Origin of the sequence: Desulfuromonas thiophila, from assembly GCF_900101955.1 — a bacterium.
Classification (GTDB): Bacteria; Desulfobacterota; Desulfuromonadia; order Desulfuromonadales; family Desulfuromonadaceae; genus Pseudodesulfuromonas; species Pseudodesulfuromonas thiophila.
This window is the reverse complement of the sequence record NZ_FNAQ01000001.1, coordinates 114,307-171,977: the sequence shown is the minus strand read 5'-3', so window position 1 is coordinate 171,977 and position 57,671 is coordinate 114,307. Positions and strand designations below refer to the sequence as shown.

Genomic DNA, 57,671 nt, shown 5'->3' with positions numbered 1-57,671 from the left:
TTCATGCCCGGCAGCTGAATGTCCAGCAGAATCAGATCGAAGGGCTGCGCCAGGGCCAGTTCCAGGCCGCGCCGGCCATCGCTGGCGCCGGTAACGGCAAAACCGTGGCGTTGCAGCAGAAAACTGACCAGATAGAGATTCTGTTCGTTGTCTTCGATGTACAGGATGGTTGTCACGCTGGCCCGTCCTCCTCTTCAAGCGGTTGCGCCGGCAGGCTGAAACCGAAGGTGCTGCCCTGCCCCGGCACGCTGTCGCACCAGATGCGGCCGCCCAGCAGCTGCAGCAGGCGGCGGCAGATGGACAACCCCAGGCCGGTGCCCTCGTATTTGCGCGTCAGGCCGCTGTCCAGCTGGTGAAACGGCTGAAACAGATGCTCGATGTCCTGCGGGGCGATGCCGATGCCGCTGTCGCGCACCAGCACCTCGTAGCCGGCGCCGCTGCGGCGGCCGATCAGTTCCACCTGGCCCTGCTCGGTGAACTTGATGGCATTCGACAGCAGATTGAGCAGAATCTGCTCCAGCCGGCGGGCATCGCTGACCAGCGGCCAGACGGCCGTCGCCGGCTCGGTCTCGCCCTCAAGCCGCAGCACGAAACGCAGGCCCTTGGCCTCGACCTGGGGCCGCAGGGTCTGCTCCGCGTGACGCAGCAGCGCCGCCAGATCGCACGACTCGCGCGCCACCTGCAGCTGGCCGGCCTCGATCTTCGACAGATCGAGCACGTCGCTGATCAGCGCCAGCAGATGCCTGGAACTGCTCTTGACCATGCCCAGCTGACGGCGCTGCTCGGCCGTCAGTGGCCCGCCCAGCTCCTGCAGCAGAATGCCGGTAAAGCCGATGATGGAATTGAGCGGTGTGCGCAGCTCGTGTGACATGGTGGCCAGAAAGGCCGATTTGATCCGGTCGGCCGCCTCGGCCTGTTCCTTGGCCCGGCGCAGTTCCCGCGCCTGGGCGGTGCGCTCGCGCACCAGCTCGGCCAGCTGCGCCTCGGCCTGGCGGCGGGTGGCCACCTCGCGCTGGAGCCGCCGGTTCCAGACGGCGAACAGGCCAATGATCAGCAAGGCCACGCCACCCAGCTGGGCCAGCAGCACAAAGTTGAACGGCGGCGGCTCACGCAGCCATTCCCGGCGGATGGCGCGCTCCTCGGCCACCGTCAGGGACGCCAGCGCCTTGTCGAGAATGCTGACCAGTTCCACCTGATCGGGCCGCACCCCGAACTGCAGCACCGATTCCGGCCCTTCCAGCCGGCCCATCGGCCGCAGGTTGGTAAGCAGTTCGTTTTCCAGCAGATACACCACTACGGCACGGTTGCCGGCATAGGCATCGGCCTCGCCCCGGCTGACGGCATCGAGAGCGGCGGCCGTATCGGCATACTCACGCACCCGCACCTGCGGCTGCTGCTGGCGAAAATAGGTCACATTGTGAAAACCGCGTTCCAGCGCCAGCAGCCGCCCGGCCAGGTCGGCCGGCGTGGCGAAATAGGGGCCGTCCGTACGCCCCACCAGCACATGCGGCACACGCATGTACGGCCGGCTGAAGCGGTAGAGCCCTTCGCGGTCGGGCCGCTGGCTGATATCCATCAGGGCGTCGAGTTCACCGGCCTGCAAGCGCTGCTGATTGGTGGCGAAATCGGCCGCGACCGGCTGCAGCGCGCCGGCCAGCCGGCGATTGAGCGCCGCCAGATAGGCGGCGCCGATGCCCTGCGGCCGGCCCAGGCCATCGACAAAGTTGAACGGCGGCCAGTCGGCCATGATGCCAACCCGGATCGGCCGGTGGGCCTTGAGCCACTGCTGTTCGGCCGCCGTCAGCTCCAGCGGCTGGGCCGCCAGCGGCCCGGCGCCCAGCACCAGCAACACAACCAACAGCACCAGCCGTTTTATGGCCGGCACAACAGGCCCCCGCCCCTTCCCCCTCATTCGCCCGCCTGGGCCTGCTGCAGCAAGGGCGCCATCTGCGGCGTAAACAGTTCCATCAGCACCGGGTCGAAATGACTGGCCGTCATCTCGACCATGATCTGGCGGACGGCGGTCAGGGAATAGGCCTTGCGGTAGGGTCGATCGGACGACAGGGCATCGAACACGTCGGCAATGGCGACAATGCGGGCCTCGATGGGAATCTCCAGGCCCTTGAGGCCGGCCGGGTAGCCGTTGCCGTCAAAGCGCTCGTGATGATAGAAAATGATATTGATCACCGATTCGGGCAGGCGGGCCTGCCGCGCCACCTCGCTGCCCCAGCGTGGATGCTGCATCACCGCTTCCATGTCTTCGCTACTGAGCCGGCCGGGGAAATTGAGCACCCGCTCGGGTACGCCGATCTTGCCGCAGTCGTGCAGCCAGCTGCCGTGGCGGATGTCGTCGATCAGCGGCGCGCCGATGCCGGCCGCCTGCGCCAGCGCCACGGCATAGCGCGCCACCCGGTCGCAATGGCCCTTGGTGTAAGGATCCTTGAGCTCGACGGTCTGGGCCAGCGACAGAAAAACGTTCTCATCCTCGGTTTTGAGCGAGGCCACCAGCTGATAACGCATCAACGCCTCATCCACCACCTCGATCAGCGCCTGGTTGTTCCACGGCTTGGTGATAAAACGGTAGGCCTCGCTCTTGTTGATGGCGTCGATGGCTACCGCCAGATCGGCGTAGGCCGTCATCATGATGCGCAGCGCCTGGGGCCAGCGCGCCTTGACGCGCGACAGCAGCTCGATGCCGCGCATGCCCGGCATCAGATAGTCGGACACCACCACCCAGACCTCCTCGCGCGCCAGAATCTCCAGCGCCTCGGCCGCCGAAGCGGCATAGAGGCAGCGAATATCGTCCCGCTCGAGAAACACCCGCTCCAGCGCATGCAAAATGCCCTGTTCATCGTCGACAAAGAGTACCGTGCGCATGAACCGCTTCCTTTCACCTGTCAAGCAGGATGTTGAAAAAGTCCCATCCGGGGCTTTTTCAACGACGCAAGCCGAAAATGCGATTTCCGTCTTGCTCACAAAATCAATCCATTACGAAGTAATGATTGATTTTGGTCGCCCGTCCATGGGCTCCAGCAGGCTGTTTTTCAACAGCCTGCCAGGGGGATTGGCCGTAGTGATCCGCTGCCGCTCAGTCAGTGGCCGGCGAGCTCACCGGCCCGGACAGCGGCAGCCACAGGCCAAAGCAGCTGCCCTCGCCCGCGCGGCTGTCCACCGTCAGGCGGCCGCCGTGTTTCTTGAGAATATCATAGCTGATGGAAAGGCCCAGGCCGGTGCCCTTGCCCACCTCCTTGGTGGTGAAAAAGGGCTCGAAAATGCGCTTTTGCACCGCTTCGGACATGCCGCAGCCATTATCCCGCAGCTCGATGACGGCCCAGCCCTCCTGCCGCCGGGTCTGCACCCGGATCAGGCCGGCCTCGCCCCGGCCGGCGGCTTCAATCGCCTGCACGGCGTTGATCAGCAGGTTGAGAATCACCTGATTGATCTGCTGGGCGTTGCACCACAGCCGCGGCAACTGGCCGTAATCCCGTTCCAGCCGCGCCACATACTTGATCTGGTTCCAGGCGATATTGATGGTGCTGTCGAGGCACTGGTGCAGATCGACCTCCTCCAGCTGGGCCTGATCGCTGCGGGCAAAGGTCTTGAGGTCCTCGACAATGCGTTTGAGGCGCTCACAGCCTTCGGTGCTTTCCGCCAGCAGATCCTGCACATCCTGCTGGATGTAATCAAACTTGAGCCGGCGGCGCTGGTCGGCGATCTTTTCCGCCGCTTCCACCCCGTCACCCGCCAGCACCAGCTGTTCCAGCCCGGCCACCTGCTGGTCGTAACGGCTGATGTAGTTTTTCAGGTTGGCCAGATTGCTGCTGATAAAGGACAGCGGATTGTTGATTTCATGGGCGATGCCGGCGGCCAGCTGGCCGATGGAGGCCAGCTTCTCGCTCTGCAGCAGCTGGGCCTGGGTGAACTGCAGCTTCTCCTCGTTGGCGATCCGTTGGCTGTCATCGTGGATTACCTGCACGGCACCGACAAAGGCGTCGGCGCCATCGAGAATCGGATCGACCCGAATCTGCAACCAGCGCCCATCATGCTGCAGCAGCCCCTCGATACTGCTCTTCTGCCGTCGACAGGCACAGACCAGGCAGGAGGCTTCGGCGGCCGTGGCCGTGCGGGCGCCGGCCAGCAGCTCACGACAGCGCATGCCCAGCAATTCTTTGAAATCACGCTTGAACAACCGGGTGGTGGCCCGGTTGCAGCGCAGCAAACGCCCCTGGTCGTCATACAGCAGGACCGCGTCGATGATGGCGTCGAAGCTGGCCTGCCACTGCGAGGCCGCGCGGCTCAGCTGCTGTTCCAGTTCGCGCTGGCGGTAGATCTTCCACACCCCGTCCATCATCAGCCGCAACTGCCGGACATCGCGCTGGCGATAGGGCTGCTCCCGGTTGGCCAGCCCAACCACCGCGACAATCTGGCCGCGGCCATCGAAGATCGGCACCGTCAAAAAACGCCGCAAGGGCACATGGCCAGCGGGATAGCCCTTTTTCAGCGGATGCTCAGCGGCAAAGTCATTGAGCATGATCGGCTTGCGCTGGCGCACCGCCTCGCCCCAGATGCCGGTTTTCTCCAGCTGGTAAATCGTCTGCGGCTGCATCACCTGACAGTCGGGCAAAACCTCCTTCGACCAGCTGTTGAGGGTGAACTCGCGCCGCTCTTCGTTGTAGTGATAGATATAGCCATACTGACTGCCCGTCAGGTACAGAATCTTGTCGAGGGCAAAATCGAGCAGCAGCTGCACATCGTCGGCGGCATGCTGGCCAATATCCACCAGCGCCGCCAGTTCGCGGTTGAGCTGTTTCAGCCTGGCCGTGCGCAGTTCGACCCGTTTGCGCAGCTCGCGCTGAGAACCCGCGCTCTGACGGGCCAGCTGATACGTCAGGGCCAGAATCGCTGCCACCGTGATCAGCAGAAACAATAGGCGCTCAGCCACCTGCTGCCGGAGCGGGCCCAGCGCCGCCTGCTTGTCAACAGACATCAGCGCCACCAGCGGCAGGGTTTCCAGGGTCTGGCTGGTAACCAGGCGCCCGCGACCAGCCGGATCAAGCACGGCACATTCAAAGCGACCCGGCTGCCGATCCGGCGCAAACAGTTCGGGATGCTGCGCCGGCATGAAGGCCACCTCCAGGGCAGCCGGATCGAAGGGCATCACCAGTTGCACCCGGCCATCCTGGCGCAGCAAATGAATCCGCTCCGTCGGCTGGGGAAACAGGCGCTGGTAAAAAGCAGAGAAATAGTCGACGCGCAACACCACCAACACCACGCCGGCAAAGTCACCAGCGGCGTCCGTCAGGGGCAGGGACAGGCTGAAACACCAGGCGCCACGCTGTGCATCCCGGTAGGGCAAGGACAGTAACGGTGCAATCAGATGGCCGGCGCGCTGGCGCTGGAAATCGGCCCGGTCGGCCAGCGACCGCGGCGGTGTCGGCCAGTCTTCGCTGGAGGCCAGCAGGCGCCCCTCGGCATCGGCCAGCAGCAACTCCGCCACCTGGGGGGCACGGCGCAGCTGAGCGGCCAGCTGCTGGTGCAGCTGTAAACCATCATGCCGGGAAAATGGCCGCAGCCGCAGCAGTTCAACCTGCTGTTCCAGCATCAGCAGAGCCTCACCCAGTGCCCGTTCGGTATGATCAGCCAGGCCGACGGCATAGGCGGCATGCCGCTCGGCCTGAGCCCGGCGGGCTTCACGGTAGGTTTCAACGATCTGACACAGTGTCAGCAGGATCAAAAGCGTCAGCGAAATGCCCACCAGCATCCAGAGAGCAGTCTGCGACAGGATTCTGGTTTCTCTCTGTGCCATGAAAGCTCCGCGCCAATGAGGGGCCGGACCAGCCATCGCCCGAAGATCGCTGGCGGCAACAGGGACTGCTGCCTTCACATAAAAACAGCCGGGTGAAGAGTCAGGCCAAAAGCATCGTTGTCAGGCCCTGGCGCCTGCCCCGGCACGTCGGAGCCAGCAGGCAATGGCAGCACGGCATTGACAACGCCAATCATTCTTCATAACACAACAACCGCTGGGCCACCACATCCGAGCGCAGATAGAGACCGGCATCGGTCACGCGGTACACCTTCACCACCTTCTTGAAGCGGCTGCTGGCCGGCATCATGCCCTCGAAGGCGTTGTCGTAACGGGCCAGCTTTGCACGATTGAAGTGACAGCCGCGCCGCTCGGGGTACAGGGCCAGGTAGAAGATCTCGCTTTCGACCAGATCCTGGAAGAAGTGCGAACCGTAGGACAGCTCGGGCATCAGCCCTTCACTTTCGAAGGCCACCTCACCCAGCACGGTGACGCTGCTGATTTCATTGAAGGCGATGGGCACGCCCAAAGCCGGCGTCGAGGTGCCCCAGCGCCCCGGCCCGAGCAGCAGGGTCTTGTTGTCCTGCCGGTCGGCGATGCGCCTGTTGATGCGGCCGACCAGGCGGGCCACCTCGTACTTGTCGCTCAGGCCCAGGCGGGCGTATTCGTCGGGATCGACCCACACGATCCAGCTGAGCCGGTGGGCGACATTGCCGCCCATGAAATTGCCCTCGCTGCTGAACAGGATGCGCTCGTCCGCCACGTTCTGCGGCAACGGGCCCAGGGTCTGGATGCCCTTGGTCTGCAGCGGCCGGCACTGCACCAGCGCCAGCTGCAGGTTCTGATGCGAATCCATGTTGCCGGTGAATTCGATATCCACCGGATAGTCGTAGGCCTGTTCCAGGGTCTTGAGCGCCCGCTGCAACAGGGCGCAGAAATCGGTCTGGGTCAGCAGCCGCTCGAAGGTCAGCAGCCAGACATCCTCCTTCTTCAGGGTGCGACTGCGCAGCAGATCGCTGGTTTCGTGGTCGCGCACGGCGTACAGGTTCCAGGGCAGATCGGCGGCCTCGCGGCTCAGGCGCAGCAGCGGCAGGGTCTGCAGATCGTTCTGTTCGACATCCAGCACATCGACATCGCGCTGGGAGAACTTGCGCACATCGGCCACTCCCTTGTGCGGCCGCTTCATGGGCGCGTCGAGGGCGACAATGCAGGGGTAGTCGCCATCGACCCGATCGACCGCGCGGGTGCCCAGGCCCAGCACCAGCCGCAGCATGCCGGCTTCCGGCTCCATGCCCTTATCCCACACAAAGCTGTTGTACGACACGCCGACGCCGGCGAAATCGGGGAAATAGAACTGCTGGTGATAGCTGCCGGAAACCCGTTGGATCAGCAGCGCCATCTGCTCGTCGCGCTGTTCCAGACCGCGCTGCAGGCGATAGGCCAGAGCCTCGGTACTCATGGCGCTGGCGTAGATGCGCCGCACGGCCTGCTCGAACTGCTCCAGCCGTTCCTCCGGCGAACCCTGGTTGGCGCAGAAAAAACTGTCGTACTTGCCGGCGAAGGCGTTGCCGAAACCGTCCTCCAGCAGCGAACTGGACCGCACGATGATGGGGTACTGGCCGTAATATTCCAGCATGCGGCGGAAGCTGTCGCGAATGGGCTCGGGGAAGCTGCCTTCGAGCATGCAGCCCTGCAACTCAGCGCCGGCACGGAAGTATTCCGCGTTGTTCTTCTGGCGCATGAACAGTTTCCACCAGCCATTGTGGACGATGTAGGAATAGTAGACGTTGGAGCCGACATAGAAGGAATCATGCGGCTCCAGCACCTTCTGCCAGTCGAAGGCGTCATCGGCCAGCAGAATGCGGTTGGCCAGCAGCATGCCGACGGCCTTGCCGCCGATGAAACCGGTGCCGATGGCGCGGGCCTTGATGCGCAGCAGGTCGGCCAGGCTGAGATAGCGCTCGGCCAGCTGCAGGATGCGCGGCTCGCGGCCGATCATGTGGCGGCAGATATGGCGCACCATGGCCAGTTTTTCGTCGGCCGCGGCGCCCTCGCGTTCGAGTTTTTCCGCCTGCAGAAACAGGTGGTGCCAATGGTCGAGATGGCGGTCGCTGTGGGTGCCGCGCCGGACCAGGCTGCTGAACAGGCGGGTGGCCTCACAGCTGTTGGTCAGCGGCACAAAGCGTTCGCCCTCCTTGCGGTGCGGCAGGAACATGGTGGCCGAATAGCGCTGCCACACCTTGCGCGGCTGGACGTAAAAACGCTCCTCGGCATTGAACACGCTGATCAGTACCTGGGTGGTCTTGCGGATACGCTCGACGGTGCTGAAGGAATGGCGATGGCGGATCAGGGCAAAATAGGCCACGGTATCCAGTTCGAACAAATAGGGGCAGGTGACCCAGAAGAAGTTGCCCACCATGTAGTCCGTCGTCCAGGCCGACAGCAGATCGGACAGGCAGTCGAACACATAGAACACGCCCCGCCCTTCCTCGGTGAGGATTTCGTGGATGCGGCTGGCAAAAAACTCGAACCCCTCGCGCGGGTCAAGCACATACTGGCGCACGCCGCTGCCCTCCTCCAGCAGGGGCGGATGGTCGCCGAAGCGCAGATAGACCAGCGGCCGGCCCTCGGCCTGAGCACGGGCGACAAAGGGAGCGACAAAGTAGCGGTAGTCGGCCATGCTATCGACCTCCCAGACCACATTGTCACCAATGCGCAGTCCGTCAAGAATCTGGTCCAGATCGTCATAACCCGAAGAAGCTCTGGCGGCTGTAGGCATAACATATCTCCTCTGACAGGGGGGACAGGCGGCAAGCGGCTTTGCGTTGTTGTAACAGAAGACGGGCTGCTTCACCGAATAAAAAACCCCGCCGGATCACCGGCGGGGTTTGGGTTTAACAGGAAAACATCTGCGTCACAGAGAGATTACACCAGGCCGAAGGCGACCATGGCGCGGGCCACCCGGACAAAACCGGCGATGTTGGCACCGTTGACGTAGTTGCCCGGCGTGCCGTACTCCTCGGCGGTTTCGTAGCACAGCTGATGGATGCTCTGCATGATCTGCTGCAGGCGTTTCTCGGTGTACTCGAAGGTCCAGGAGTCGCGGCAGGCGTTCTGCTGCATCTCCAGCGCGCTGGTAGCGACGCCGCCGGCGTTGGCCGCCTTGCCGGGGCCATAGGCGATGCCGGCCTCAAGGAAGACCCGTACCCCTTCCGGCGTGGTCGGCATGTTGGCGCCTTCACCGACAGCGATGCAGCCGTTCTTGACCAGGGTGGCGGCATCCTTGCCGTTGATCTCGTTCTGGGTGGCGCTGGGCATGGCCACCTGGCAGGGAATCTGCCAGATATTGCCCTTGGCGACGTACTTGGCGTCTTTATGATATTCGGCGTAATCCTTGATGCGGCGGCGCTCGATTTCCTTGAGCTGCTGGATCAGGGCCAGATCCAGACCCTTTTCGTGGTAGATGTAGCCGCCGGAATCGGAGCAGGCCACTACCTTGCCGCCGAGTTCGTTAATCTTCTCGATGGTGTAGATGGCCACGTTGCCGCTGCCGGACACCAGGCAGGTCTTGCCTTCGAAGCTGTCCTTGCGCACCTTGAGCATTTCGTCGACAAAGAAGGTGGCACCGTAACCGGTGGCCTCGGTACGCACCAGCGAGCCGCCCCAGTCAAGACCCTTGCCGGTCAGCACGCCAGCTTCCCAGCGGTTGGTGATGCGCTTGTACTGGCCGAACAGATAGCCGATTTCCCGGCCGCCCACACCGATATCGCCGGCCGGCACGTCGGTGTGCTCACCCAGGTGGCGATGCAGTTCGGTCATGAAGCTCTGGCAGAAACGCATGATCTCGGTATCCGACTTGCCTTTGGGATCGAAATCGCTGCCGCCCTTGCCGCCACCGATGGGCATGCCGGTCAGGGCATTCTTGAAGATCTGCTCGAAGCCGAGAAACTTGATAATGCCGAGGTAGACCGACGGATGGAAACGCAGGCCGCCCTTGTAGGGGCCCAGCGAGCTGTTGAACTCGACGCGGAAGCCGCGATTGATGTGAACATCGCCCTTGTCATCCTGCCAGGGCACCCGGAAGATGATCTGCCGCTCCGGCTCGCAGATGCGCTCGATGATGCGGTGATCGGCAAACTCGGGGTGCTTCACCAGCACGGGACCGAGGGATTCCAGCACCTCCTGCACCGCCTGGTGGAACTCGGTCTCACCGGGGTTGCGGGCCAGAACTTCCTGGTAAATCGGCTCAATTTTTTCGTCGAATTTCGGGGTCATGGACATCTCCTCCGCAGGTGGGTTCAGAACAGGGGTTGATGAAACAGATTGTGCTGTTGATCAGCAACATCGATGCCAACTTATATAACTTACCGGAATCACAAAATCTAAGACAAATTATGGCTTCTTTCCGCTCCATTTTGGGCTCGAAATCTGAGTCGGCGCCAAGATTCGCCATTTAACTGTGTTGATTTGGTTGTTGTTTGAGTACACAAAAAGCGCGCCGCCCAGCCGCCGGAAAAATCCCGCCAGCCCCTTGCGCCTTCGGCAAATGCTGCTAAAATGACTAAATTAGTTCACAAAACAGTCTAATGTCTCATCCTCAACCCCCGTGAAAGGAGACTGCTTCATGGCAACCGAACAACAAGGCGTCTACAAATGTGATACCTGTGGCAACATTGTCGAGGTGCTGCACAGCGGCGCGGCCGCGCTGGTGTGCTGCGGCAAGCCCATGCGCCAGCTGAAGGAAAACACCACCGACGCCGCCCAGGAAAAACATGTGCCGGTCATCGAGGTCACCGCCGAAGGCGTCAAGGTCAGCGTTGGCAGCGTTGCCCACCCGATGACGGAAGAGCACTACATCGAGTGGATCGAGCTGATCGCCGACAACAAGAGCTACCGCCAGTTCCTCAAGCCGGGCCAGGCGCCGGAAGCCTTTTTCTGCTGTATCAAGGCCGCCAAGATCACCGCCCGCGAATACTGCAACCTGCACGGTCTGTGGAAGGCCGAAGCCTGATCGCAAGCTCGACAGACAGCAACACCCTTGAGCCAGAAGGCGTCTCCGTTCGCGGAGACGCTTTTTTTGTGTGCCAGCGCTGGTCGCAGCGGAGCCGCCGTTCAGGCCCCTGGCGCGTTCTGGCGCCGCGCCGATCCTCTTGACAAACCGCGTTTTGCTTGGCACTGTTGGTGCGACTGAGAATCGTTCTCGATTGCGCCGCGCGGGACAGCGCCGGCAATTCTCCGGTTGGGAGGGAACATCATGGCACTTTCACGTCGCGGCTTTTTCAAGCTGTCCGCCGCCGGCGCCGGTGGTCTGCTGCTGAGCCGCCCCGCCGCTGCGCGCGCCTGGCAATCCAAGGCCCCGCCGGACGCCTTGGGCTGTCTGGTCGATCTGACCCGCTGCATCGGCTGCCGCAAATGCGAACAGGCCTGCAATGGGGTCAACCAGCTGCCGCCGCCCGCCCAGGCGTTCAGCGATCTGACCCTGTTCGACCGGCCCCGCCGCCCCGACGCCCGCGCCCTGACGGTGGTCAACCGCTATCACAGCGGCCGCGTCGACGCCCAGGGGGTGCTGCTGCCCGACTACGTCAAGCTGCAGTGCATGCACTGCCAGGATCCGGCCTGCGCCAGTGCCTGCATTACCGGCGCCCTGAGCAAACGCGCCGACGGCGCCGTGGTGTACGACGCCGCCAAGTGCATCGGCTGTCGTTATTGCATGGTGGCCTGTCCCTTCGAGATTCCCGCCTACGAGTACCAGGATCCCGTCACCCCGCGAGTAATGAAATGCACCTTCTGCGCCCCGCTGCTGGCTGACGGCAAGGCACCGGCCTGCGCCAGCGTCTGCCCGACCCAGGCCATCAGCTTCGGCCGCCGCGACCGTCTGCTGCAGCTGGCCCATCAGCGTCTGCGCGACCAGCCGGCCCGCTATACGCCGCACATCTACGGTGAAACCGAGGTTGGCGGCACCGGCTGGCTCTATCTGTCGGCCGTGCCCTTCGAACGCCTCGGCTTTCTGCGCCTGCCCGGCCGGCCGCTGCCGCGCCTGACGGAAACCCTGCAGAAAAGCCTGTTCAGCTATCTGTGGTCGCCTTTGGTGCTGTTTGGTCTGCTCACGGCGCTGTACCGGCGCAACCAGCGCAAAACCACGCCGCCTGACGCCACGATAACGCCGCCGGGAGGTGCCGCATGAACGCCCCGCATCCGCAACCCGCGCCCCTGCGCCGGCCGTTCTGGACCCCCGGCGTCCTGGTGCTGCTGTGCCTGGTCGGCGCCGCCGCCATCAGCCTGCTGCTGCGTTTTTCCGGCGGCATCGGCGCGGTCTCGAACCTGAGCACCGGCCGGCCCTGGGGCCTGTGGGTGGCCGTCGATGTCGCCTCCGGCGTCGCCCTGGCCGCCGGCGGCTTCACCACCGCCGCCCTTTGTCACCTGTTCGGCCGTCACCGCTACGTCGCCATCGAGCGGCCGGCCCTGCTCACCGCCATGCTCGGCTATACCTTTGTCGTGCTCGGCCTGCTGGTTGATATCGGCCGCAGCTGGGCCATCTGGAAACCGCTCATCTTCCAGAACCATCATTCGGTGCTGTTCGAGGTGGCCATGTGCGTGCTGGTCTATCTGCATGTGCTCTACATCGAGTTTCTGCCCATCGTGCTGGAGCGGCTGCGTCAGGGCGTGCGGCTGCCAGGGAGGCTGCAGCGCCTGAGCACCCCGCTGATGAACGCCGCCGAGCGCCTGCACCGGCCGCTGCAGCGCCATCTGTGGCTCTTCCTGATCGCCGGGGTGGTGCTGTCCTGCATGCACCAGTCGAGTCTGGGCGCGCTGCTGCTGATCGCGCCGACCAAGCTGCATCCGCTGTGGTACAGCCCGCTGCTGCCGCTGCTGTTTCTGACCTCGGCCATCGCCGTCGGCTATCCAATGGTGGTGGTCGAAGCCAACCTGGCCCGTGCCAGTCTGGCCTCGGCCGACGAACAGGCGGTGCTGACGCCGCTGGCCGGCATCAGCCGCTACCTGCTGGGCCTGTATCTGCTGCTGAAGATCGCGGACCTGAGCTGGCGCGGCGCCTGGCCCTACCTGCTGGAGGGCAGCGCCCAGAGCCTGGCCTTCAGCATCGAACTGGGGTTGGGCGTGCTGCTGCCCTGGCTGCTGCTGTTGTCGGCCCGCCTGCGCCGGTCGCGCCGCGGCCTGTTCTGCGCCGCGGCCCTTATCGTCGGCGGCGTGCTGCTCAATCGCTACAATGTCTTTGTCACCGGCTTCATGCCGCCCTTCAGCGGCGCCGACTACAGTCCGGCGCTGGGCGAATGGCTGATCACGGCGGGGCTTATTGCCAGCCTGATGCTGCTTTACCGCCTGCTGGTGACCCATCTGCCCATTCTGGTGCCGGCCGCGCCGACACCGGCGGTGCCGGAAAACCGCCCACAGGAGAATCGCCCATGATCGCTCTCCCCCTTGTTGCCCTGACAGCCCTGACAGCCCTGACGGCTCTGCTGGCCGCTGCCGGCGTTGCTCCGGCGGCGGAGACGGTGCCAACACGCCAGCAGCAGGCCCTGCTGCGCGCCGCCGAAACCGTGCCCCTGGTCGAGCAGGTGCGCAGTGAAGATCCCCTGCGGCGGCGCCAGCGCCTGCATGCCCTGGGTTTGAGCCCGGCCGACGTCAAGACCAGCTATTTCGTTCTCGACAGCCCGCTGGTGCGCGCCGAATCGGACCAGTATCTGGCCGTGCGCTTCAATCACGGTCAGCACGCCGCCCGCAGCGGCGACTGCAGCCGCTGCCACCACCGCCGGCCCGAAGCCGATATGCCCTACAGTCCGAACCCGGAAACGGTGCGCTGCAGCGCCTGCCACCAGGCCAGCTTCAACCCCGATTTTCCCGAACGGCCGGGACTGCGCGGCGCCTATCACCAGGCCTGTATCCCTTGCCACCAGCAAGAGCGGCTGGGGCCGCAGACCTGCAACGACTGTCACCGCCCACGGGTGCCCGACCACAAGGAACTGGTCAGACTGCCGGATAAACCCGACGCCCTGCAGGTAACGGCCGAATGCCGCCGCTGCCACGAGGCCCAGGCCGAGGCGGTGCGCCACAGCGTTCACTGGCGCTGGCGCGGCCCCTCGCCCTACACGGCCGATCACAGCAACGCCGTCGCCCACGGCAAGGGCTCGACGGCGCTGAACAACTACTGAGTGAGCATCCTGAGCAACGAGTCTCGTTGCACCAGTTGTCACGCCGGTTACGGATGGACGGATGCCTCTTTCGATTTTGCTGATCTCAGCCGCATCGACTGCCTGGTCTGCCACGACCGCAGCGGGCGCTACAAAAAGGAACCCACCAACGCCGGCTGGCCGGTGAAGGATCTCGACCTGAAACCCATCGCCGAACAGGTTGGCCACAGCAGCCGCGCCAGCTGCGGCAGCTGCCACTTCAACGGCGGCGGCGGCGACGCCATCAAGCATGCCGACATGGGCAACAACCTGCTCGACCCCGATCCGCGTTGCGATGTGCACATGGGCGATCTCGATTTCGGCTGTGTCGACTGCCACCGCACCTATCAGCACCGCATCGCCGGCCGCAGTTCGTCGGTAGCGCCGGCCGAGGGCGTGGTGCGCTGCGAGGACTGCCATTCGGCCGCGCCCCATTACCGCAACGGCCTGCTGGCGGCCCATCTCAACCGCCACAGCGCCAGTCTGGCCTGCAACGTCTGCCATTCGCCGGTGTACGCCAAGTGCACCCCGACCAAAAACTGGTGGGACTGGTCCAAGGCCGGCGACACAGGCCGCCAGCCGCAGATGACACGACTGGGCGACAGCGACCCCCTGCCCGACTACCATGTGCAGAAGGGCGAATTCGCCTGGCAGCGAGCCGCCACGCCGGATTATGTCTGGTTCGACGGCACCATGGAGCGGGTGCTGGTCGGCGATGCCGTGCCCGCCGGCACCACGCCGGTGCAGCTGACCGCGCCCCTCGGCCAGCGCCACGACCCGCAGGCACGCATCACGCCGTTCAAGGTCATGAAGGGCGTGCAAGCCTTCGACAGCGAGCACGGCACCCTGCTGATTCCGCATCTGTTCCCGCGTGGCGCCGCTGACCGCACGGCCTACTGGAAGAACTTCGACTGGCACCAGGCCTTCAGCGACGGCATGGCCGTCGCCGGCCTGCCCTACAGCGGCCGCTGGCACTGGCGCGAGACCTGGACCTGGTGGCGGGTTGAACACGAGGTGATGCCGGCGCGCCTGGCGCTGACCTGCGTTTCCTGCCACGACAGCCTGCGCGGCGAACAGACCTGCGACCGCTGTCATCAGGACAGCCGTCATGTCAACTTCAGGGAACTGGCCCACAAGCCGACCGATTTCAGCTTCCTCGCCGGCAAGCGCGACGACCTTGACCAACTGCGGCAAAACGGCAATTATCTGGACTTCACCGCCCTCGGCTATGCGGGCGATCCCATCCTGCACGGCGGCCGGTTCAGCCGCCTGCCCCTTGGCCGCCGCCCGGCCGACAGCCCCAGCCCCCACCCCAAGGAGGAACCATGAAGCATCATCCCAGTCTGTTGCAGCGCGACCAGGCCGCCCTGCTGATCATCGACGTGCAGGAGCGCCTGGTGACCGCCATGGCCAACCGCGCCGGCGTCGAACAGGCCATCGGCCTGTTGCAGCAGGGACTCAACCTGCTGCAGGTGCCGACCCTGTTGACCGAGCAGTATCCCAAGGGCCTGGGGCCGACGCTGGCCAGCATCCGCCAAGCCGCCGGCGGCGCCGATTGCATTGAAAAAACCACCTTCAGCTGCTGCGGCGAACAGAGCTTCTGGCCGGCGCTGGAAGCCCTGCAACGCCGCCAGATCATCGTCACCGGCATGGAGACCCATGTCTGCGTGCTGCAGACCGTGCTCGATCTGCTGCAGGCCGGCTATCAGGTTCATGTCCCCATCAGCGCCACCTGCTCCCGCAGCGACGCCAACCGCGACAACGCCCTGCGCCGCATGGAACAGGCCGGCGCCATTCTCACCAATGTCGAATCCGTCCTGTTTGAACTGCTGCGTGCCGCCGGCAGCGCCGAGTTCAAGGCCATCTCCAAGCTGATCGTCTGAGCCAGACGGCCAGCACCGCGTAAAACGAACAACAGGGAGGACAGCCATAAGCTGTCCTCCCTGTTGCTGTTTCGTGCCGTTTTAGCCGTGCCGCGGTATCAGCAGGATGTTGAAAAAGTCCCTTCCGGGGCTTTTTCAACGACGCAAGCCGAAAATGCGATTTCCGTCTTGCTCACAAAATCAATCCATTACGAAGTAATGATTGATTTTGGTCGCCCGTCCATGGGCTCCAGCAGGCTGTTTTTCAACAGCCTGTTAGCGGAAGGTTGACACCGTCTTTCGGCGGAAACTATTGGCCGGCCATGATGGCCGCGACATCCTCCTGCACGCTGCCGATGGCCTTGATGTTGAAATTCTCCACCAGCACCTTGGCCACGTTGGGCGACAGAAAGGCCGGCAGGGTGGGGCCAAGGCGGATGCCCTTGACGCCGAGGAACAGCAGCGCCAGCAGCACCACCACCGCCTTCTGCTCGTACCAGGCGATATCGTAGGAGATGGGCAGTTCGTTGATGTCGTCGAGGCCGAACACCTCCTTGAGCTTCAGGGCGATATAAGCCAGCGAGTAGGAATCGTTGCACTGGCCGGCATCGAGCACGCGCGGAATGCCGCCGATATCGCCCAGCTGCAGCTTGTTGTAGCGGTACTTGGCGCAGCCGGCGGTGAGAATGACGGTATCACCCGGCAGTTCCTGCGCCACCTCGGTGAAGTAGCTGCGGCTGGTGTGGCGGCCGTCACAGCCGGCCATGACAACGAAGCGCCTGATGGCGCCGGATTTCACTGCCGCCACCACCTTGTCGGCCAGGGCCATCACCTGGGCATGGGCAAAGCCGCCGACAATCTCGCCCTGTTCCAGCTCGGTGGGCGGGGCACAGGTTTTGGCCTGGGCGATCAGGGCGGAAAAATCCTTGCTGCCACCCTCGGGCCGCTCGGCGATATGCGGCACACCGGGCCAGCCGGCCATGCCGGTGGTGTAGATGCGATCCTTATAGGCATCCTGCACCGGCGTGATGCAGTTGGTGGTCATCAGGATGGGACCGTTGAAGGCGGCGAACTCCTTGTTCTGCTGCCACCAGGCGTTGCCGTAGTTGCCGACGAAATGGTCGTATTTCTTGAAGGCCGGGTAGTAATGGGCCGGCAGCATCTCGCTGTGGGTGTAGACATCGACGCCGCTGCCCTCGGTCTGGCGGAGCAGATCCTCCATGTCGTGCAGATCGTGACCGGAGATGAGAATGCCGGGGCGGTCGCGCACGCCCAGCTTGACCCGGCTGATCTCGGGATTACCGTAACGCGTGGTGTTGGCCTCGTCCAGCAGGGCCATGGTGGTCACCGCCACCTCGCCGCATTTCATCACTTGGCCGATCATGGCCTCGACGCTGAGTTCCTCGGTGGTGGAAGTCAGGGCGTCAATCATGAAATCATAGATTTCCGGTTTCTCGAACCCGAGCATGGCGGCATGATCGGCATAGGCGGCCATGCCCTTGAGGCCGTAGACCAGCAGTTCGCGCAGGGAGCGGACATCCTCGTTGGGCTGCGACAGCACCCCCACCTCGGCGGCCTTGGCGGCATAGTTGGCTTCGCTGCCGTTCCAGCTCAGGCAGTCGGGGCCGGTGGTCAGACCCAGCTGGGCCTTGAAGGCGTCGCGCCGCCGCAGGGCATCCTGAATCAGGGCACTGATGCGCTGATCGTCGAAATTGGCGTTGGTGATGGTGGCGAACAGGGCCTGACAGATAAACAGGCCGGTATCGGCCAGATCGAGCTGTTTCGTGCGGGCCCGCTGCGCCGCCAGCGCCAGACCTTTCAGGCTGAACACCAGCAGATCCTGCAGGTTGGCGGTGCTTTCCTGCTTGCCGCACATGCCGACCCTGGTGCAACCGGTGCCGCGGGCGGCTTCCTGACACTGAAAACAGAACATACTCATCGTGAACCTCCTTGTTGGGGTGGGTTATCCTGGCTGCCGTAACTGGTCGCCACCCTAACGCCTTCAGCCAGCAAAAAACTTGACGTCCGTCAAAGCTGACAAAAAAAATCATCTTTGCAAGCTGTCCCCAACGAATGCCGGTTCTTTTTCCCTTGGTTCGCCCGCCAAACCACCGTACCCTCAGGATGGCCTGTTCCCTCTGCCCGCACTGGAGTCCGCCATGCCCCATCCCCTGCCGCAACGGCACCTTGCCCCATGAGCGCCCGGCGCGCCCCGGCCCCGCGCGCACTGGTGCTGCTGCTGTGTGCCGCCGAGGTTCTCAGCATGACCGGTTTTGCCGCCTATCCGGCCCTGTTGCCGCTGCTGCAACACCACTGGCAGCTGAGCAGTTCGGCCGCCGGCCTTATCAGTGGCGCCTTCTTCGCCGGCTACATGGTAGCCACGCCCCTGCTGGTCGGTTTGACCGACCGCTACGACACCCGCCGCATCTATCTGCTGGCCTGCCTGCTGGCCAGCGCCGGCAGCCTCGGCTTTGCCCTGCTGGCCAGGGGCCTGTGGACGGCGCTGCTGTTCCAGGCTCTGGTCGGCGCCGGTCTGGCCGGCACCTACATGCCGGGCCTGCGCCTGCTGACCGATCATTTCCAGGGCAGCGTGCCCAGCCGCGCGGTGGCCTTCTATACCGCCACCTTCGGCCTGGGCACCACCGCCTCGCTGCTGCTGGCCGGCGCCCTGCAACCGCTGGGTTGGCCCTGGGTATTCGGCTGCGCCGCCTTCGGCCCCCTGCTGGCCGGGGCGCTGGTGTTCGTTCGCCTGCCGCCAGCAGCGCCGGTTCCCAGCGGCGCGCCGCCGGGGCTGCTGTTCGATTTCCGCCCGGTGCTGCGCAACCGCGCCGCCATGGGCTACATTCTTGGCTATGCCGCCCACTGCTGGGAACTGTTCGGCCTGCGCTCCTGGCTGCCGGCCTTCTTCGCCTTCAGCCTGGCCCTCCATGCCAGCAGCGGCGGCTTCTGGTTCGGTGCCGCCGCCCTGGCCGCCTGGATCAACCTGCTCGGTCCGGCCGCCAGCATCCTGGGCAACGAGGCCGCCGTGCGCTACGGCCGGCGCCGCTTTATTTGCGCCACCATGCTGGTGTCGTCGGTGCTGGCCTGCCTGGTCGGCTTCACCGCCAACTGGCCCATGGCCCTGCTGTTTCCCCTCACCGCCTTCTACTTCCTCTGGGTGATGGCCGACTCGGCCGCTCTCACCGCCGGCCTGGTGGCGGCGACGGAGCCCGGCCGCAAGGGTGCCACCATGGCGCTGCACGCCCTGCTGGGCTTCGGCGCCGGCTTTGTCGCGCCACTGGCCTTCGGTCTGGTGCTCGACCTGGGCGGCGGCCGCGACTCGGTCACCGCCTGGGGTTTGGCCTTCGCCAGCCTTGGCGTTTGGTCGCTGCTGGCCGCCCTAGCCGCGAGCCGGCGGCGCGCACCCTAAAAAAACGGCCGCCACCCCGCTGTGCTTGGGGGTGGCGGCCACGACCGTTCAAAACCTGGCCCGCCTACCAGCGACTGACCAGACTGAGATAGGCCATGCGGCCCGGTTCGTAGATGATGGGCGGCGCCACCGCCGCGCCGCTGACCACATCGTATTCGTAGGAATTGGCCACGGCATAATAGGCGTCAAACAGGTTCTCCACCCCCAGATGAAGCGTCCAGTGGCGCGCCAGCTCATAACGGGCACTGAGGTTGACCACATCCCAGTCGGCCATGCGCACCTCCCCCGCCGCTTCATCCACCTGACGGCTCGCACCGGCATGGAGCCACTCGACCTCAAGCGCCAGCGCCCGGCGAGCGTAGTCCAGCGCCAGGCGGGTTTTCCATGGCGGCACCTCGCTCAGATCGCGATCCGCATTGCCGGGCGGCTGTTCGTCCTTGCGGCCCCGCTGCCAGGCGGCGCTGGCCTGCAGTTGCCAGAACGGCCCCAGGGGCAGGTCAAAACGGGTTTCGGCGCCATACAGATGGGCATCGATATTGCCCCAGGTCTTGAACGGCTGGGCCTGCTGGTAGATGAAATCGGTCAGATCGGCATAGAACAGCTTGACCTGGCCGCGCAACGCGCCGAACTGGTGACTGCCGCCGATGTCGATTTCGCGGTTGCGGGTGGGTTTAAGCGCGGGATTGCCAAAAAAACTGGCGGAACCCTGCAGGTAGCGCTCCGCTCCGGTCGGCAGCCGGGCGCCCTGGCCCAGGCCGACAAACAGGCTGCTGTCCTCGCCGGGATACCAGGTGGCCAGCAGATAACCGCTGCCATAGCGGTCGCGCTGCTGGTTGCCGGCGGTCAGCCGCTGGCTGAAGGGCAGCGCCTGCGTCGCCGCCATGCGGGCCTCGTCGTAGCGCAGCCCGCCCTTCAGCGTCAGGGCGCCGAGATGGCGGCGACCCTGCACATAACCGCCCCACAGGTTGCTGCGCACCCCGGGGATGAAGGCGTTGTTGATCCGCGCGCCGCTGGCGGCGTTGAACGCATTGGCGTTCCAGTTCTGATGGTCGTGGCTGACGCCGAAGGTCAGCTGCGCCCAGGGGGTGTCGAGGGTATTGGCCAGATGCGCCCCGCGCAGGGTGGAACGCGCCTCAAAGCGCCGATGAAAGCCGGGCAGGCCCGCCCCCACCAGTTCGCGATAACGATCGGACGGCTCATGCTGCACATCGTGATGGTACAGCCGCAGCTGCAGCCGGTCGCTGTAGCGGGCCAGATGTTCGCCCTCATAACGTAACTGGGTCAGCGCGGTACGCTCTTTTTCAATATCGACCGCCACCCGCGGTGTCAGCACATCCTCGGCCAGGCCATAGGTATGCGCCAGGGTCAGGGACTGATCCGGCGTCAGCTGCCAGCGCAATTTGGTCCAGACATCCTGCTTGTCAAACGCCGCCTGTTTCCGGCCGGCAGCGCTGTAAGGCCGCCCGGCCGGCGCATAATCCGTCAGGCGCCGGCCGCCGCCATCCCGATAGGGATCCATGCGGGTGGCGGCATAACCCATCAGCGCCTGAAAACGCTCGGTTCCGCCCGTCAGCTGCAGCGCCGCCGCCCGATAGTCGAAACTGCCGCCCTTAAGCCACAGTTCCGCCGTCTCCTCGGTCTGCGGCTCGGCGGTTTCAACCGCCACCACGCCACCCAGGCCACCGTGGCGCGCCACATCGAAGGGCCCCGGCTGTACCCGCACCTGCTTGACCGCCAGCAGCGGCACATGCGACAAGGCGGGATCCTTGCGGCTGCCGCAGGCGCCCTCAAGCATCGCATCGTCATACAGCACCCCCAGATCGGCCTTGCCGAAGCCGCGCACGGAAACCTCGTTGCCATAGCCGCTCTTGCGGATCAGCGCGGTGGACGCCGACTGCTGGCTGAGCAGTTCCGCCAGATCAATCACCTGTTCCTGGCGCAGCAGCTCGGCGCCGACCGCCCGCTGCGCCAGTTCCTCTTCTGCCTCGGCCGTAACCAGCAGACTTTCCAGCTCCACCACCTCGGCCACGGCGGCCGTACTGGTGGCCGTACTGGCGGCCGCAGCGGCCGCACCCCAGCACCACAGGGCCAGCAGCATCAAGGCCGCCAGCCGTTGTCTCGCTTTGTGCATACCCGTTCTCCTTCTCACCACTCAGCCCCGCCGGCAGTCACCGGCCGGGCAGGCGGTTTTATCCCCATAGCGGAATCAGCCCCGGCCAGAATGACCGGAACGCGGCAGAGAAGCAGCCAGACGGCTGCAGCGGATAAACAGGCGGCGCCCGGGCGGGCGGAGAGGACAGGAAGGGCGCGGACGGATCATCCGGCGGGGAAAATGCCAGGCGCTGTCCGACCGCACGGAAAACCTGCCAGCAGCAGGATGGCGGCGGCGACAGCTGGTAGAGACTGGCGCAGAAATCATGCAGCGGGCAGGGGCCCGCCACCGCACGGGCACTCGCCAGCTGCGGTTCGCTGACCGGACAGCGATCAGCCTGGTCAGCGCAACAAACCTGCGCGGCCGGATGGCCGGCGGCATCGTGCCGATGCAGCAACGGATGCAGCAGGTGCACGGCCAGGCTCAGGTAGGCCAACGCCACCAGAGCAAAGCCACGCGCCCAGCGGGCACGTACCAGCCGGGTCAGCCATGTATCCTGCCTTGTTCGCCGCCGCACGTTCAGCCACCCTCCTTCGCCACACCAGCCCCACGGACCCCTTGCAGCAGCTGTTATAGCACGGTCGCTGCTCAGCAGCGAGCAAACCGCGGCCGGCAGGTCAGCAGGCCGCCATCAACGGCTGCAGCCGACCGCGCCGCACCTGCTCCAACACCGCCACGCGGGCCTGGAAAAAGGCGTCCGCCAGGGCCTCGCTGCGCCGCGGCGGCCCGAAGATCTTCCACATGCGCTGGCGACTGGCGCTCTTGCCCGCCATGAAGCCCGCCACATCCTTCAGCGGATAGCCCAGAAACAGACCGATTTCGTGGGGGAAGCCACAGCGGCACCGCGCGACCAGCTGTTCCAGTACCGTATCCAGCTGGCGAGTCTGGCGATAACCACAGCGCCGCAAAAAGGCCTGGGCACCGCGACTGAGCAAACGCCGCTGCAACAGCGGCGGCGAATAGAACAGCACCAGCACGCCGCTGCCCTCCACCGGCAGTTCGCAGGCGGCCAGCTCTCGGGCCAGCGGCGCGGCCAGGCCGTGCTGGCGCCACAGCTGGTAGAAGTTGCGGCCACAGCGGTGACTGCGGTCGGCAATACGCACCAGATTGGCCGGCTTGATGCCGGCCAGCACCTCGGCGCCGCTGACGGCGACAAAGGCAGCTAGGCAGTCCTCCTCCCGGGCGTAGCACTGCGTCACATCGCGCCAGAACTGCGAGGTCAGGCAGGGGGAGCAGGACGGCAGTGCGTCACTGCCAGCGCTTGGCAGCGCCAGGGGGCAGGGACAGGACGGGGCAGAAATGCGATGCAGGGCTGACAAAACAGACGGCATGGGCGCCTCCGGCGGATCGGGTTTATCTGATTTTGATTCCCAGTATCACTATCATGAACCAGCGCGCCGGTCAAGGGCCGCTGCCGCTGTTTTTGCGCACCTCGCTTTTTCCCGGCCTTCTGCCTTACCTTGGCACAGCATCTGCTAAAACCGACAACATCGATCCGGTTTTAAGCACAGTCGCGCAGGGGCCAAATCCTCCTGTCTCGCGGCAGCCGCCTAAACCCGACAGTTTTTCTCTGTTTTACTGCCAGTTGTTCTCCGCCGCTGGCCAAGCGCCTGCGCCGCAAGGCGTGGCCAGCGGCCGGTCAGATGACCAAAACCCTGCGTGAAAGAACGGATATTCTTTTCATGACAATATAACGCTTGTTGGATTTACCTTAACCACCAGACCGGAGCCGGGCGGTTTCGGGCGTTTTTCTTCATTTCTGTCTTACAGGAGGTCGCATGAGAGTCTGGCAAGGGATTTTTTGCGGCGTGCTGCTGGTGCCGCTGACCCTGTGGTCGGCGCTGCCGGCGCAGGCAGTCTCGGTCAGCGGCAGAGCCAGCACGGTGATGGAATGGTACGACAGCGCGCGGGAAGACACGGCGGTGCCCGTTTACCAGTATCTGCAGCTGAGTCTGCGCGATCTTGGCGGCGAAGGCTACAACTTCCGCGGCTATGGCCGTATCGCCGACGATCTGAACAGCGAGGCCGACATCGACAGCCGGTTGTACTTTGCCTACCTGGAAAAGAAGGATCTGTTCGACGGCCTGGACTTCCGCCTCGGCCGCCAGTTCATCTCCACCACCGCCGGCGCCTCGCTGATGGACGGCCTGGCGCTGGATTACCGGCTGAGTGACACCTATGCCGTCAAGCTGTTCGGCGGTGGCGATGTCAGCTATTACGAAGGCTACAACGTCAAGGACGTGCTCACCGGGGTTGAACTGACCGCCCACTACCTCGACAGCATCGATCTGGGCCTATCCTACCTGCAGAAGTGGGAGGGCGGCCTGATCGCCCAGGAACTGGCAGGGTTTGACGCCAGCGTCGACATCCGCGGCAAGCTGTGGCTCTACAACGAACTGCAGTGGGACATTCTGTCGGAGCGGTTGAGCTACGCCAATCTCGGCGGCAAATACCGCTTCGACGCGCCCTTCACCCTGCGGCTGGAATACCTCTACTCGCTGCCGGTCTTTTCCTCCACCTCCATCTATTCGGTCTTCGCCGTCGAGGAATACGAAGAGGTACTGGCCGAGGCCACTTGGCACATCCGTCGCGGGCTGCAGGCCTACGCCCGCTATGTGCGGGAGCTGTATGACGAGTTCAGCGACGCCGACGTATTCGAAATCGGCCTTGAGAAGCTGCGCACCGGCACGTTCTCCGGCTATGTCAGCGGCATCTGCCGTATCGACGACGATGGCCAGGATCTCAAGGGCTTCAAGATACGCGGTGCCTACCGCCTGACCGAATGGATTGAAGCCGGATTGGGAGCCAACATCGATGTCCTTGAACGCGAGATCGACTTCTTCGAAACCGATGGCTCCAGCGACGAAACCACCAGCCAGCGCTACTGGGCCGATGTCACCTGGCACATCAACAAGAAAACCAATCTGCAGGCCAAGTTCGAGCGGATCGAGAGCGATCTGTGGGACTACTACAACCGCGGCACCGTGCGGTTCAACATCCAGTTCTAGCCAAAGGAGCCTTCTATGACCCGCTTCAAGCTGATTCCCCTGGTCATGCTGCCGCTGCTGGCAACATCGCTGGTCTGGGCGGCGGGCTTCGATCATGACGCCCATGTGCGTGACTATGTCGATGGCGGAGACTGCAGTGTCTGCCATCTGGCCGACGCGCCCAGCATCGTTCCCGATCCGGCGGTCTGTCTCGACTGTCACGACAGCGCCACCATCGACGCCCTGACCTGGCGCGGTCCCACAACCCACGGCCCGCTGTGGGCGCTCAATCACCGCAGCGAAGCCAAGGGCGAGGCCATCGACTGTGTGGCCTGCCACCGTCAGGCCGACTGTCTGGACTGCCACAAGGCCGGTTTCTCCCATGAACAGGGCGATTTCGGCAACGGCCTGACCAACGTTCACCGCAGCGACTTCCACGTCACCCACCCCATCGCCGCCCGCACGGACCAGCGTCTGTGCGCCAGCTGCCACGAACCCGACTACTGTGCCGACTGCCACGACCAATTCCGCCTGCGCGGCGACAGCCTCGGTAGCCCGTCGCACCGCCGCACCTTCGATCTGGGCTTTGGTGACACGGACATCGACGCCATCCACGCCGGCATGGATCCGTCCATCACCTGTGACAGCTGCCACCTGCAAAGCTCCATCGCGCCCGACTACCATTCCTGGTCCATCGGTCACGCGCGCGAGGCACGGCGGTCGCTGTCCAGTTGCCAGGCCTGCCATCCCGATGGTGATGTCTGCCTGCGCTGCCACAGCGCCCGCGCCGGTGCCGGCGGCTACAACCCCCATCCGAAGGACTGGGGTGACATCAAGGACAATCTGCGCAAGGCCAGCAACGGCAAGACCTGCCGCCGCTGCCATTAAATTTTTCCACCACCCCATTAAAAAGGAGGTCAACCATGCACTCACCCTGGTTACGGCTGTTCCTCACAACCCTGGCCGCCGCCACTCTGGCCGGCTGCGGCAGCAGTGGCGGTTCCGGTGGCAGCGCCGTCACGCCCAGCACCGAGCCGGTGCTGCAAGCCAGCGGCATCACCAATTGCACCCAGTGCCACAGCACCCAGAACCAGGCATTTCTGGCCGGTCGCCATGCCAATCTGAACGGCAGCCCGACAGGGCCGCACGAGCCGGCGGCGGCCGGTGAGCCCTTCAGCTGTGGCAACTGTCACAACGCCACCCTCGATGCCATCAACATGCCGGCCGCCTATGGCCTCAGCGTACGCGATGTAGTGGCCTGCGAGGCCTGTCACGGCAACGGCAGTGCCCACCGCGGCATCGGCCCGATTCCGACACCGCGCCCCGGCGTAGCGGAATGCGCCCGCTGCCACGCCGAGGTCAGCGCTGAAACCGGTGAACTCGTCGCCCTGCGCAGCCGCAGCGGCCACAGCCCCGGCGCCCTCAACGTGGTCCCCGATTATCTCGACTCCGGCCATGCCGCCGAACCCCGCGACCGCAGCACCCGCAGTGAGACCATCGGCTGCAACCGCTGTCACAGTGACGAGGGCGCCCGACTCTACCGTGGTCTGACCACCGTGGCCGCCATCACCGCCACCAACGGCCGTGGTGCCGAACCGCTGGGCGAAGAGAACATCAGTCCGATCCAGTGCCGCACCTGTCACGACGTCCATGCCACCGGCGGTGATCAGCTGCTGATGGCGGCCTCGGCCGATGGCTCGGCCCAGTACAACACCTGTAGCCACTGCCATGCCGACAATGCCGCCCTCGACTACCACTTCGATCACTTCGACGACAACGGCCTGATGGACCGCTCGATCAGGGACACCCACTTCGACGATCCGACAACGGCCAAATTACTGGAAGGCTATGTCCTGCGGACCCAGGCAGCCACGGCCTGCGCCGATTGTCACAATGTGCACCATGGCGACAACAGCATCAACGAACAGTGGGCGCGGTCGGCTCACGGCGGTCACCTGCTCGATGTCAAGGAAGCTGAGGGCCCAGACGCCGCCGCCGGCAGCGCCACCGCCGACGGCTGGGTCCATTATCCGTGGGAAAGCGATGCCCGCCAGGGCTGCCAGCGCTGCCATACCGCCACCGGTGTCGCCAATTACCTGGATGACCCGGACGGTTACAATGCCGCCAACAACGACTTCAGCCATCTGGCCGACTGGAACGGTACCAGCGGCTCACCGCAGGCCGAAATGCTTTACTGCTGGGGCTGCCATAGCAATGCCGGCGCCGGTACGCTGCGCGATCCGGGCGCTATCGCCCTGAAATCGACCGGCGGCACGGCCGTCACCTATCAGGGCGCGCCCGTGGTGCTGCCGGATATCGCCAACTCCAACGTTTGCGTGGCCTGCCACGGCGGCGCCGGCAACATGGACAGCAGCATGAGTTCCCGTTTTGTCGGCCACCATGCCCCGGCCGGTGGCACCCTGTTCAGCGCCGTCACCCACATGGGTTTTGAATTCCCCGGTCAAAGCTACGCCAATCCGTCCTACTTCGCCCATGACAGCCTGGATCTCGAAATTGTCGACATCCTCGACCACGACACCGTCGTCGGTCAGCAGGTCAGTGGCGCCGGCCCCTGCGCCGCCTGCCATATGAGCAGCAGCGAAGCGCATCGCTTCAGCGTGGTGGAAAAGAACGCCACCGGTGAAATCACCGCCCTGACGGCCACCAACTGCATCGGTTGTCACGACGGCTCCCACGGCGCGGCGCTGGAGGCCGGCAGTGCCGCTGCCGCCGCCTTCCTCGAAGAGGAATCAGAGGGTTATCAGCAGGCTGGGATGGTGCTGGGCGCCTATCTGGCCAACAGTCTGCCGAACTTCCTCGGCACCACCATCAACAACACCACCGCTGATCTGCTGGCGACCTATGCCTTCCAGAATCAGAAACTGCCCACCGAAGAACCCGGTGGCTACGCCCACAACCGCATGTATGTGAAACGGCTGCTGTTCGATTCCATCGACTACCTCGACAACGGCGTCCTCGACGGCACCATCAACATCAACGCGGTCAGTTATCCCGCCGCCGCCCATTGGCTCGGCAGCAGCCGGCCGTAAAACGCTCTGGCAAAACCCTTCCGGCGCGCGGCCCTTCACCGGGCCGCCAATCAAAAACCCCGCAGCCATCCGGCTGCGGGGCCACCTCAGAGTCTCCCGCCTTAACGACCGGGTTCTACCGAACCCGGTCGTTTTTTCATGTGCGACTGCTTGTTCAGCGCTGCGCCAGCTGGCGCAGCAGACGGTCGGCCTCGGCTCGTTGGGCCGGATAACGGCGGGCCTGTTCCAGCGCCTGACGGGCAACGGTGCGATCCTGCTGCCGCAGGGCGCAGCTGGCCCGTCCCAACCAGGCCGCCCCCGCAGCGGCCGGATGGCGCGACAGCTGGTCGAAGGCCTGCGCGGCAGCGTCATAGCGTTCCAGTTCGTACAGCAGTTCGGCCCGCCCCTGCAGCAGCGGCCGGCGACGGGCTTCTGGCGCACCGGCCAGCAAGCGCTCGCACAGGGCCAGCGCCTGCTCGGGCTGCAGCGCCAGCCGGTAGCTGTGCAGCAGCCGGTGCGCCAGTTCCGCCTCGTCCGGCTGCTGCTGCAGCAGGGCTTCGTACTGCCGGGCCGCCGCAGCCGGCGCACCGGCCTGCAGCAGCAGATCGGCCAGCAGACGCTGCTGTTCCAGCGGCAGGGGCGCCAGCGCCGCCGCCACCCGCAGACTGCTGGCCGCCGGACCAAAGGCCCCGGTCGCCACCAGCAGCTGCGCCCGTAGCTGCCAGAACAGGGCGCGCGACTGCAGCGCCGGCTGCCAGCGCTCAAGGTGACGCAGCCCGCGCCCGGCCTGCTGTGCCTGCAGACAGAGGGCCACATAGTTGTGCAGCTCCTCGTTCGCCAGCACTCGACCAGCCCGTTCCAGCAACGGTTCCAGTTGGGTCAGAGCCCGCTCCGCCTCGCCGGCCTCGGCCCACAGCAGGGCCGCCTGGCGCGCCAGCTGGTCATCCCCGCCCAGTTCGGCGGCGCGCTGCAGGGCCACCGCGGCCCGCTCGTGCTGGCCCAGCTGCCAGGCGGCCTGGGCCAGCTGCTGCCACAGTGTCGCCTCCGCCGGGCAACCGGCTACCGCCCGTTCCAGAGCCGCCAGCGCCGCCTCGGGCTGCTGCAACTGCAACAGGGCCTGGCCCAGCCGCCCCCACAGCAGGGGATGATCGGCGCCCTGTTGCTGTGCCTGTTGCAACAGCTGCCGCGCCTGTGCCCAGTTCTGCTGCCCGGCCAGCCGATCAGCCTGCTGCAACTGCGCCAACAGCACGGCGGGACAGGGCTGGTGACAATCGGCCCAACCCCGCCCGTCCGGCAGCAACAGAGCGGTCAACACCAGCAACAGGCTCAGGAACAGCCGCTTAGCGCCATCCGCCACGGCCACCTCCCTCCTCGTCCAGACGAAACACCACCACCTGCCGCAAGCGGCTGGCCACCGGCTGCCCCTGCAGCTGTGCCGGCTGAAAGCGCCATTGCCGCACCACCGCCAACACCGCCGCATCGAACAATTCCGCCGGCTCGGCCGCGATCACCCGTGCCTGTTCCACGCAGCCGTCGCGGTCAACCACCAGTTCAACCTCAACCTGGCCTTCGATACGCTGACGGCGCGCCTGCCAGGGGTAGCCCGGTTCCGGCCTGAAGCGGATCTGGGGCGGCTGATCGACCTCCGATTCGGCAAACGGCCGGTCTGGTGCGGCTACCGCCGGCAGCGCGACCGGTGGCAGCGGCAAGCTGACCAGCGCCGGTACCAGCTGGGGCTGCAACGGCTGCAGCTGCGGCTGGGGCGGCTGGCGCACCAGTCCCGGCAACGGCAAGGGGGTCGGCAGCGGCAGCGGCTTGACCTCCGGCGGGCGGGGAGCCTCCGGCGGGGTTTCCTCAGCCTGCAAGGGCTCAACCGGCGGCGGCAGACGGGTTAGGGCGACCGCCTGCCGCCGGAGCTGTTGCGGCCGGGTCGGTTTTTCCTGCACCAGCTGGGGCAACAGCACAAACAGGCCCCCATTGACCAGCAGGGCCAGCAGCAGGGCCAGCAGCAGGTGACGATCAGACCTCAAGATCCGCCCCCGCCAGCGGTATCGGCCGCCAGGCTGACGCGGCCGGCGCCGGCCAGGCGGCACTGGTCCATCACCCGCACCACGGCGCCGGTCTGGCTGCGCTGGTCGGCCAGCACAATCACCTCGGCGCCGGGATTCTCGGCCAGGGCACGTTTAACATGGCCGCGCACCGCCCGCACATCCACCTGCTGGCCATCGAACCAGGCCTCGCCGGTCGCGCTGACCGCGACAAAAATGCTGCGGTTTTCCGCCGGCAAGGCACTGCTGGCAACCGGCCGCTCGACCTCGATGCCGGCATCACGCACAAAACTGGTCGTCACCATGAAAAAGATCAGAAGTAAAAAGACCAGATCGATCAGGGGCGAGATATTGATTTCACTGCTGTTGCCACCCGCCTGGCGCAGGCGGCGTCTCAAGGATTTCATGGCTCAGACCATCCGTTTGAACAGAACCAGGGTTTCTTCCAGCCGTTCCTGCAGGCGACGCGCCCGCAGGCTCAGCACCGCGCTGGCCAGCACTCCGGGGATGGAAACCAGCAGGCCCCCCTGGGTGGTGATCAGCGCCTCCGAGATACCGCCGGCCAGGGCTCGCACATTGCCGCTGCCGAACAGGGCGATGGCGTCGAAGGTCGCCATCATGCCGGTCACGGTACCCAGCAACCCCAGCAATGGCGCCACCGCCGCCAGCACCCGGATCTGGTCGAGATTGCGGTCAATCGCCGCCTGCAAGCGCAGGGCACAGGCATCGAGCAGCCGCCGGTTGAGAGCACTGGGCAGCGCCACCTCGGCCTGCAGCACCCTCACCAGCTGGCTGCGCAGCCCCGCTGCCGGCGGCAAGGGCAGCCCGGCCCGCCAGCAGCGCACCAGTTCGGCCAGCGGCGGATCACCCCGCTCCAGCCGCCGGAACAGCAGCAGCCGTTCGAAAATCAGCGTCCACAACAGCAGCGAGACCAGCACCAGCGGCAGCATGACCAGACCGCCGGTGGCGAGATAGGCCAGCAGGTCAGTCGCGCGCCACACCGCACCCTCCCAGGCCGCAGCGCTGAATGATATTGATCAGGGTGACGGATTTTTCCTCCATGTCGCCGATGATGTGCTCCACCTGGCGGCTCAGCACCGTATGCAGCAGCATGATCGGAATGGCCACCATCAGACCCAGCATGGTGGTCACCAGCGCGACGGAAATCCCCCCCGACAGCAGCTTCGGGTCGCCGCTGCCATGGATATTGATCACCTCGAAGGTGTCGATCATGCCGGTCACGGTGCCCAGCAACCCCAGCAGTGGCGCCACCGCTGCCATGATGCCCAGCAGCGGCAGGGCCCGTTCCAGCCGCGGCAGTTCCTTGAGAATGGCCTCCTGCAGCACGCTTTCGAGCACCTCGCGCTGTTCATGGCGGGCCTCCAGCCCGGCGCGGACCACGTTGTAAACCGGAGTCGAGCGGCCATTGACCAGTTGCTGACAGGCCTGCCAGTCGCCCGCCGCGGCATTGTGATTGACCGCCGTCATGGTGCGATCGGTGTTGTCGTGCACCCTCTTGAGAAACAGCGCCCGCTCCATACCGATCAGGGCCGCCGCCAGCGCCAGCAGCACAATCGGCCAGACCAGAATGCCGCCCTCCTGCAAGCGGGCCACAAAACCCTTTTGCCGGCTGAGATGTTGCAGCGCGGCGCCCTGGGTCAGATCCAGCGGCACCGCAGCGCTTTCTCCCTCCAGATAGCGCTGCAACTGGCGCCGCAGACGGCCGTCGGGCCGCGCCGCACTGACACGCAGCCGGCCGCTGGCCGCGTCGGGCTGCAGCAGGCGCAGACCCTCAGCCGTCTGCGCCAGGGTCAGAAAAGGCCCCAGTCGCAGCACCGGGCCTTGCCGCTCCTCGCCGCGACCATCGATGTAGGCTCGCGTCATCAGACTGACCGTGGCGCCATCCTCCATCAGGCGGAAATACAGATCCTCCAGCTGGCGCAGATCGGCCAGGGCCGGCACCGCCGTGCTATCCAGCAGAGCTGGCGGCAGCGGCTGATACAACGGCGAAGCCTGCAACAGCTCCTCCAGCTGGCCGGCGCCAGTGCGCAGCGCGGCCAGAATCTGGCGCTGGGCCTGCTCCTCCTGCCGCCGGCTGTCCCGCAGCAGGTCGGCCTGACGCTGCAGCTGGGCCAGCTGGTCTTCCTGTTCCTGCAACTGGCGACGCAGGCCCGCATTGGTCTGCCGCAGCCGCTCGGCCTGCTGCTCCAGTTCGGCCCGGCTGCGACCGACCTGATCACGCGTCCCGGCCAGCTCGGCGGCGCTTTGCTGCTGCTGGCGGCTGAGCTGCTGGTAGACCGCCCGCACATCCACCACCGCGCTGCCGGCCGTTTCCGTCGCTGCCGTCAGCACGGGCACCAGCAGCAACAGCCCCAGAACACCGCCGATCCTTTTTTTGTCACCGTAGCTCATGGCCGTTCAATCCTCCCCAGCGGCAACGCCACCAGCTGTGGTGCCGCCTCCCGGCGGATCTGCTGCAATGCCCTGTCAATGGCCGCGCTGTCAGCGGCCGTCCGTTGCTGGAACTGCCGCGTCAACGGATCGTAGACACCGGCCCGACTGCCATCGGGGCTGCGAAAAAACAGCGCCAGCCGCCCCAGTCGCAGGATCTCCACCTGCAGGGGTTCCCCCGCCAGTTCAATCTGCTGCGGATAGGCCTCGGCCTCCTGGCCATACTGCGCCTCGATCTGCAAGGCTTCGAGAATGCGCCGGACCGGCTCCGCCGCCTCCTGGCTGTCATCGGCCAGCAGCTGGCGCAGGCGCTCAAGACGCTGCTGCCGCTCCTCGGCCAGAAACGGCAACGACTGCTGCTGGTACTGTTCCAGCCGATCAAGCAGCTGCATGAGCCAGTCGCGCAGACCGGTACGCAACTCGGCACCAGCCTGCTGGTCCTGCCGCGCCCGGGCCAGCTGCTGCCGCGCCAAGGCCAGGCGATCGTCCAGCAGGCGTAATTGCCGCTGCAGGGCTTGCTGCTCCTGGTGGGCCTGGTCGATCTGACCGAGCAACTGCTGGCGCCGACCGCGCCACTGCTCCTGAATCTGCTGGTGCTGCTGTTCGTTGTGCAGGTGGCCCTCGGCCGGCACCTTCAGATCCAGCGGAGCCGCCAGCACCGGCCGCGCCAGCGGCAGCATCAGCCACAGGGCGATTAACAGGGCCGGCAACAGGGAGCGGCGGCCCGTTGACAGGGGTCGTTGATTCATTCGGTTGTTCCTGTTCCTCGCGCCGCTCCGGGGCGACGCCTGCAGAAATAAGTCGTGGGCCATCAGTCCTCCGCCCCGGCCACCAGCGAGCCGTCAGCCAGAGCGGCTCGCTGGCGGGTCAGGCTGCCACGCATCAGACCATAGAGCAGCAGCCCCAGGGCCAGGGTGGCCAGACCGCAGAGGCCGACCAGCGGCCGGCTGATCACGGTGTAGAAAACAATCCACAGATTGCCGCCGATAAAAAACAACGGCGTGAACGGATAAGCGAAGGTGCGATAGGGCCGTTCCAGTCCGGGGCAACGGTGCCGCAGCCACATCAAACCCAGCACCGTCAGCATGGCGGTGATGGACAGCGTAAAACCAATGTAGATCAGCAGACTGTCATAGGCGGCACACAGAATCATGCCGATGGCCACCACGGCCTGGAACAGAATGGCCGCCGCCGGGGTGTTGCGGGTTGCGTGCACCCGGCCGAAGCGCTGAAAAAACAGACCGTCCCGCGCCATGGCAAAGTAGACCCTTGGCCCGGCCATGATCATGGCACTGAGAACCGACAGCAGTCCCAGGGCGATGGCCAGACCAAACAGCTCGCCGGCGCGCGGCCCGAACAGCGCCGTGGCCGCGGCGGTGCCAACCTCCAGCGTGCCCTGCAGCGCCGCCGGTGGCAGGGCGTAGAGATACACCAGATTCAGCAGCAGATAGAGAGCCATCACCAGCAGCGTGCCCGCCACCAGCGCCAGCGGCAGATTGCGGCCGGGCTGGCGGATCTCGCTGCCGAGGTAGGCGGCGGCATTCCAGCCGCTGTAGGCGAAACTGACAAAGATCAGCGCCACAGCAAAACCGCCGCCTCCGCCGCCACTGCCGCTCTCCAACTGCAGATGGGCCAGATCGCCGCGTCCCCACAGCAGTCCGGCACCAATAAAGACCAGGATGAACAGCACCTTGAACAGGGTCAGGCCGTTCTGCAGCCGCTGCCCCAGCCGCAGGCTGTGCATGTGAACGGCGGAAAACACCAGTACCGTGACACAGGCCAGCAGGGTCACGGCCGACAGACTCAGCAACTGCCGTTCGCCAATTATCAGGCGCAGCCAGTCGGGATGGCTGCCACCCAGCAGATAGCGGGCAAAGGCAATGGCCGCCGCCGCAATGGGCGCGGAAAAACCGACGATCAGCGAAATCCAGCCCGAAACAAAGGCCGGCGCGGCACCAAAGGCCCGCTGCAGATAGGCGTATTCACCGCCGGCGCGTGGCAGCATGGCCCCCAGTTCGCCGTAACACAGCGCGCCGGCCAGGGCGAACAGACCACCGACCAGCCAGCACAGCAGCAATGCCGGACCGCTGCCAAGCTGCTCAAGAATAAAGCCAGAGGTGGTAAACACCCCGCTGCCGACCATGTTGGCCACCACCAGCACCAACGCCGAGACCAGACCGATCTCGCGCCGCAGACTGCCTGCCGACCGCTGGCGGCTCATCGCAGAAAATCGCCGACATAGATCAGATGCTCAAACGGCAGGGGCTCGTCACCCAGTTGCGCCACGATGCTCTCGAGGGTGGCCCGCACAACCCGCTGCCGGGCCGCACTGCCCGCATGCAACACCAGGGCGATGGGCGTATCCGCCGGGTAGGAGGTTTTCAGTTGGGCAACAACGTCCGGCAAATTCAGCCCCATGGTGAAGAACACCAGGGTCGACTGGCTTTTGGCCAACGCGGTCAGGCTGTCCCGGCCGTGGTAGCCGTCGGGCGCGTTCGGCGTTTTGCCGGCGGCGGCGGTCAAAATCACCGAGCGGCTCGGCCGGCCTTCGGTAATGCCGCGCCCCAAAGCGGCGTTGGCGGCATTGAAGCTGGAGATGCCCGGAATCACCTGGGGAGCCAGATCGGCAAATTCCCGCAGATAGCCGGTCTGCGGCCCGTAGATGGTCGGATCACCGGCATCGAGCAGCACCACGGTCTTGCCGGCCGCCACCGCATCCCGGACGATCTGGCGGGTTTGCTGTTGCTGGTCGGCCAGCTCTGGCGCCGCTGCGGGGCCAGGCCGCCGGCCACCCTGCGCCGAGGTGACGGCCAGCCGCTGCGGCATGCGGCCGAACAGGCCATGGCCGGCGGGATAAACCGGCTTGTCCTTGAGCAGTGCGGCATATTTTTCCCTGGCCTGTTCCGGCTGCATGGCCAGCACCACATCGGCCCGTTCGATGGTGCGCCAGGCCCGCACGCTCATGTTGTCGGCATCGCCCACCCCGGTGCTGACCAGATAAAAAGCGCCTTGGCCGGCGGCGGACGCGGCCAGTGCCGGCAGCGCCAGTGCCAGCACCAGCAACAGACTACAGCCGCAAACCCTTCCACAACGATACGTCATCGGAAACTCTCCTTTTTTACTCTTCAGGCAGAAACTGCCGGCGGCAGGAACAGCGCCTGCCGCCGGCAGCCGGGTTCAGATCAGTAGCGATAGATCAGCGCCAGGCGAACATCGCGGCCCGGCTCGTACACTGCGGTACTGTCGCTACCGACACTGGTCTGTTCGCTGTAGCGCCGATCCAGCAGGTTGCGTACCGCCAGCTGCACACTCAGGCCATCGAGCGCGGTCTGCCAGTCGGCCTGCAGGTGATGCAGCACATAGCCACTGCGGTCGATGGCATCCTTGTCGAGACCGCCAAGAGCATCGAGGGTATAGCCAACGGCGAAAGCGGGTCGCACCTGCCAGAAGCTGTCCCACAGCAACCGGTCGCCGGTGGTGGCGGCCCGCCGGTTGCCGACGCTGGCGCCGATCAGCTGACCCTCGGCGTCTTCGGCCCGGGCCCGGCTGTAGGCCAGGCTGGTGCGGAAATCCCGCAGCTGCCAGGCCAGCCGCAACTCCCAGCCGCGCACCTCGATGGCATCGTCGTTGTAGAAACCGGTCACCGGCGCTCCACGGGAGCCACCGATCTGGACGATGAGGTCTTCGATCTCGGTTTCGAACAGGGTCAGGCTGGCCTCAAAGCCGTCGTCGGGCCGCAACAACCCGCCGTGCTCAAAGCGCAGCCCGCCTTCGTAGCGCTGCGAGGTTTCGGCCTTGAAGCCCTTGCCGAAACTGTCCTTGCCGGCGCGCTGGTTGAAGGTCGGGGTGTCGGTCGCCGAGGCCAGCCACTGAACCGGGATGATGCCGCTGCTGCGCACCGCCTCGCCGTAACCGGCAAACAGCGTCACACCCAGACCCAGCGCCAGTTCAGCGCCAGCGCTGGGCGAGAACTCATCGCCATCGACGGTGACGGCGCCAAAATCGGTGGAATAATCGTCGTAACGCAGACCGGCCGCCAGTTGCAGCGGTCCGAGCTTCATCCGCTCCTGCACATAAAGGCCCACCACCTCGGCCTGGTTGTCGCCGCCGCGCCGGCTGCCCGCCGTGCGATAGCGACCTTCCTCCTGATACAGATCAACCCCCAGGGTCAGCTCATGGCCTGTTGCGCCCAGATGGAAACGGGCGGTGTTGCGCAGGTCGCCACCATAACCTTCCGTTTCCGTCAGACTGTTGGCGTCGGTGTTGTCGAGCGACTGTTCGTTGTGGAACAGGCTGAGGCGAAGATCGACCCGTTCATCGGCGGGACGGCGGAAGCGGTAATCCAGAACCTGAGTCTGCCGCTCACTGATCTGATACTGCAGCGTCGCCGTATCATCGTAGGCGCCATCACCGGCACCCCAGCGGTACAGGCCGCTGTTTTCATTCTTTTCCGCACTCAGCCGCAGGCTGTGGCCGGCACGATCGAGCAGGCTGAACTTGGCGAAATAGTCGCGGTCGCGGCCGGCCGAGCCCTGCACCTCGTTGCCAGCGCCACTGCGATAGTCCTCGGCGTTGACGCCACTGACATGCACCAGCAGACCGGCATCACCATACCGACCATAGGCCGAAGCGGCGCCACCGATGGCGTCATCGGCACTGCTGTGACTGCCCTTGAGCCGCACGCCGGCGGGACGACCCGCACTCAGCAGATCCTGGGCATCGACGGTTTCGAACAGAATGCTGCCACCCAGAGCCCCGCCGCCCTGATCCGATGCCGGCAGGGTCGCGACACTGACGCTCTTGAGCAGATCGGCATCAAGGCCGCCGGTGGCGCCGCGATGCTGAAACAGATTGCGGCCCTGGCTGGCGCCATCAATGCGGATGTTGAGATTGCTGGCCTCGATGCCGCGCAGATAAAAGCGCTGGGCGTTGCGGCTGCCGCCGCCGATCTGGATGGCCGGCTCGTCACGCAGCACATCGGCCATGTCTTGCGCCAGATTGCGCTGGGCCTGTTGCACGCGCTGCTGCGCCGCATCCTTCTGCAGCGTCGCCGTCACCTCCAACGTCTCCAGCGCGACGGGCTCTTGCCACGACCAGGCCGGGGCCGGCGGTGTCAGCAGCAGCGCCATCAGCGCCGCCACCCCCAGGCCAGCGGCGCGGCCCGAACGTCTCGCCAGGGTGCGATCTACCATTTGGGCACCTCGGCGCTGGGCAATTCCACCCGATGGCCCGGCCCGCCATCGAACAGGATAAGGTAAGCACCGGCTGGCCGTTCGAAGCTGAATTCACCATCGGCGTCGAGTTTGCCGCTCAGCAGATTCCTGCCGGCCGCGTCACGCACCTCGATGACGCTGCCGGCAGCAGAAGAGCCGTCGGAAAAGGCCCCTTCGCACTGGATACGGCCACTGCCATCGTCAAAGCAGGTGAACATGGGAGAATGGGCCAACAGGGTGCCGGCACTGGCCAGCAGCAGCGCCAGAACCAGGGCGCAGCGCGAAACACAAGGGTTCATCGAAAGCCTCCTTACGGGGTGAAAAAACCCGGCCGGCCATCCTTCCCAGGTGACCGACCGGACGGGTACAACATTCAGGGTTAACCTCAGAAGCGGGCGCGCAGACCGACGTAGAAGAAGGTCGGCTCGACAGCGTCCTGATCGAACAGATTGTCGATGCCGCCAAAGCCTTCCAGGTGCTCGCCCAGGGTCTTGGACAGGTAGAGGTGGGTCAGAGTGTCGTCCCCCTCGTCGCCACTGGCATAGGGCGTCTGGCCGAAATACTGCAGCCGCACATTGCCATGCAGGCCCAGACCGGCATGATCCCAGGCCAGTTTGAGATGACCCTTGAATTCGGGCTGGCCGTCAAGATCCTCGCCGCTGTCGCGGTTTTCCGCGTCGAGCCAGGTGGCCTGACCGGCCAGCGACAGCCCGAGGGGCAGCGCCAGCCGCCCATCCCATTCGATACCCTGCAGGCGGGCCTCGCCGATATTCGCGAAGCGGTAATAATCCTTGGCGTTCTTGCCGCTGCCGCGGCTTTCCTGGTAGAGGGCCTCGATCAGATCGTCCACCTCGGTGTAGAACAGGGTCAGACCGGTGCGCAGGACACCGAATTGGCCTTCCACGCCCAGCTCGGCGCTGCGCGAGCTTTCGGCATCGAGGTCGGCGTTGGGCTGGTAGATCTGCTTGCCCTTCTGGCGCCAGGAGGTGACGTACAGCTCCGTCAGGCTCGGCGCGCGAAAGCCTTCGCCATAGGACGCCTTGAGCCGCCAGCGCTCGCTCAGGTGGCAGATCAGCGACAGACGGGGCGACCACTGCCCGCCGAAGGTTTCATGGTCGTCGTAACGCAGGCCAACCACCAGTTGCAGCGCCTCGAACAGGCGGAATTCGTCCTGCAGATACAGGCTGAGATTTTCCACCTGGCGGCTGTCGACCTTGGTGCCTTCGCGCCGGTCCTCGCGCCACTCAAAACCGCTCGACAGCAGATGACGCTTGAAAAACAGGCCGCTGTAACGGGCCTCGACCTGATTGAGAACGTTCTTCTTGAAGCCTTCCTCAGTGCTGTTGGCGGCCGGGCTCAGGCTCAGATCCTCGCGATACTCGGAGCGGTTGAGCAGCAGGCTGAATTGATCGCCGCCGGCCAGGCGGGCGTCGTACTGCAGATAGCCGCCCTGCCGCTCGGCGTCGGTATCGCGCAGCCGCTGCAGATTTTCGATCAGGCGGTCACCCGCCATGCTGCGATTGCTGTAGTCATAGCCGCCACGCAGACTCTGGCCGGCGGCCAGCTCATAGTGGAAACGGCCACCGCCGCTGGTCAGGTCCAGGTCGTCGCCATCATCCATGCCGTCGTCGTCGATCCGGTTCCACAGCTGCTTGCCGCGACCCTCCACGCCGGCCAGCAACCCCAGCGCGCCCAGCCGGGCACTACCGGCGGCGCTGCCCAGCCAAGCCTCGCCTTCACCATCCTTGTTAAGGCCCACCTGCCCCTCCAGCTGTACGGCCGGGCCACTGCCGGGTTGGCGGGTAATGATATTGACCACCCCGCCCAGGGCGTCACTGCCGTACAGCGCCGAAGCCGGGCCGCGCACCACCTCGATGCGCTCCACCAGTGTCAGCGGAATCTGGTTGATATCGACCAGATCGCCGTAGCCCACCACCAGCCGGCGACCATCGACCAGCACCAAGCAGTGCTTGGTGCTGGTGCCACGGATGCTCGGCGCCAGGGTCCGACCGGTTTCCGTGGCGATCACCAGGCCGGTGGCGTACTCCAGCGCATCGGCCAGGGTGCGGGCGTTCATCTGCCGCAGGCTGGCCGCATCGATCACCTCGATGGAGCCCGGCGCCTCGGCCTGGAGCGGCAGGGGTTCGGCCAGGGCCGGTGTCGCCACCATGCCACCCAGCAGGGCCAACAGGGTCAGCCGCGACCTGAGCCGCCTGTGCGCGTTCCGTCTGATCATCGCTCACCCTCCCTTTTTAAGGCTTGGCCTGCTGTTGCCGGGCTTTCTGCTGCTTGGCCTGCTGGCGCTGCCGCCACACATGGCGATCCTGCTCCGCCGCTGCCACCGTGCCCCACAGCATGATCTTCTGCGGTCGCGGCGTCCCGAACAGCTCCTGGGCCGAACGGGTCGGAAATTCCAGGATCATCTGCTTGGTGGCATCGTGCAGGCGCTGTTCGCCCTCTGGCGTCAGGCCGCCCTGCTTCTGCTGCTGCTTCAGCGCCATGAAGCCCTGCGGCAGCGCCTCGGGCCGCAGCGCGATCTCCAGCATCTCGCTGGTCGACTTGCGAATCAGCACAAAGCTGAAGCGATCGGGGCCATTGCCCAGCCCGACCGGTGGCCAGCTGCGCGCCGCCGGGTTGTCACCCTTCATCACCAGATCGATCAGATCCTTGATGCCGCCGGCAGAGGAACGCGAGATCACCAGCACATCCTCCGGCCGGGCCAGCTCGCCGGGGAACAGCAATTCAAGGCCATGACGCAACGCCAGAAAACCCGTGGTGACTCCTGGGCATTCATGGCCGTGAAAGGCAAACACGTCGGCCAGTTCAATCCGTCGCTCGCCCGTCGCCTGCTGCAGCCGCAGGGGCGCGGTCGACGGCAGCTTCACCGCAACCCCCTGCTGCTCATGGCACTGGCGGCAGTCGCCCGCCAACGCCAGCCCCGGCAGTCCCACCAGCAATAGAGCCAACCCCGCCAGCACCCGCCGCGCCGTTCGTTTCGATGTTTTCTTCATGATTCCGCCTCCCCTTCTTCCTGAACAAGAATTTCAATTTCCTTTTCATGGAGGCGGCAGACTACTAAAGCGATCCGCAAAAAACTGTGACCAGGATCACAATTTCTCATTTTTCCCGTTCAGGAGGCGGGCAACCCTCTCAGTGGCGCGCCGGCCGTTTGGCCTTATCGGCGCAGGTGCAGGTGGTGCAACGGCAAACGCCGGAAGGGCTGGTACCGCAGCGACACGGCCGTTGCGGCCGATCCTCGCCGGCCGCTTCCCCCGCCGGCTCGGCACCGGCTTCCGCTATGCCGCCGGCCAGCACGGCCTCAAGCCCCAGAGCCATGTCGCTCCAGTTGCGCCGGCAGTAAACGGCTGGCAGGCAGCGCTCCTTGACCTGTTTTTTCAGCGTATAGGCCGCTTTATGGTTGAGATAGTCGGTGCAGAAGATCACCAGGTCGGTTTTTTCCGGTATCTTGTTTTTGCTGGCGCGGACATTGCGCGTATCCCAGTGAACAATGGTTTCCGCGCCCATTTCCTTCAGCCGGGGAACAAAGGCACCAATACGATCGGCACCAACAATCAGGACAGTCATGGCTCACTCCTTCAATGCGAGGGGAAATCCCTGAGCGGGGGCGCAAAGCGCCCCCGTGAAACCACAGGGTCTAGCGCAGTTCATTGAGCAGTTGCTCCGCCCAGCGCTGCAAGCGGGCTCGGCTCATATCCGACTGGTTTTCCTCGTCAAGAGCCAGGCCGATCAACTGCTCGCCGTCCAGCGCGGCGGAATCCTGGAAGTCGTAATCATCCGCCGGCCAGCGGCCGATCAGGCGGGCGCCGGCCTCGCTGGCGGCATCGCCCAGGGGCCGCAGACCATCGACAAAGGTCGACGGATAGCTGGCCTGATCGCCCAGACCGAACAGCGCCACCGCCGAGCCCTGCAGACGGGCGCCACGCAGATTCTCCAGGGCAGCGTCCCAGTCGTGCTGCAGCTCGCCCAGGCCCCAGGTCGAGGTTCCCAGAACCAGCAAATCGCAGCCCTCGAAATCGGCCGTCTGGGCATTGGAAACCTCCAGCAGCTCGGAACCCGGCATCAGCTGGGTCAAATGACGGGCGGCGGCTTCGGTGTTGCCGGTGGAACTGCCATACACAATACGAATCTTCATCTTCTATTCTCCTTGCGGTTGAGGTTGCGGTGAACCGGCCCGGCGGAGCGCGGGCGGCCCAACCATGAAATCGGTTTTGACTTTCGTTATCATCATATAGAACCAACAAGCTCGTTACTGTGACCGCAATCACATTCTGGCGCTTTTTTATGTTCCACCTGCCGGGTCGTTGCGCCCGGTGGCTGCGACCATCCTGATCGGCGGCCGGCCCTGCCCTTGCGGAAAACGGCATGGGGGGCAATCCGGCAAGGATTGCCCCCCATGTAACAGGACGTTGAAAACGTCCCGTCCGGGGCTTTTTCAACGACGCAAGCCGAAAAGGCGCTTTTTCGTCTTGCTCACACAATCAATCCATTACCGAGCAATGATTGATTTTGGTCGCCCATCCATGGGCGCCACAGGCTGTTTTTCAACAGCCTGGCAGACCGCAGTGCAGCCGGATGGACGCATTAAAGATTAACGGCCTCACCGATATACAGCAGATAAGGCCCGAGCTCGATCCCCCGGATCTTTTCCGGCAGGGTCGCCAGCGTGGCGCCGATGACCTTTTCCTTGGCCGGCGACCCCGCATTGGCGACAACGGCGACCGGCATGGTGGCCGGCACCTTGCCGCGCAGGGCCGCGACCAGGCCATCGAGATCACGCACCATGAAAAGCACCAGGGTCACACCCTCATTGATGGCTTGGGCCAGGAACAGCTCCCGACCCTCGTTCACGGCGCCAAGGGTCAGCATCACGGCTCGGGCCTTGCCGGCGACCACGCTGGTTCTGAGTGCCGCATTGGCGGCATTAAAGCTGGAGAGGCCCGGCACTATCACCGGATTCAGGTCGGCAAATTCCTTCATGTAGCCAATCTGCGGGCCGAAAACCGTGGGATCGCCGTTATCCAGAATGACGACATTCTTTCCGGCCGCAACCGCTTCGCGGATGATCCGGCGGTTCTCCACCCGCAGCTTTTCCGCCTCGTCCGCCGGCTTGCGGGTCCTGCCGCCACCCTGACCGAACAAACCGTGCTCGGCGTCATGAACCGGCTTGCCCCTGGTCAGCTCAGGATGCGGGTTTCTGCCGCCCATGGTGAAAAAAACATCCGCCGCCTCGATGGTCTTATGGGCGCGCAGACTCATGTTGTCGGGGTCACCCGCCCCCATGCTGACCAGTGAAAGCGTGCCGGGGGCCGCCAGTGCGGCGGTGGCGGCCAGGGTCAGGCCAAACAGGGCAAGGCACAGGGCCTGCCGGAAAAATCGGAAGGGGCTACACAGCATCGTCGGTCTCCTGAAGGCAAAATTTGATCCGGCGAACGCCGCTGCGGGATCGACCACAACGGCCGCGCCGGACGACAAAGCCCCTTTATACGGGATCGGCGAACAAGATTCCGTGACCAGGATCACGATTGTGACAATCGTTTTCACAAACAGGCCGCCTTGTGACCGCGCTGGCCGAACCGGCCTCAGTGGGCGGGCAGGTTCCAACACAGCTTCGGCGCATCGAGCAGCAGGTATTCCGTCCGGCCGAACGTCAACCGGTCTCCCCGGAAAACATAGCATTCCGCGGTAACCGCTTGCGCGTTCACCCGTGTTTCTCCATCGGTGTAGGCCACCAGTCGGACCAGACCGCCCTGACACAGAATCAGGGCATGGAATGAAGCCACCAGAAGGTCGGCAATCACCAGTTCGTTGCGTTCATCGGCGCCAACGCGAATGCTTTTCTGCGCAAAGGCCAAAGTCTTCTGCGATCCGTCCAGGGGCTTGAGCACCAGCGGCGCCACAGCGAGCGTCCGGTCCAGCCATGATTGTGCTCTGTTGCCCTGGCGCCGGCACCGCGGCGACGGAACCTCGTCAGTTCTCGCTCGACTGACGGATGCGCTGCACCTCATTCAACACCTCCTCCGGTTTCTGCAGTTCTCCGGTAGCCAGCCGGGCTTCGAGTCCGGCCACCTGCAGGCGCAGCGTTGTCAGCTTGGCGCCTTCCCGCTGCACGTGTTTGAGGGTGGCGTCAAGCGAGGGCGCCAGCCACTTGAAATAATCGCGCTGACGAAAGCAGACCGGGCCGGGCGGAAAAACCCCCCGACCGGCATTTTCCAGTTCCTTGTTCACCCGCACCACCACGCCGGCTACCCGGTGACTCTGGCGCACACCCCAGAACAACACCAGCAGCAGCACCAGCAGAACCCCGGCCAAACCGTAAAGCCAGAAGGTTTCGTTGTGGTTGTGAACCAGCCGCCGGTCGAAAAAAAACAGGTAGTACCAAGAGGCCCAGAAACCGATCAGCAGGGCGACAAACCCGTGGGACAACAGCAAAACAAGGCAGAAAGACAGCTGGTACGACTTGTCGACCAGACAGCGGCGCCGCAATGTTTTCGCTTTCATTGATCTTCTCCATCACGCAAAGGGTTTTCGGTCTTTTTGGTTTTCCTGTTCGCGCCGGCCATTCCCGCCACTCAGGGACCGGTGATCCTCAGGTCGTCAGCCGAGCCCTCCCGGCCATCCGGGCCGAGACTGAACAGCACATAGGACGACTGATCCGCCGCCACGCGGTAGACATAGGGTCGCCCCCAATGATCCTGCAGCAACGACTTGCCCGGATTCTCCTTAAAGGCTTTTTCCAGCCAGGCGGGAAAGGCCTTCTCGCGGGGATAACGGCCGCGCCGCAGATACTCGTAATCAAGCATGTTGGACATGGAGCGCAGGTCGCCGGCCGTTGCCAGCTCCTGCCCTGTCGCCACCACTTCGTCATAAAACGACAGTAACTGCTCCGGCGCATCGGTCAGGACACCGGCGGCCGCGATCAGGCTGATCAGAATCAAAGCAATCTGGCTCAAGGGTTCACCTCGCTGCGGAGCCTGTCAGCGCCGCCGCCACGCCGGCGCACCGAAAAATGGGGCGCAAGGGCTGTTGCCACAACGACCCGCACAGGTCAGTGGCCCGGCCGCAGCCGGCGCCGGCGCGACAGCAGCAGGAAACCCGCCAGAACGGCGGCGGCGCCGCCATACCAGTAAGGCAGCCGCCAGCTGCGTTCGTAGTAGGAATACCAGTTTTCATAGGTATAGACCGGCAGGTCGACTCCCCGGTCATCGCGATAGACCCACACCCCGTCACCGCGCCGCACAAAGGCCATGCTGTCGTCAAAGTGCTTCTTGAGCCGGTTGTCGATTACCCGGAAATGCACCTGCAGCGCGTCACCCTGCTGTTCCACCCGCAGAAACTCCGCCACGTAGAAGCGCCGTTCGGGCTGGTCGAAACGCCGCAGGTACAGCTCGCGATGCACATAGGATTCAATGAAAAACGCGAAATCGTCGTACGTCGGCGTGCTTTTGTTCAAATCCACCTTCAATGTCCACTTGCCCCGTACATGGGCCTCGGCCGGGGCGACCTGCCGCAGCAGCAGCGCCACCAGCAGGGTGCCCAGCCACACAACCGCCCGCATCAGGCCTCCCCTTTCTTTTCCGCCGCCATCGTTTCATAGAACTGCCGCAGCGTTTTGTCGTCGATCTTCACGCTGAAACGGGTGCGCAGCTCGTCGTATACGGCCTGCCAGGCCTCGCGATATTTCTGGTACAGACAATCGTTACGAACGTATTCCTTCTTCTCTTCAAAGCTGTACTGGTAAGGTTCTGTCCGACTGTCGAGCCACAGCAGGCGCTGCTGACCGTCGATTTCCACCGGGCCGTACAGTTCGCCCACCTGCAGCCTTGCCACATGCTCGCGCCAGGCCGGGCGGAAACGCTCCAGCGAGCGGCTGCCGGTAGTGCCGCCGCTCTCGCGTTCCTGTTCATCGGCGGCATGGATACGAACGGCCTCGGCAAAGGGCAGCCCCTCGTCTCGCACGGCCGCTGCCGCCAGCGCCAGGGTCTCCGCCGCGGCGGTGAGAACCCGCACCTGATAAAGCGCCTTTTTTTCGTACTGATCCTTATGCGCGTTGTAGTAGGCCAGGGCCTCTTCATCGCTGATCTGGTCGCGCTCGATCCGTTCGACCAGCTCATCCTGCAGCAGCCGCAGGAACAAATCGCTCATGTGGGCGTGAATCTGCTGGCGCACCCGCGGGTCAAGATGCAGCTGCTTCTCCAATCCCAGGGCAATCATCATCTCCATGTTCAGGGCATGCTCGAATACCGTCTCCGGCGTCAGGCTTTCGGGATGATTTCTGAACCGCGCATCCTTGCGCAGATGTTCGTAGTGCGCCTGCACATCCAGCTCGGTGAGACTGCCGCCCTGGAAGGTCGCCAGGGTTCGGGTCTGTTCTCCCGCGCCGCTCTTCGGGCCATTGCAGGCCGCAAGTGTGGTCAACAGCATCGCCAGCAAAACCAGTTTTTTCATTTTCATCCTCGTGTCATGCAGTTAAAAAAGCCTGCCCTTGCTCAATCAGCCTTGGTCAATCAGCTGTACAGACTGAGCATGCCCGCCACCAGCGACCAGGCAACAAAACCGACAATGCCCCCCAGGGAAATGATCAGTACCGGCTCGATCATCGCGCTCATGGTCGCCACCCGGTCCTCCAACTGGGCTTCATAGATATCCGCCAGCAGCGCCGCCGATTCGTCCATGCTGCCGGACTGCTCGCCCACCCGGAACAGCGCCGTCGCCAGACCGGTGAATACCGGCAGATCGCGCACCACCAGCGACAGCGGATCACCGGAAACAATGCGTTCCAGCGCCACCTCCATGGCGTCCTTCACCGCCTGGTTACGCACCGTGGCCGTGGTCAGCCGCAGCGACTCCACCAGCGGCAAACCACTCTCGAGCAACGACGCCAGCGTACGGGTGAACTGCACGATGACGGAAAAGCGGAACACCGGCCCGACCAGCGGCAGATACACCTTGTAGCGGTCGAGCAGCGCGCGGCTCTCATGCACCGAAAACAACAGCACCAGCAGCAGCACACTGGCGGCCACGGCCAGCGTCAGCAGCCGGCCGTGCCCCAGAATGAACTGCGAGGCATCGAACATCAGCTGGGTATTCCACGGCAGGGCACGGCCCTGCAGCAAGGTGAGAAAACGCGGAATCACGAAGGTCACCAGAAACAGGATCACCCCCACCGACACCAGCAGCACCACCGAAGGGTAGATGAACGCCCGCAGGATGGCCCGCTGCAGGGCGGCCCGTTTTTCCATGTAGCTCACCAGACTGGTCAGGGCCTCTTCCAGGATGCCGCCGGTTTCGCCGGCCCGCACCATGTTCACCGCCACCGCCGGAAAGATGCGCGGATAGCGGGCCAGGGCGTCGCTCAGGGCCACGCCACCCTCGATATGAATCTTGATATCCTCCAGCACCGCCCGGAACCGGTAACCCATGGCCTGGCCATGCAACACCGACAGGGATTCGGTAATGGTGATGCCCGAACGCAGCAACGCCGCCAGCATGCGCAGGAAGATGATCACCTGGCGCCGCCGCACCCGCCCCAGACGACCCAATATCTGTCCCAGCGACTCCGCGCCTTCGGCGGCTTCCTCAATACGCAGGGGATTGAGGTTGCGCCGCAGCAAGGCCAGCGCCGCCGCGCCGGGGTCGGTCGCCACCAGGGTGGAGCTCTGCATCTGGCCCCCGGCATCCATGGCGCTGTAGCGATACATCGGCATCCGTGTCGTTCCCGTCTCAGTTCATGGTCACGCGCAGGATTTCCTCCGGCGTCGTCATCCCCTGCCGCACCTTTTCCACGCCATCCTCGAACAGGGTGCGAAAGCCCAGCTGCTCCCGCGCATGGCGCCGCAAGCGCTCGGCCGGTTCACGCTCGGCCACCATCTGCTTGAGGGTCTCATCCATTTCCAGCAGTTCAAACAGACCAACGCGGCCGGTATAGCCCGTGCCCCGGCAATGATCGCAACCCTCGCCGCGCTGGATCGCGAAAGCACCTTCGACCTCCGTGGTTTCCAGCCCCAGCAACCGCAGCTCCGCCAGCGAGACCGGCCGGCCCCGGCGGCACAGTGGGCAGACCCGCCGCACCAGCCGTTGGGCCAGAATCCCCAGCACCGATGTCGCCACCAGAAAGGATTCCGCCCCCATATCGACAAGGCGGGTGAAGGACGATGGCGCATCGTTGGTGTGCAGGGTGGTCAAGACCAGATGGCCAGTGATCGCCGCCTGCAACGCGACCTCGATGGTGGCCCGGTCACGAATCTCGCCCACCATGATCACGTCGGGATCCTGCCGCAGAATGGAACGCAGCGCCCCGGCAAAGCTGATCTTGGGCCCGGCGACAATCTGGGTCTGGTTGATGCCCGGCAGCTTCAGCTCCACCGGATCCTCCAGGGTGGTGATGTTGGTGGTTTCCGAACGCAGCATCTGCATCAGGCCATACAGGGTGGTGGACTTGCCGCTGCCCGTCGGCCCGGTTACCAGCACCATGCCGTGAGGGCGCGACGCCATGCGCTTGAAAACCTCCAGCGTGGCAGCCGCCATGCCCAGTTCACCGACGCCGATGGCCGACTCATTGCTCGGCAGCAGTCGCATGACCACCTTCTCGCCGTAAACCACCGGCAGGCTGGAAACGCGGATATTGATGCCGGAAAACGGCAGATGGACATGCTCCGGGCGAAAGAAAAAAGCGCCATCCTGCGGCATGCGTTTTTCCGCGATATCCAGTTCGGCCAGCACCTTGATGCGCGATACCAGCTTGTCCTGCAGTTGCAGCGGCAGGCGCTCGGTGATCTGCAACATGCCATCCACGCGGATGCGCACCAGCAGCTCCACCCGGCCGGGCTCCAGATGCAGGTCGGAGGCATCCAGCCGCACCGCCCGCAGCAACAGCTTTTCCAGCACCTCGGCGACAAAATGAACGTCCTCGGCCATGGCGTCGGCGTCGCGGATCTGAATGCGGGTATCCAGATCCCGCAATGACGCTTCCGAACGCATCTTGCCCAGCAGCGAGGCCGGCACCAGTTGCAACTTGACCGGCCGGTTGACCAGTTTGCTCAGCGACTGCAACGCCGCCATGGGCAGCGGACCGTTGCAGGCGCAGACCAGTTCCTGTCGCTCGCCGCGCCCCAGCGGCACCACGCCCAGCTTCTCCGCCATGGCGCGCGGCACCCGCGCGATCAGATCGGCATCCTCGGTAATGCCCTCGCGCTGCAGCAGCGGAATCTGGGTGAAGCCGGCCAGCTGCTCGGTCAGGCTCTCCTCGTCGAGATAGCCACGCCGCACGGCAATCTGGCCGAAGGGATCACGCGTGCGCCGCTGTTCCTCCAGAATGGCCGAGACCGCCTCACGGGCCAACACGCCACGCCGCACCAGAAACTCACCCAGACGTTCCGGTTGCTGCCGCATCAGAACCCTCCTTTCTGCCCCAGGGCCAGCCGCTGGCGCAGCAGATCGGGCCGCCGCGCCGCCTGCAATGCCGTTTCCAGATCGATGGCGCCATTGCGCACCTGGTAGATCAGCGACTGCTCCATGGTCTGCATGCCCTCCCGCAGTCCCGTTTCAATAGCGGAATAGATCATCTCGTCCTTGCCCAGGCGGATCAGGTTGGCGATGCCGTTATTGACGAACATCACCTCCACCGCCGGCACCCGGCCGCCGCCCTTCTGCGCCGGCAGCAACCGCTGGGACACCACCGCCCGCAGCGAGGTGGACAGCTGCTGGCGAATCTGGCCCTGCTCCTCGGCCGGAAACGCCCCCACCATGCGGTTGACCGTCGAGGTGGCGTCACGCGAATGCAGCGTGGAAAACACCAGATGGCCCGTTTCCGCCGCCGTGATGGCCGTGCGGATGGTTTCCAGGTCACGCATCTCGCCCACCAGGATCACGTCGGGGTCGCTGCGCAGGGCATCGCGCATGGCCGAGGCAAAGGAGCCCACGTCGCGGTGCAATTCACGCTGGAACACCACGCTTTTGCGACTGGCATGCATGTACTCGACGGGGTCTTCGATGGTGATGATGGTGCGCGCACTGGTACGATTGATTTCGTCCACGATGGTGGCCAGGGTGGTTGACTTGCCCGAGCCGGTCGAGCCGGTAATCAGCACCAGCCCGTCACGGAAGCCCGGCAGACCGGCCAGGCTCTCCGGCAGCTTCAGCTCGGCGAACGACGGCATGCCATCGGCCAGCAGGCGGAAGGCGGCGCACAGCACGCCGCGCTGAAAATAAACCGCCACGCGAAAACGGCCCAGCCCCGCCAGTTCGATGCCCAGGTCGGCCGAATGGTTCTCGTCCAGCAGCTTCTTGTGGCGACTGGAGAGAATCTCGTCCAGCAGCTGTTCCACCTGATCCGGTCGCAGCGGCGAGCAGGCATAAAAGCGCATGGCGCCCTTGACCCGCAGCGCCGGCGCCATATACGCCGACAGGTGCAGATCCGACGCGCCCTCGTCACGCATGAGCTGCAGCAGGCCGGCCAGGCTGCCCGGCTGCGGCCGCGTCACCTGAAACTGCGGTGCCGCCATGTCCAGCGGCGGATTCATGGCACCGCCGCGCCGGCCGCGCCACGCACCGGGTAGTTGAGCAGATTCTCCTGCTGGCGCTCGAACCGCGGATGTGAACTGCGCCGGTCAAGAAATTCGCGGCTCACCTCGGTGGCCTGGCGCGGATGACGAATCAGATGCGGCGTCAGCAGAATCACGGTCTCGGTCTTGGTCTTGGTGTCGGCCAGCTCCTTGAACAGCAGGCCGAGATAGGGCAGATCGCCCAGCAGCGGCACCTTGTTTTCCGTCTTCTCCAACTGCTCGCGGATGATGCCGCCAATGGCCAGGGTCTCGCCCGGTGCCGCCGTGATCATCGAGGTCAGCTCGCTCTTGTTCACGCCATCAAGGGGAAAGGATTGCGCCGTGCCGGTGTTCTCATCCACCACGGTGATCTCGGTCACGCCCAGATTGGGCGTCGAGATCTCGGCGTTGAAATCCATGGTGATGGTGCCGTCGTCGTTGATGAAGGAGGAAATCTCCAGATCCGTGCCCAGTTCTTCGCGGTTGATGGTCATTTCATACAGGGTGGTGGTCGGGTTGCCCTCGTCGTCGTAAAGGGTCTTGCTGGTCACGTCGTCACGCAGCGGCGTCTCCTCGCCGACAAAGAACTCCACCGTGCTGTTGTTGGCGCTCATCAGGTAGGGCGTGGCCAGCACGTTCATGCGGTTTTCCTCGGCGAAAAAGCGCATGCGCGCCTGAATGTTGGCATTGCCCATCAGCACCGCCAGGGTGCTGTCGCCCGAGCCGGTCGAACTGGGCAGGCTGCCGAGGGACAGCTTGCTGTTGCCGGGAAAATCAATCTTGAAAAAACTCTCGTACCCATCGTTGAGCGTGACCTGCAAAATGCTGATTTCCAGCAGCACCTGATTGGTCGGCGTGTCGAGGGTCGCCAGCAGGCGGCCGATCTCGTCGAGCACCCGTTCATCCAGCGAGCGGGCCAGAATCATGTTGTTGCGCTTGAACACCGTCACCACCGCCGAAGCCTTTTTGCCCAGCCGCTCGGCCAGCTGCAGCTCATCGGCCAGACCATCACCAAGAACCTGCAGCACCGCCTGGTGCTGCTTGTCGGCCTCTTCGAGAATCGCCGTACCGACCGCCGTGGCCGCGCCGCCACCACCGCCGGCCGCACCCTCGGCCAGCACATGGCCGTACACCTGTTCCGAACCGATATCGGCAAAAAGCACCTGACCGCCCATCACCGCCTGCAGCAGCCGCGCCAGATCGGTGGCATTGGTGTAGCGCAAGGTGAAAGCGCGGCTGTAGTCATGACGATGCACCACCACTTCGCGGGCATATTCGGCACTGGTCATCAGGGTGACGATGCCGCCGCGCTCGCGATACCACAGATCCTGCAAGCGGCAGATGGCCTCGATGGCGGCCCGCAGACTCACCCGCCGCAGCTCGATGCTCACCACCCGGCGAGCGGCTTCCGGCGTGACAACAAGATTGGCCTCGCACAGGGCATTGAGCAGAAACACCACCTGCTCCAGCGGCGTTTCCCGCAACTGCAGCAGATTCACCCGCCGGTCCAGCGCCGCCACCGGCGGCGCTTCAGCCTCGCCGGCCAGCAGTGCGCCGGCCGCGCGCGCGTCCAGCGCAGTGCCCTGCAACACCTTCACCAGCGGCTCTTCCGGCGCGATTTCCGCCAGCGGCTCAGCTGCGGCGAAATCCCGTGCCGTTCCCGCCGCCGCCTCCATCAGCAGGTGGCCATCCGGCACAAAGCGTTCCGGCGCGGCGGCGGAACCGGCACAACCCGTCAACGACAGGGCCAGCAGCATGGCGGGCACCAGGGTCAACAACAGGGCCAGCCCACGGACAGGCGCCCCCTTCATAGCGTCAGCCCATATTTCGCGCCCGACTCCGCCAGCAGGCTGACCTCGCTCTGCGTTACCGTCACCCGGAAGATGTAGTCTCGCCCTGCCATCCGCAGATTCAGCCAGTCACCGGAGAGCACCCGCTGATAACGCCCGCCCCGCCCATCGGTGGCAGCGGCGTCATCCGGCAGCAGCAGCAGCAGGGCGCTGCACCCCTCCGCCACCGCCACCAGGGCCGAAAGGCGGACTAGGCTGGCCGCCAGATCGTAGTCCGGCGGCACCATGGCCTCCTCGACCACGGCAAAAGGATTGCGACCGCTTGCGTCGGGACGCGGTGGCACGGCACCCTTGTCAGCCGCCACGGGTGCCGCCACAGCCCTGTCGGCCGTTTCGGCCGGCGCGGCCGGCAGCACCGGCCGCACGTCCTGCGCCGCCCAGGCCGGCCCCAGCGCCAGCACCAGCGCCAGCACCCCAGCGCCGCAGCGGCGGACACCGCTTTTCGTTTCCATGGGTTTCATCCCGTCAACATCTCCCTGGCTAGAACAACAGCTGGGCCGAAATCCGCACCCGCCCGCCCGCATCATTTTCCCGCTCGATCTTCAACTGGCGCACCTCGACAGGCTGCGGCAGGTCAATCAGCCGCTGCAGAAAATACAGCAGCCGGGCATGGTCGCCCCGCAGTTGCAGATCGAAGCAGTCCCAGTCGTACAACGGCCCCGTCACCCGGTCCCTGGGCTGCAGATGCACCACGGTCAGGCCCGCCTCCACCGCCAGCCCGTTCACCCGATCGAGCAGCTGCACCACCTCATCCGCCGTGCCGGTACGACCACCGGCCAGGGTGAGCTGCTCGCGCAGGGCGTCGCGTTCGGCCGTCTGCTTTTCCAGTGTCTTGGTCAGCGGCAACAGCGAGGGCGGGTCGCTCAGGGCGTTATATTCCTGCACCGTGCTGTTGAGCTTGGCGATGGTCTTCTTCAGCGCCGCCGCCTGGGGGTCATACACCTTCTGCATGTACGAATAAGAGCCGCCCACCAGCACCGCCGCCACCAGTCCGAACTTTTCCAGCTTGGTCAGCTTACGCATCGGCAGGCTCCAGCCGCAGACGAAAGTCGAAGCCACCGCTGCCCTGCTCAAGGCTTTCCACCACCACCTGGGCGCACCAGGGCTGACGCTGCAACGCCAGGGCAAAACGGCTCAGGCTGTCGGGCCGGCCCGTCAGCCCCTCCAGCCGAAACTGGCCGTCGGGCAACTGTTCCAACTGACTCAGCGCGGTGTTTTCCGGCACCAGCGCCAGGGCCAGCAGCACATCCAACTGACGCTGCAGGTTGCCATCGGAGCCCCCCTCGACAAAGGCGATGCGCTTTTTGAACAGCGTGATTTCCTCTGTCAGCGCTTCGCTCTCAGTCTTCTTCTTCTTGTATTCGGCGTCCTTGTCCTTGCGCTGGGCCACCTCGCGCCCCAGTTCCACAATGCGGGCGTCATAGCGCCGTTTCTGCAGCACCATCCACTCGTAATGACCAAACAGGGTCACCGCCAGCAGCGCCGCCACCACCAACGGCATCAGATAGGCGCTGTCGCGCAACCGCACCACCAGCGGCGGCACATCGGTCAGTCCCGCCTGACGCCAGCGTCGGCCGCCCAGTTCGCGCCAGGCCGCGCCCACGGCCGTGGCGAACAGGGCATTCTGGCCATCGTGGGCGGCACTGGTCAGCCGGCCGACACGCCGCAGCGCCAGGGATTGAGCCCCCGTCGGGCTCTGCCCGTCCAGCCAGGCCAGCACCCCGGCGTCCTGCGCCCCGGCGCCGGTTATCAGCAGAGGCGCCGGCGCCGGCACCTGCTGCAGCAGATAGCGCAGCGACTGTTCCACCTCGGCCACCGCCTCGCCGCGCACCAGTTCACGCAGCACCTCCAGCCCGACCGGATAGGTCGCGATCTGCAGCGGCTGACGCCCCTGCAGCACCACAAAGCTGGAAAAATCGGCGCCGACATCCAGCACCGCCTGGGCCCCTTCATCTCCCGCCACCGGCACATAGAAACAGCTGTCCGGCGGATAGACCCGCCGCAGCCGCAAACCGGCCCGACGGCACAGGCGCTTGAGGGCCAACAGGGCGTTGCGCTCCATCACCGCCAGCTGCACATCCACATCCTGGCCCTGCTCCAGCGCCAGAGCCAGATCCTCACCGCGCGCAACCGGCTCGACGGCCACCAGGGCCTGCATCCCACCGATGCCGGTGTAGGGCTCCACCTCCCAGCGCAGCGACTCGGCCAGCCGGTAAGGCGTCAGACTGCGCACCCGTTGGGCGTTCACCGCCATCTGCACGCTGCGCGCCAGCGGCGTGCTCAACACCAGAGCCTGACCCGCATAGTTGAGGCGCTGGACCAGCACCCTGAGATCCTCGATATCCGGCAGATCCTCGCCGGCCTGGCGCCGCTCCAGCGCGGCGAAATCGACCAGCTCGATCTGGCGGCCACGGCCACGCACCACCGCCCCCAGCAACCGCTCGCTGGTCACCTCCACCGCCAGCACAGGGGTGGCCGGCAGCAGCCCGCCAAGACGCGCCAATCCGGCCTGCAGCCACTTCGGCTTCAGCCGGGACAGATCAGGGCGCCGCATGAAAATCCACGCTCGCATCCAGGGTCAACGCCGGCTGCACCCCGGTCCCGGCCAGCGGCAACAGGGGATAGATCAGCGCCTGGCAGGGCTCGCCGCTGTCGAGTTCGCCATTGTCGTCGGCGTCGTGCCACAACAGCAGATAGCGCGCGCCGCTGGCGCCTTGATGACTGCTCAGGTCACTGCAGGCAAAGGCCGGGTTCACCGCCGTGCCGTCGCCAATCACCCAGTCATCCGCCGCGCCATCGCCATCGGCGTCGGTCACCACCCCATCGACACCCGCCTTCAGCCGGTCCACCCCATCCACCAGCGCCGCGCTGCGGTGGAAGGTCGCGCGGCAGGTAGCCGGATCGATATTGAACAGGGTCACGCGGGGCAGGAGAAAATACCCCGGCCGCCACAGAACGGCGTCGAGCCGCAACACCACATTGTCCTGATTGGAGGGGGTAACCGGATCATAGGCGTCCAGATCGAAATCCTCCGTGGCATTGGCCGGCTCCTGCCCCGCGCCATCGACCGTACTACCGAAAGCATAAAGCCCGTCCGCCCCGCGCGAGAGGAGCAGCAGCGCATTCCCGCCGGCGTCATGAAACAGCAGCAGCTCGCGACCCCAGGCATCGCGCAATTGCTGATCGGCCCCCGCGCCGGCCGGCGCGTCCAGATAGGCACGCTGCCAGCCCAGACCCCAGCCCTGAGGAGCCAGATCGTCACTGCTGTCGGCGGTGGGTGTCGCCGTCCACAGTTCGCGCGGCTGACCGACGCTGTAGGCCGTCGCACCCTCCTGATCGTCCCAGTCCGAAGCGGCAGACTCCCAGCGAAACAGCCGGGGCCAGCGCTCCAGATGCGCGGTAAAGCCACTGTTGAAACCCGTCGGCGCCGCGCCGATGAGGGCCTGCCGCAGCCGCTGCAACAGGGCGGCGGTGGCCTCGCTCTTGCGGCGATTCTCCTGCGCCAGCAGGGCGCGCCAGTCGCGCGAGCTCAGTTTCATGACAATGTTATCCTGATTGACAGCGGCCTCGGGGTCGTAGCCCTGACTCATGATGTCGTTCGCGTCCGGTGTCCAGGCATGGCTGGCACAGGTGCCCTTGTTCGGGTATTCAGCCGCTCGATCCGGCCCTTCCGACAGAATCCAGAACAGGGTTTCACCGGCAGCGTCCGGGTCGGCGGTGATGAAGAAACGCAGCGCCCGGCCCCAGCCATCGACAAGGCGGCCATCATTTTGCAACAGCCGAAAAGATTCCTTGTCGTCAAAGAACTCGCCAGGCTCCGCTGGCGCGGGGAGGTAGTCGCCATCCTCCCAGGTTTCGTGGTTGGCATGGGCGCCACTGCTGTGCCAGCGCGGCTCCAATGCCGCGTAATCGGCATCGCTGGTCGCCAGATGGTCGGCATCGGCCAGCAACCCATCCAGCGGCGGGTTGATGTACGGCCCTTTCCAGTTCGGCCCCAGGTCAAACCCCGGCGCCCGGTGCGGGCTGGCGCCGGCGCCGATATCAAACGGCAGATCCTCGGGATAGCGTGTCCACAGGCCGCGCGGCTGGCCCTCGTTTTCCGTTTCCAGCCCGCCGATATGATCGGCGTTATTGGTCGTGTCGTCGTAAAGCCGCCGGTAGGGCCGCTGCCAGTGCCAGCGCCTGGCCTTGAAACTGCCGGATGGACGGAAGAAGACCAGATTCTCGTCCATCCGGTAGTCCGGCCCCTGACCCAGACCGGGCGTCATGCTCGCCGGGCTGTCCCAGCCGGAGACACTGGCGCTGGGGCGGATTTCCGCGCGCGGCTCCCACAGATCGGGCCAGCGGTGCAGATCGCCGACATAGCCGCCCACCAGCGGCCGGCCCTCGGCGTCAAAACGATCCGCCGGCCCGACAATGGCGTTGCGCAGCAGCGCCATGTTGGCGCGGGTGATCTCGGCACGGGCGCGGTTATCCAGTCCGCCAATGGCCGGCAGCACCATGGCGGCCATCAGGCCGAGGACAAACAGCACCAGCAACACCTCCAGCAGGGTGAAGCCGGCCTGCCCCACCGCCTGGCGCTGCCGGGGCCAGGACGACCCGATAAGCAGGAATTCCTTCATGGTCGATTTCCGCCCGCGACCGCCACCAGCGGCTGTCAGCGTCTTTCGCCCTGCACGGCGTACTCGATGGTTGCCGGCCGGCGACCTTCACAATCGACGAAATAGTCCTCGATATAGCCCACCTGACCGCAACCGACATGCCAGGGATCGACAAACCAGGCCTTGCGGCCGAGAAAACGGCCCTCCAGGTCGCGCGCGGTGAACACCACCCTGACGCAGCCATAGGGCTGCGCCGCCGGATTGCGCACCGAACCCCACAGGCGCAACTTGCCGAATTTCCAGACCGCCTTTTCCAGCACAAAGCGCAGCGGAATTTCCCGCGCGGTCAGATCGCGGTTGCGCGTCACCAGCAGCTGGCCGGCCGAGGCCTCCACCTCCGGCCCGGCCACCAGCAGCTCGGCCCGTTGCGCCGTCGCGCCCTCATGGCCGATCTGGCGCGGCACGGCCCCCCGCGCGCAGCCGACCGCTTCCCCCAGCCGGCGACTGCCATCCGGCCGCAACCGCGCCGGCTCCCAGCCGGGGGCGGCCACCAGCCGCGCTTCCGTCCGCGCCGGCACGGTTTCCGCCGGGCTACCGGCACGGCCACGCGCGACAGCCGATTGCACCGGCCAGGTCATCGGTTCCCGCTGTTGCTCGCGTTGTTGTTCCCTCTGCTGCACACTCTGCTCGTTCATTCGCACTCCCCGGGCCAGCCCGCGCCCTTTTTCGAACAGGGGCCGCCGGCCCCGTCCGCATTGAAGGCCAGCCCCGGCCCCACGACGCACGGGCGGGACGGCTGACACCTTCGGTATCCCTGCTTTTCATGATCTGGGGGCGACCCTTGCGCACCCAAGCGCCGCCCTCAAGCCACGAACCGGCCGGAAAATGGCGGGGGCACTGCAGTGCCCCCGCCGGGGGTGAAACATCAGCCGGGCTGATTAGATGGTGTTGTCGTTAAGCAGGTCGATACCCCAGAACTCGCCGTCATCCTCGGGATACATATGGCCCTCGGGGCACTGGGTGGCGTACTGGTAGGATTCCTGAGCTGCGGTGATGTCGAAGGTGCGGGTACGCAGGTTCAAGTTGTCCGTATTCGTTGTTTGATCGACAATGTTGTAAGAAGCTGCGGGCTCGTCGTCATAAGCAGCGGCTTTCAGCGCTTTTGGAGTAGCAATCGCGGTAGCGGGCAGATTCGTCGACGTCATGCGGTCAACAGTAGAGGCCAGGCGGGGCAGCACAACGTTGTAGTCGTTGTAGGTGACGTTGTCGGCATTCTGGATGCCGCCGGGGCAATGGGCGGCGTTGCTGATGATGCCGGCGGTGATCAGGCCCGATTCCGGACCCATGCCCAGCACGATGCGGCCAAGGAAGTCCGGCTCACCCCAACCGCGCTCTTCGTCAGCGACTGCGAAAGCGGCATCGGCATTGGAAGCAACGCCCATGCCGACCATGGCCACGGCAATGGGGTTGTCCAGAACGTCACCAGTTGTGGCGGCAGTTTTCAGAGCAACCTGCTCCAT

General features: G+C 65.0%; 52 protein-coding genes (2 of these 52 only partly in view). 12 read left to right on the top strand and 40 right to left on the bottom strand.

From position 1 onward, the window contains the following. The 6 genes from BLR80_RS00740 to gdhA all read right to left on the bottom strand — a co-directional run. Positions 1–176, bottom strand: partial view of a response regulator gene (locus BLR80_RS00740; RefSeq protein WP_092075304.1) — the start only. It extends 202 nt beyond the left edge of the window; the window shows 176 of its 378 coding nt (coding positions 1–176); it begins with the start codon at positions 174–176; its stop codon lies off the left edge, out of view. Next, positions 173–1,885 (bottom strand): sensor histidine kinase, encoded by a 1,713-nt coding sequence (locus BLR80_RS00735; RefSeq protein ID WP_171906261.1) that lies wholly within the window; start codon positions 1,883–1,885, stop codon positions 173–175. Before BLR80_RS00735 ends, BLR80_RS00740 begins: the two co-directional genes overlap by 4 nt. A gap of 23 nt (positions 1,886–1,908) precedes the next feature. Beyond that, positions 1,909–2,877, bottom strand: a complete 969-nt coding sequence (locus BLR80_RS00730) for an HD-GYP domain-containing protein (protein ID WP_092075302.1) — start codon at positions 2,875–2,877, stop codon at positions 1,909–1,911. A 211-nt stretch (positions 2,878–3,088) separates the two neighbouring features. After that, positions 3,089–5,806 carry a GAF domain-containing protein gene (locus BLR80_RS00725; protein ID WP_171906260.1) on the bottom strand — a complete coding sequence of 906 codons (2,718 nt, stop codon included), beginning with the start codon at positions 5,804–5,806 and terminating at the stop codon, positions 3,089–3,091. 190 nt (positions 5,807–5,996) lie between these two features. Further along, complete coding sequence (locus BLR80_RS00720; protein ID WP_092075300.1) at positions 5,997–8,582, bottom strand: PEP/pyruvate-binding domain-containing protein; 2,586 nt, start codon at positions 8,580–8,582, stop codon at positions 5,997–5,999. Between the two features lie 146 nt (positions 8,583–8,728). Next, positions 8,729–10,078 carry an NADP-specific glutamate dehydrogenase gene (gene gdhA, locus BLR80_RS00715; RefSeq protein WP_092075299.1) on the bottom strand — a complete coding sequence of 450 codons (1,350 nt, stop codon included), beginning with the start codon at positions 10,076–10,078 and terminating at the stop codon, positions 8,729–8,731. Between the two features lie 349 nt (positions 10,079–10,427). On the opposite strand from gdhA, the gene BLR80_RS00710 reads away from it, so the two are divergent. The 7 genes from BLR80_RS00710 (at position 10,428) to BLR80_RS12625 (ending at position 16,142) form a co-directional block, all read left to right on the top strand. Further along, on the top strand, positions 10,428–10,814 hold the full coding sequence (locus BLR80_RS00710; protein ID WP_092075298.1) for a desulfoferrodoxin: 387 nt from the start codon (positions 10,428–10,430) through the stop codon (positions 10,812–10,814). Positions 10,815–11,057: 243 nt separating this feature from the next. Continuing rightward, positions 11,058–11,987, top strand: a complete 930-nt coding sequence (locus BLR80_RS00705; protein ID WP_092075297.1) for a 4Fe-4S dicluster domain-containing protein — start codon at positions 11,058–11,060, stop codon at positions 11,985–11,987. Then, positions 11,984–13,228, top strand: coding sequence for an NrfD/PsrC family molybdoenzyme membrane anchor subunit (gene nrfD / locus BLR80_RS00700; protein WP_092075296.1), 1,245 nt, complete (start codon positions 11,984–11,986; stop codon positions 13,226–13,228). The genes BLR80_RS00705 and nrfD overlap by 4 nt, the downstream gene beginning before the upstream one ends. Continuing rightward, positions 13,225–13,971, top strand: coding sequence for a cytochrome c3 family protein (locus BLR80_RS13065; protein ID WP_216095153.1), 747 nt, complete (start codon positions 13,225–13,227; stop codon positions 13,969–13,971). Before nrfD ends, BLR80_RS13065 begins: the two co-directional genes overlap by 4 nt. Then, a complete protein-coding gene (locus tag BLR80_RS13060) occupies positions 13,972–15,318 on the top strand; it encodes a tetrathionate reductase family octaheme c-type cytochrome (protein ID WP_216095152.1) in 1,347 nt (448 codons plus the stop codon). Continuing rightward, positions 15,315–15,872 carry a hydrolase gene (locus tag BLR80_RS00690; RefSeq protein ID WP_092075295.1) on the top strand — a complete coding sequence of 186 codons (558 nt, stop codon included), beginning with the start codon at positions 15,315–15,317 and terminating at the stop codon, positions 15,870–15,872. The genes BLR80_RS13060 and BLR80_RS00690 overlap by 4 nt, the downstream gene beginning before the upstream one ends. Before the next feature lie 63 nt (positions 15,873–15,935). After that, positions 15,936–16,142 (top strand): hypothetical protein, encoded by a 207-nt coding sequence (locus BLR80_RS12625; RefSeq protein WP_143012054.1) that lies wholly within the window; start codon positions 15,936–15,938, stop codon positions 16,140–16,142. Positions 16,143–16,161: 19 nt separating this feature from the next. Here BLR80_RS12625 and hcp read toward each other — a convergent pair whose 3' ends face one another. Beyond that, positions 16,162–17,790, bottom strand: a complete 1,629-nt coding sequence (hcp, locus tag BLR80_RS00685) for a hydroxylamine reductase (protein WP_216095151.1) — start codon at positions 17,788–17,790, stop codon at positions 16,162–16,164. Between the two features lie 255 nt (positions 17,791–18,045). Between hcp and BLR80_RS00680 the strand changes: the two genes are divergently transcribed. Further along, on the top strand, positions 18,046–19,260 hold the full coding sequence (locus BLR80_RS00680; protein ID WP_092075294.1) for an MFS transporter: 1,215 nt from the start codon (positions 18,046–18,048) through the stop codon (positions 19,258–19,260). A gap of 64 nt (positions 19,261–19,324) precedes the next feature. On the opposite strand, the gene BLR80_RS00675 is transcribed toward BLR80_RS00680, so the two are convergent. The 3 genes from BLR80_RS00675 to BLR80_RS00665 all read right to left on the bottom strand — a co-directional run bounded on the left by BLR80_RS00675 (position 19,325) and on the right by BLR80_RS00665 (position 22,743). Beyond that, positions 19,325–21,391: a TonB-dependent receptor gene (locus BLR80_RS00675; protein ID WP_092075293.1), complete on the bottom strand. Its 2,067-nt coding sequence runs from the start codon at positions 21,389–21,391 to the stop codon at positions 19,325–19,327. Positions 21,392–21,449: 58 nt separating this feature from the next. Further along, positions 21,450–21,929 carry a hypothetical protein gene (locus tag BLR80_RS00670; RefSeq protein WP_092075292.1) on the bottom strand — a complete coding sequence of 160 codons (480 nt, stop codon included), beginning with the start codon at positions 21,927–21,929 and terminating at the stop codon, positions 21,450–21,452. Positions 21,930–22,029: 100 nt separating this feature from the next. Further along, a complete protein-coding gene (locus BLR80_RS00665) occupies positions 22,030–22,743 on the bottom strand; it encodes a DUF3793 family protein (RefSeq protein WP_092075291.1) in 714 nt (237 codons plus the stop codon). 53 nt (positions 22,744–22,796) lie between these two features. On the opposite strand from BLR80_RS00665, the gene BLR80_RS12620 reads away from it, so the two are divergent. The 4 genes from BLR80_RS12620 (at position 22,797) to BLR80_RS00650 (ending at position 27,449) form a co-directional block, all read left to right on the top strand. Then, positions 22,797–23,075, top strand: coding sequence for a hypothetical protein (locus BLR80_RS12620; RefSeq protein WP_143012053.1), 279 nt, complete (start codon positions 22,797–22,799; stop codon positions 23,073–23,075). 115 nt (positions 23,076–23,190) lie between these two features. Then, a complete protein-coding gene (locus BLR80_RS00660) occupies positions 23,191–24,420 on the top strand; it encodes a hypothetical protein (protein ID WP_092075290.1) in 1,230 nt (409 codons plus the stop codon). A 15-nt stretch (positions 24,421–24,435) separates the two neighbouring features. Next, positions 24,436–25,287 carry a cytochrome C gene (locus tag BLR80_RS00655; RefSeq protein ID WP_092075289.1) on the top strand — a complete coding sequence of 284 codons (852 nt, stop codon included), beginning with the start codon at positions 24,436–24,438 and terminating at the stop codon, positions 25,285–25,287. Between the two features lie 35 nt (positions 25,288–25,322). Then, complete coding sequence (locus tag BLR80_RS00650; protein ID WP_092075288.1) at positions 25,323–27,449, top strand: multiheme c-type cytochrome; 2,127 nt, start codon at positions 25,323–25,325, stop codon at positions 27,447–27,449. Between the two features lie 154 nt (positions 27,450–27,603). Here BLR80_RS00650 and BLR80_RS00645 read toward each other — a convergent pair whose 3' ends face one another. From BLR80_RS00645 to BLR80_RS00500, 30 genes are all read right to left on the bottom strand, one after another. Further along, complete coding sequence (locus BLR80_RS00645) at positions 27,604–28,785, bottom strand: tetratricopeptide repeat protein (protein WP_171906258.1); 1,182 nt, start codon at positions 28,783–28,785, stop codon at positions 27,604–27,606. Beyond that, on the bottom strand, positions 28,769–29,458 hold the full coding sequence (locus tag BLR80_RS00640) for an energy transducer TonB (RefSeq protein ID WP_143012052.1): 690 nt from the start codon (positions 29,456–29,458) through the stop codon (positions 28,769–28,771). Before BLR80_RS00640 ends, BLR80_RS00645 begins: the two co-directional genes overlap by 17 nt. Beyond that, positions 29,455–29,883 (bottom strand): ExbD/TolR family protein, encoded by a 429-nt coding sequence (locus tag BLR80_RS00635; protein ID WP_092075285.1) that lies wholly within the window; start codon positions 29,881–29,883, stop codon positions 29,455–29,457. Before BLR80_RS00635 ends, BLR80_RS00640 begins: the two co-directional genes overlap by 4 nt. Before the next feature lie 3 nt (positions 29,884–29,886). Beyond that, positions 29,887–30,477 carry a MotA/TolQ/ExbB proton channel family protein gene (locus BLR80_RS00630; RefSeq protein ID WP_092075284.1) on the bottom strand — a complete coding sequence of 197 codons (591 nt, stop codon included), beginning with the start codon at positions 30,475–30,477 and terminating at the stop codon, positions 29,887–29,889. Beyond that, a complete protein-coding gene (locus BLR80_RS00625) occupies positions 30,461–31,888 on the bottom strand; it encodes a MotA/TolQ/ExbB proton channel family protein (protein ID WP_092075283.1) in 1,428 nt (475 codons plus the stop codon). The genes BLR80_RS00630 and BLR80_RS00625 overlap by 17 nt, the downstream gene beginning before the upstream one ends. After that, a complete protein-coding gene (locus tag BLR80_RS00620) occupies positions 31,885–32,676 on the bottom strand; it encodes a DUF3450 domain-containing protein (protein WP_171906257.1) in 792 nt (263 codons plus the stop codon). Before BLR80_RS00620 ends, BLR80_RS00625 begins: the two co-directional genes overlap by 4 nt. 62 nt (positions 32,677–32,738) lie before the next feature. Continuing rightward, positions 32,739–34,148 (bottom strand): APC family permease, encoded by a 1,410-nt coding sequence (locus BLR80_RS00615; protein WP_092075281.1) that lies wholly within the window; start codon positions 34,146–34,148, stop codon positions 32,739–32,741. Beyond that, positions 34,145–35,029, bottom strand: coding sequence for an SAM-dependent methyltransferase (locus BLR80_RS00610; RefSeq protein WP_092075280.1), 885 nt, complete (start codon positions 35,027–35,029; stop codon positions 34,145–34,147). The genes BLR80_RS00615 and BLR80_RS00610 overlap by 4 nt, the downstream gene beginning before the upstream one ends. Positions 35,030–35,109: 80 nt before the next feature. Then, positions 35,110–37,119 carry a TonB-dependent receptor domain-containing protein gene (locus BLR80_RS00605; RefSeq protein ID WP_092075279.1) on the bottom strand — a complete coding sequence of 670 codons (2,010 nt, stop codon included), beginning with the start codon at positions 37,117–37,119 and terminating at the stop codon, positions 35,110–35,112. Then, positions 37,113–37,439 carry an Ig-like domain-containing protein gene (locus tag BLR80_RS00600; protein WP_092075278.1) on the bottom strand — a complete coding sequence of 109 codons (327 nt, stop codon included), beginning with the start codon at positions 37,437–37,439 and terminating at the stop codon, positions 37,113–37,115. The genes BLR80_RS00605 and BLR80_RS00600 overlap by 7 nt, the downstream gene beginning before the upstream one ends. Before the next feature lie 86 nt (positions 37,440–37,525). Beyond that, a complete protein-coding gene (locus BLR80_RS00595) occupies positions 37,526–39,376 on the bottom strand; it encodes a TonB-dependent receptor plug domain-containing protein (protein WP_092075277.1) in 1,851 nt (616 codons plus the stop codon). A gap of 16 nt (positions 39,377–39,392) precedes the next feature. Then, complete coding sequence (locus BLR80_RS00590) at positions 39,393–40,151, bottom strand: hypothetical protein (protein ID WP_092075276.1); 759 nt, start codon at positions 40,149–40,151, stop codon at positions 39,393–39,395. A 139-nt stretch (positions 40,152–40,290) separates the two neighbouring features. Next, on the bottom strand, positions 40,291–40,725 hold the full coding sequence (locus BLR80_RS00585; protein WP_092075275.1) for a DUF2325 domain-containing protein: 435 nt from the start codon (positions 40,723–40,725) through the stop codon (positions 40,291–40,293). 70 nt (positions 40,726–40,795) lie between these two features. Continuing rightward, positions 40,796–41,293, bottom strand: a complete 498-nt coding sequence (locus BLR80_RS00580; protein WP_092075274.1) for a flavodoxin — start codon at positions 41,291–41,293, stop codon at positions 40,796–40,798. Between the two features lie 449 nt (positions 41,294–41,742). After that, positions 41,743–42,702: an SAM-dependent methyltransferase gene (locus BLR80_RS00575; protein ID WP_171906256.1), complete on the bottom strand. Its 960-nt coding sequence runs from the start codon at positions 42,700–42,702 to the stop codon at positions 41,743–41,745. Positions 42,703–42,740: 38 nt separating this feature from the next. Then, positions 42,741–43,058, bottom strand: a complete 318-nt coding sequence (locus tag BLR80_RS00570) for an FHA domain-containing protein (RefSeq protein WP_092075272.1) — start codon at positions 43,056–43,058, stop codon at positions 42,741–42,743. 70 nt (positions 43,059–43,128) lie between these two features. Next, positions 43,129–43,659: a hypothetical protein gene (locus BLR80_RS00565; RefSeq protein WP_092075271.1), complete on the bottom strand. Its 531-nt coding sequence runs from the start codon at positions 43,657–43,659 to the stop codon at positions 43,129–43,131. 71 nt (positions 43,660–43,730) lie between these two features. Beyond that, positions 43,731–44,111, bottom strand: coding sequence for a type II secretion system protein GspG (locus BLR80_RS00560; RefSeq protein WP_092075270.1), 381 nt, complete (start codon positions 44,109–44,111; stop codon positions 43,731–43,733). A 95-nt stretch (positions 44,112–44,206) separates the two neighbouring features. Beyond that, a complete protein-coding gene (locus tag BLR80_RS00555) occupies positions 44,207–44,716 on the bottom strand; it encodes a hypothetical protein (RefSeq protein ID WP_092075269.1) in 510 nt (169 codons plus the stop codon). Further along, entirely contained in the window at positions 44,716–45,606 is an 891-nt protein-coding gene (locus BLR80_RS00550; protein ID WP_171906255.1) for a peptidylprolyl isomerase, read from the bottom strand. The genes BLR80_RS00555 and BLR80_RS00550 overlap by 1 nt, the downstream gene beginning before the upstream one ends. A gap of 59 nt (positions 45,607–45,665) precedes the next feature. Next, positions 45,666–46,865 carry a type II secretion system F family protein gene (locus tag BLR80_RS00545; RefSeq protein ID WP_092075267.1) on the bottom strand — a complete coding sequence of 400 codons (1,200 nt, stop codon included), beginning with the start codon at positions 46,863–46,865 and terminating at the stop codon, positions 45,666–45,668. 16 nt (positions 46,866–46,881) lie between these two features. Further along, positions 46,882–48,549, bottom strand: coding sequence for a GspE/PulE family protein (locus BLR80_RS00540; RefSeq protein ID WP_092075266.1), 1,668 nt, complete (start codon positions 48,547–48,549; stop codon positions 46,882–46,884). Continuing rightward, positions 48,549–49,679, bottom strand: coding sequence for a type IV pilus twitching motility protein PilT (locus BLR80_RS00535; RefSeq protein ID WP_245691265.1), 1,131 nt, complete (start codon positions 49,677–49,679; stop codon positions 48,549–48,551). The genes BLR80_RS00540 and BLR80_RS00535 overlap by 1 nt, the downstream gene beginning before the upstream one ends. Then, on the bottom strand, positions 49,676–51,511 hold the full coding sequence (locus BLR80_RS00530; RefSeq protein ID WP_092075265.1) for a type II secretion system protein GspD: 1,836 nt from the start codon (positions 51,509–51,511) through the stop codon (positions 49,676–49,678). The genes BLR80_RS00535 and BLR80_RS00530 overlap by 4 nt, the downstream gene beginning before the upstream one ends. Next, the gene (locus tag BLR80_RS12615; RefSeq protein ID WP_171906254.1) at positions 51,508–52,002 is read right to left on the bottom strand and encodes a hypothetical protein; all 495 of its coding nucleotides are present in this window, start codon (positions 52,000–52,002) and stop codon (positions 51,508–51,510) included. The genes BLR80_RS00530 and BLR80_RS12615 overlap by 4 nt, the downstream gene beginning before the upstream one ends. Positions 52,003–52,030: 28 nt before the next feature. Beyond that, the gene (pilO, locus tag BLR80_RS00520; protein WP_092075263.1) at positions 52,031–52,573 is read right to left on the bottom strand and encodes a type 4a pilus biogenesis protein PilO; all 543 of its coding nucleotides are present in this window, start codon (positions 52,571–52,573) and stop codon (positions 52,031–52,033) included. Next, positions 52,566–54,104: a hypothetical protein gene (locus tag BLR80_RS00515; protein WP_092075262.1), complete on the bottom strand. Its 1,539-nt coding sequence runs from the start codon at positions 54,102–54,104 to the stop codon at positions 52,566–52,568. Before BLR80_RS00515 ends, pilO begins: the two co-directional genes overlap by 8 nt. Further along, positions 54,091–56,172: a prepilin-type N-terminal cleavage/methylation domain-containing protein gene (locus BLR80_RS00510; RefSeq protein ID WP_092075261.1), complete on the bottom strand. Its 2,082-nt coding sequence runs from the start codon at positions 56,170–56,172 to the stop codon at positions 54,091–54,093. Before BLR80_RS00510 ends, BLR80_RS00515 begins: the two co-directional genes overlap by 14 nt. Positions 56,173–56,207: 35 nt before the next feature. Beyond that, the gene (locus tag BLR80_RS00505) at positions 56,208–56,846 is read right to left on the bottom strand and encodes a hypothetical protein (protein ID WP_092075260.1); all 639 of its coding nucleotides are present in this window, start codon (positions 56,844–56,846) and stop codon (positions 56,208–56,210) included. A gap of 243 nt (positions 56,847–57,089) precedes the next feature. After that, positions 57,090–57,671, bottom strand: the 3' portion of a protein-coding gene (locus BLR80_RS00500) for a type II secretion system protein (protein WP_092075259.1). It continues 543 nt past the right edge of the window; 582 of the gene's 1,125 nt are visible here — the last part of the coding sequence; the start codon falls outside the window, past its right edge; its stop codon occupies positions 57,090–57,092.

Excerpts from the sequence above, each read along its gene's own strand:
- BLR80_RS00730 (WP_092075302.1), bottom strand. The coding sequence starts at position 2,877 with ATGCGCACGGTACTCTTTGTCGACGATGAACAGGGCATTTTGCATGCG.
- BLR80_RS00725 (WP_171906260.1), bottom strand. The coding sequence starts at position 5,806 with ATGGCACAGAGAGAAACCAGAATCCTGTCGCAGACTGCTCTCTGGATG.
- BLR80_RS00720 (WP_092075300.1), bottom strand. The coding sequence starts at position 8,582 with ATGCCTACAGCCGCCAGAGCTTCTTCGGGTTATGACGATCTGGACCAG.
- gdhA (WP_092075299.1), bottom strand. The coding sequence starts at position 10,078 with ATGACCCCGAAATTCGACGAAAAAATTGAGCCGATTTACCAGGAAGTT.
- BLR80_RS00710 (WP_092075298.1), top strand. The coding sequence starts at position 10,428 with ATGGCAACCGAACAACAAGGCGTCTACAAATGTGATACCTGTGGCAAC.
- BLR80_RS00705 (WP_092075297.1), top strand. The coding sequence starts at position 11,058 with ATGGCACTTTCACGTCGCGGCTTTTTCAAGCTGTCCGCCGCCGGCGCC.
- nrfD (WP_092075296.1), top strand. The coding sequence starts at position 11,984 with ATGAACGCCCCGCATCCGCAACCCGCGCCCCTGCGCCGGCCGTTCTGG.
- BLR80_RS13065 (WP_216095153.1), top strand. The coding sequence starts at position 13,225 with ATGATCGCTCTCCCCCTTGTTGCCCTGACAGCCCTGACAGCCCTGACG.
- BLR80_RS00690 (WP_092075295.1), top strand. The coding sequence starts at position 15,315 with ATGAAGCATCATCCCAGTCTGTTGCAGCGCGACCAGGCCGCCCTGCTG.
- hcp (WP_216095151.1), bottom strand. The coding sequence starts at position 17,790 with ATGAGTATGTTCTGTTTTCAGTGTCAGGAAGCCGCCCGCGGCACCGGT.
- BLR80_RS00680 (WP_092075294.1), top strand. The coding sequence starts at position 18,046 with ATGAGCGCCCGGCGCGCCCCGGCCCCGCGCGCACTGGTGCTGCTGCTG.
- BLR80_RS00675 (WP_092075293.1), bottom strand. The coding sequence starts at position 21,391 with ATGCACAAAGCGAGACAACGGCTGGCGGCCTTGATGCTGCTGGCCCTG.
- BLR80_RS00665 (WP_092075291.1), bottom strand. The coding sequence starts at position 22,743 with ATGCCGTCTGTTTTGTCAGCCCTGCATCGCATTTCTGCCCCGTCCTGT.
- BLR80_RS12620 (WP_143012053.1), top strand. The coding sequence starts at position 22,797 with ATGAACCAGCGCGCCGGTCAAGGGCCGCTGCCGCTGTTTTTGCGCACC.
- BLR80_RS00660 (WP_092075290.1), top strand. The coding sequence starts at position 23,191 with ATGAGAGTCTGGCAAGGGATTTTTTGCGGCGTGCTGCTGGTGCCGCTG.
- BLR80_RS00655 (WP_092075289.1), top strand. The coding sequence starts at position 24,436 with ATGACCCGCTTCAAGCTGATTCCCCTGGTCATGCTGCCGCTGCTGGCA.
- BLR80_RS00650 (WP_092075288.1), top strand. The coding sequence starts at position 25,323 with ATGCACTCACCCTGGTTACGGCTGTTCCTCACAACCCTGGCCGCCGCC.
- BLR80_RS00635 (WP_092075285.1), bottom strand. The coding sequence starts at position 29,883 with ATGAAATCCTTGAGACGCCGCCTGCGCCAGGCGGGTGGCAACAGCAGT.
- BLR80_RS00625 (WP_092075283.1), bottom strand. The coding sequence starts at position 31,888 with ATGAGCTACGGTGACAAAAAAAGGATCGGCGGTGTTCTGGGGCTGTTG.
- BLR80_RS00620 (WP_171906257.1), bottom strand. The coding sequence starts at position 32,676 with ATGAATCAACGACCCCTGTCAACGGGCCGCCGCTCCCTGTTGCCGGCC.
- BLR80_RS00615 (WP_092075281.1), bottom strand. The coding sequence starts at position 34,148 with ATGAGCCGCCAGCGGTCGGCAGGCAGTCTGCGGCGCGAGATCGGTCTG.
- BLR80_RS00610 (WP_092075280.1), bottom strand. The coding sequence starts at position 35,029 with ATGACGTATCGTTGTGGAAGGGTTTGCGGCTGTAGTCTGTTGCTGGTG.
- BLR80_RS00605 (WP_092075279.1), bottom strand. The coding sequence starts at position 37,119 with ATGGTAGATCGCACCCTGGCGAGACGTTCGGGCCGCGCCGCTGGCCTG.
- BLR80_RS00600 (WP_092075278.1), bottom strand. The coding sequence starts at position 37,439 with ATGAACCCTTGTGTTTCGCGCTGCGCCCTGGTTCTGGCGCTGCTGCTG.
- BLR80_RS00595 (WP_092075277.1), bottom strand. The coding sequence starts at position 39,376 with ATGATCAGACGGAACGCGCACAGGCGGCTCAGGTCGCGGCTGACCCTG.
- BLR80_RS00590 (WP_092075276.1), bottom strand. The coding sequence starts at position 40,151 with ATGAAGAAAACATCGAAACGAACGGCGCGGCGGGTGCTGGCGGGGTTG.
- BLR80_RS00585 (WP_092075275.1), bottom strand. The coding sequence starts at position 40,725 with ATGACTGTCCTGATTGTTGGTGCCGATCGTATTGGTGCCTTTGTTCCC.
- BLR80_RS00580 (WP_092075274.1), bottom strand. The coding sequence starts at position 41,293 with ATGAAGATTCGTATTGTGTATGGCAGTTCCACCGGCAACACCGAAGCC.
- BLR80_RS00565 (WP_092075271.1), bottom strand. The coding sequence starts at position 43,659 with ATGAAAGCGAAAACATTGCGGCGCCGCTGTCTGGTCGACAAGTCGTAC.
- BLR80_RS00555 (WP_092075269.1), bottom strand. The coding sequence starts at position 44,716 with ATGCGGGCGGTTGTGTGGCTGGGCACCCTGCTGGTGGCGCTGCTGCTG.
- BLR80_RS00550 (WP_171906255.1), bottom strand. The coding sequence starts at position 45,606 with ATGAAAAAACTGGTTTTGCTGGCGATGCTGTTGACCACACTTGCGGCC.
- BLR80_RS00545 (WP_092075267.1), bottom strand. The coding sequence starts at position 46,865 with ATGCCGATGTATCGCTACAGCGCCATGGATGCCGGGGGCCAGATGCAG.
- BLR80_RS00540 (WP_092075266.1), bottom strand. The coding sequence starts at position 48,549 with ATGCGGCAGCAACCGGAACGTCTGGGTGAGTTTCTGGTGCGGCGTGGC.
- BLR80_RS00535 (WP_245691265.1), bottom strand. The coding sequence starts at position 49,679 with ATGAATCCGCCGCTGGACATGGCGGCACCGCAGTTTCAGGTGACGCGG.
- BLR80_RS00530 (WP_092075265.1), bottom strand. The coding sequence starts at position 51,511 with ATGAAGGGGGCGCCTGTCCGTGGGCTGGCCCTGTTGTTGACCCTGGTG.
- BLR80_RS12615 (WP_171906254.1), bottom strand. The coding sequence starts at position 52,002 with ATGGAAACGAAAAGCGGTGTCCGCCGCTGCGGCGCTGGGGTGCTGGCG.
- pilO (WP_092075263.1), bottom strand. The coding sequence starts at position 52,573 with ATGCGTAAGCTGACCAAGCTGGAAAAGTTCGGACTGGTGGCGGCGGTG.
- BLR80_RS00515 (WP_092075262.1), bottom strand. The coding sequence starts at position 54,104 with ATGCGGCGCCCTGATCTGTCCCGGCTGAAGCCGAAGTGGCTGCAGGCC.
- BLR80_RS00510 (WP_092075261.1), bottom strand. The coding sequence starts at position 56,172 with ATGAAGGAATTCCTGCTTATCGGGTCGTCCTGGCCCCGGCAGCGCCAG.
- BLR80_RS00505 (WP_092075260.1), bottom strand. The coding sequence starts at position 56,846 with ATGAACGAGCAGAGTGTGCAGCAGAGGGAACAACAACGCGAGCAACAG.